This is a genomic window from Borreliella chilensis, assembly GCA_000808095.1.
Taxonomy (GTDB): Bacteria; Spirochaetota; Spirochaetia; order Borreliales; family Borreliaceae; genus Borreliella; species Borreliella chilensis.
This window is the reverse complement of sequence record CP009910.1, coordinates 807,399-865,069: the sequence shown is the minus strand read 5'-3', so window position 1 is coordinate 865,069 and position 57,671 is coordinate 807,399. Positions and strand designations below refer to the sequence as shown.

55 protein-coding genes and 1 tRNA gene (2 of these 56 cut by a window edge) are annotated in these 57,671 nt (G+C 28.3%); 13 read left to right on the top strand and 43 right to left on the bottom strand.

Annotated elements, in window-relative coordinates:
* Positions 1 to 28 carry the final stretch of a hypothetical protein gene (locus tag OY14_04120; protein AJA90597.1) on the top strand. It extends 344 nt beyond the left edge of the window, so the window shows 28 of its 372 coding nt (coding positions 345–372); its start codon lies beyond the left edge, outside the window; its stop codon occupies positions 26 to 28.
* A 140-nt stretch (positions 29 to 168) separates the two neighbouring features.
* Here OY14_04120 and miaA read toward each other — a convergent pair whose 3' ends face one another.
* From miaA to OY14_04080, 8 genes are read right to left on the bottom strand one after another with little or no spacing between them, the layout of a single operon-like run.
* Entirely contained in the window at positions 169 to 1,089 is a 921-nt protein-coding gene (gene miaA / locus OY14_04115) for a tRNA delta(2)-isopentenylpyrophosphate transferase (protein AJA90596.1), read from the bottom strand.
* On the bottom strand, positions 1,076 to 1,276 hold the full coding sequence (locus OY14_04110; protein ID AJA90595.1) for a DNA-directed RNA polymerase subunit omega: 201 nt from the start codon (positions 1,274 to 1,276) through the stop codon (positions 1,076 to 1,078). Before OY14_04110 ends, miaA begins: the two co-directional genes overlap by 14 nt.
* 38 nt (positions 1,277 to 1,314) lie before the next feature.
* Positions 1,315 to 1,851 carry a cytidylate kinase gene (locus tag OY14_04105; protein ID AJA90594.1) on the bottom strand — a complete coding sequence of 179 codons (537 nt, stop codon included), beginning with the start codon at positions 1,849 to 1,851 and terminating at the stop codon, positions 1,315 to 1,317.
* Positions 1,848 to 2,714 carry a hypothetical protein gene (locus tag OY14_04100; protein AJA90593.1) on the bottom strand — a complete coding sequence of 289 codons (867 nt, stop codon included), beginning with the start codon at positions 2,712 to 2,714 and terminating at the stop codon, positions 1,848 to 1,850. Before OY14_04100 ends, OY14_04105 begins: the two co-directional genes overlap by 4 nt.
* Positions 2,715 to 2,724: 10 nt before the next feature.
* The gene (locus OY14_04095; protein AJA90592.1) at positions 2,725 to 4,131 is read right to left on the bottom strand and encodes a UDP-N-acetylmuramate--alanine ligase; all 1,407 of its coding nucleotides are present in this window, start codon (positions 4,129 to 4,131) and stop codon (positions 2,725 to 2,727) included.
* Positions 4,121 to 5,068, bottom strand: coding sequence for a hypothetical protein (locus tag OY14_04090; protein ID AJA90591.1), 948 nt, complete (start codon positions 5,066 to 5,068; stop codon positions 4,121 to 4,123). The genes OY14_04095 and OY14_04090 overlap by 11 nt, the downstream gene beginning before the upstream one ends.
* On the bottom strand, positions 5,037 to 5,984 hold the full coding sequence (locus tag OY14_04085) for a pseudouridine synthase (protein AJA90590.1): 948 nt from the start codon (positions 5,982 to 5,984) through the stop codon (positions 5,037 to 5,039). Before OY14_04085 ends, OY14_04090 begins: the two co-directional genes overlap by 32 nt.
* 12 nt (positions 5,985 to 5,996) lie before the next feature.
* Positions 5,997 to 7,331 carry a sodium:pantothenate symporter gene (locus OY14_04080; protein AJA90589.1) on the bottom strand — a complete coding sequence of 445 codons (1,335 nt, stop codon included), beginning with the start codon at positions 7,329 to 7,331 and terminating at the stop codon, positions 5,997 to 5,999.
* 332 nt (positions 7,332 to 7,663) lie between these two features.
* On the opposite strand from OY14_04080, the gene OY14_04075 reads away from it, so the two are divergent.
* Positions 7,664 to 8,836, top strand: coding sequence for a phosphopantothenate--cysteine ligase (locus tag OY14_04075; protein AJA90588.1), 1,173 nt, complete (start codon positions 7,664 to 7,666; stop codon positions 8,834 to 8,836).
* A 31-nt stretch (positions 8,837 to 8,867) separates the two neighbouring features.
* Here the strand turns inward: OY14_04075 and OY14_04070 are convergent, their stop codons facing one another.
* The 18 genes from OY14_04070 to OY14_03985 all read right to left on the bottom strand — a co-directional run bounded on the left by OY14_04070 (position 8,868) and on the right by OY14_03985 (position 36,109).
* Positions 8,868 to 10,274: a hypothetical protein gene (locus OY14_04070; protein ID AJA90587.1), complete on the bottom strand. Its 1,407-nt coding sequence runs from the start codon at positions 10,272 to 10,274 to the stop codon at positions 8,868 to 8,870.
* Positions 10,271 to 11,791 (bottom strand): multidrug transporter MurJ, encoded by a 1,521-nt coding sequence (locus tag OY14_04065; GenBank protein ID AJA90586.1) that lies wholly within the window; start codon positions 11,789 to 11,791, stop codon positions 10,271 to 10,273. The genes OY14_04070 and OY14_04065 overlap by 4 nt, the downstream gene beginning before the upstream one ends.
* Positions 11,784 to 12,911 carry a queuine tRNA-ribosyltransferase gene (locus tag OY14_04060; GenBank protein AJA90585.1) on the bottom strand — a complete coding sequence of 376 codons (1,128 nt, stop codon included), beginning with the start codon at positions 12,909 to 12,911 and terminating at the stop codon, positions 11,784 to 11,786. The genes OY14_04065 and OY14_04060 overlap by 8 nt, the downstream gene beginning before the upstream one ends.
* 28 nt (positions 12,912 to 12,939) lie before the next feature.
* Positions 12,940 to 14,007 carry a permease gene (locus OY14_04055; protein ID AJA90584.1) on the bottom strand — a complete coding sequence of 356 codons (1,068 nt, stop codon included), beginning with the start codon at positions 14,005 to 14,007 and terminating at the stop codon, positions 12,940 to 12,942.
* Complete coding sequence (locus OY14_04050; GenBank protein ID AJA90583.1) at positions 14,004 to 15,293, bottom strand: membrane protein; 1,290 nt, start codon at positions 15,291 to 15,293, stop codon at positions 14,004 to 14,006. The genes OY14_04055 and OY14_04050 overlap by 4 nt, the downstream gene beginning before the upstream one ends.
* Entirely contained in the window at positions 15,268 to 16,785 is a 1,518-nt protein-coding gene (locus OY14_04045; GenBank protein AJA90582.1) for a hypothetical protein, read from the bottom strand. Before OY14_04045 ends, OY14_04050 begins: the two co-directional genes overlap by 26 nt.
* A gap of 6 nt (positions 16,786 to 16,791) precedes the next feature.
* Entirely contained in the window at positions 16,792 to 18,960 is a 2,169-nt protein-coding gene (locus OY14_04040) for a polynucleotide phosphorylase (GenBank protein ID AJA90581.1), read from the bottom strand.
* 13 nt (positions 18,961 to 18,973) lie between these two features.
* A complete protein-coding gene (locus tag OY14_04035) occupies positions 18,974 to 19,240 on the bottom strand; it encodes a 30S ribosomal protein S15 (GenBank protein ID AJA90580.1) in 267 nt (88 codons plus the stop codon).
* Between the two features lie 160 nt (positions 19,241 to 19,400).
* Positions 19,401 to 20,249: a pseudouridine synthase gene (locus OY14_04030; protein AJA90579.1), complete on the bottom strand. Its 849-nt coding sequence runs from the start codon at positions 20,247 to 20,249 to the stop codon at positions 19,401 to 19,403.
* A gap of 2 nt (positions 20,250 to 20,251) precedes the next feature.
* Positions 20,252 to 20,614, bottom strand: a complete 363-nt coding sequence (locus OY14_04025; GenBank protein AJA90578.1) for a ribosome-binding factor A — start codon at positions 20,612 to 20,614, stop codon at positions 20,252 to 20,254.
* 23 nt (positions 20,615 to 20,637) lie between these two features.
* Complete coding sequence (locus OY14_04020; GenBank protein AJA90577.1) at positions 20,638 to 23,250, bottom strand: translation initiation factor IF-2; 2,613 nt, start codon at positions 23,248 to 23,250, stop codon at positions 20,638 to 20,640.
* Positions 23,251 to 23,252: 2 nt separating this feature from the next.
* Positions 23,253 to 24,698 carry a transcription elongation factor NusA gene (locus tag OY14_04015; protein ID AJA90576.1) on the bottom strand — a complete coding sequence of 482 codons (1,446 nt, stop codon included), beginning with the start codon at positions 24,696 to 24,698 and terminating at the stop codon, positions 23,253 to 23,255.
* 13 nt (positions 24,699 to 24,711) lie between these two features.
* Positions 24,712 to 25,149, bottom strand: coding sequence for a hypothetical protein (locus tag OY14_04010; protein AJA90575.1), 438 nt, complete (start codon positions 25,147 to 25,149; stop codon positions 24,712 to 24,714).
* Between the two features lie 100 nt (positions 25,150 to 25,249).
* The gene (locus OY14_04005; protein ID AJA90574.1) at positions 25,250 to 25,867 is read right to left on the bottom strand and encodes a competence protein ComF; all 618 of its coding nucleotides are present in this window, start codon (positions 25,865 to 25,867) and stop codon (positions 25,250 to 25,252) included.
* A gap of 1 nt (position 25,868) precedes the next feature.
* Positions 25,869 to 28,457, bottom strand: a complete 2,589-nt coding sequence (locus OY14_04000) for a DNA mismatch repair protein MutS (GenBank protein ID AJA90573.1) — start codon at positions 28,455 to 28,457, stop codon at positions 25,869 to 25,871.
* Positions 28,458 to 28,684: 227 nt separating this feature from the next.
* On the bottom strand, positions 28,685 to 29,212 hold the full coding sequence (locus OY14_03995; GenBank protein AJA90572.1) for a hypothetical protein: 528 nt from the start codon (positions 29,210 to 29,212) through the stop codon (positions 28,685 to 28,687).
* 24 nt (positions 29,213 to 29,236) lie between these two features.
* A complete protein-coding gene (locus OY14_03990; GenBank protein AJA90571.1) occupies positions 29,237 to 31,690 on the bottom strand; it encodes a membrane protein in 2,454 nt (817 codons plus the stop codon).
* Between the two features lie 18 nt (positions 31,691 to 31,708).
* The gene (locus OY14_03985) at positions 31,709 to 36,109 is read right to left on the bottom strand and encodes a hypothetical protein (protein ID AJA90570.1); all 4,401 of its coding nucleotides are present in this window, start codon (positions 36,107 to 36,109) and stop codon (positions 31,709 to 31,711) included.
* Positions 36,110 to 36,195: 86 nt separating this feature from the next.
* Here OY14_03985 and OY14_03980 point away from each other — a divergent pair, with 86 nt between their 5' ends.
* Both OY14_03980 and OY14_03975 read left to right on the top strand, forming a co-directional pair.
* Positions 36,196 to 36,804, top strand: coding sequence for a thymidylate kinase (locus OY14_03980; GenBank protein ID AJA90569.1), 609 nt, complete (start codon positions 36,196 to 36,198; stop codon positions 36,802 to 36,804).
* Between the two features lie 148 nt (positions 36,805 to 36,952).
* Complete coding sequence (locus tag OY14_03975; protein ID AJA90568.1) at positions 36,953 to 37,447, top strand: hypothetical protein; 495 nt, start codon at positions 36,953 to 36,955, stop codon at positions 37,445 to 37,447.
* On the opposite strand, the gene OY14_03970 is transcribed toward OY14_03975, so the two are convergent.
* The 17 genes from OY14_03970 to OY14_03890 all read right to left on the bottom strand — a co-directional run bounded on the left by OY14_03970 (position 37,444) and on the right by OY14_03890 (position 50,492).
* Complete coding sequence (locus OY14_03970; protein AJA90567.1) at positions 37,444 to 38,547, bottom strand: thymidine kinase; 1,104 nt, start codon at positions 38,545 to 38,547, stop codon at positions 37,444 to 37,446. The two genes, OY14_03975 and OY14_03970, sit on opposite strands and share 4 nt — an antisense overlap.
* 269 nt (positions 38,548 to 38,816) lie before the next feature.
* Positions 38,817 to 40,298 (bottom strand): hypothetical protein, encoded by a 1,482-nt coding sequence (locus OY14_03965; GenBank protein ID AJA90566.1) that lies wholly within the window; start codon positions 40,296 to 40,298, stop codon positions 38,817 to 38,819.
* A 9-nt stretch (positions 40,299 to 40,307) separates the two neighbouring features.
* Positions 40,308 to 42,227: a cell division protein FtsH gene (locus OY14_03960; GenBank protein AJA90565.1), complete on the bottom strand. Its 1,920-nt coding sequence runs from the start codon at positions 42,225 to 42,227 to the stop codon at positions 40,308 to 40,310.
* Entirely contained in the window at positions 42,224 to 43,546 is a 1,323-nt protein-coding gene (locus OY14_03955) for a tRNA(Ile)-lysidine synthetase (GenBank protein AJA90564.1), read from the bottom strand. Before OY14_03955 ends, OY14_03960 begins: the two co-directional genes overlap by 4 nt.
* The gene (locus OY14_03950) at positions 43,546 to 44,112 is read right to left on the bottom strand and encodes a peptidyl-tRNA hydrolase (protein AJA90563.1); all 567 of its coding nucleotides are present in this window, start codon (positions 44,110 to 44,112) and stop codon (positions 43,546 to 43,548) included. The genes OY14_03955 and OY14_03950 overlap by 1 nt, the downstream gene beginning before the upstream one ends.
* A gap of 4 nt (positions 44,113 to 44,116) precedes the next feature.
* Positions 44,117 to 44,665: a 50S ribosomal protein L25 gene (locus tag OY14_03945; protein ID AJA90562.1), complete on the bottom strand. Its 549-nt coding sequence runs from the start codon at positions 44,663 to 44,665 to the stop codon at positions 44,117 to 44,119.
* A gap of 23 nt (positions 44,666 to 44,688) precedes the next feature.
* A tRNA-Gln gene (locus OY14_03940) sits at positions 44,689 to 44,760 on the bottom strand.
* Between the two features lie 61 nt (positions 44,761 to 44,821).
* Positions 44,822 to 45,115, bottom strand: a complete 294-nt coding sequence (locus tag OY14_03935) for a regulatory protein SpoVG (GenBank protein AJA90561.1) — start codon at positions 45,113 to 45,115, stop codon at positions 44,822 to 44,824.
* A 103-nt stretch (positions 45,116 to 45,218) separates the two neighbouring features.
* Positions 45,219 to 45,569, bottom strand: a complete 351-nt coding sequence (locus tag OY14_03930) for a ribosome-associated protein IOJAP (protein AJA90560.1) — start codon at positions 45,567 to 45,569, stop codon at positions 45,219 to 45,221.
* Complete coding sequence (locus OY14_03925; GenBank protein ID AJA90559.1) at positions 45,544 to 46,728, bottom strand: hypothetical protein; 1,185 nt, start codon at positions 46,726 to 46,728, stop codon at positions 45,544 to 45,546. The genes OY14_03930 and OY14_03925 overlap by 26 nt, the downstream gene beginning before the upstream one ends.
* On the bottom strand, positions 46,725 to 47,306 hold the full coding sequence (gene nadD, locus OY14_03920) for a nicotinic acid mononucleotide adenylyltransferase (protein AJA90558.1): 582 nt from the start codon (positions 47,304 to 47,306) through the stop codon (positions 46,725 to 46,727). Before nadD ends, OY14_03925 begins: the two co-directional genes overlap by 4 nt.
* A gap of 83 nt (positions 47,307 to 47,389) precedes the next feature.
* Positions 47,390 to 48,376, bottom strand: coding sequence for a GTPase CgtA (locus OY14_03915; GenBank protein AJA90557.1), 987 nt, complete (start codon positions 48,374 to 48,376; stop codon positions 47,390 to 47,392).
* Between the two features lie 25 nt (positions 48,377 to 48,401).
* The gene (locus tag OY14_03910; GenBank protein ID AJA90556.1) at positions 48,402 to 48,647 is read right to left on the bottom strand and encodes a 50S ribosomal protein L27; all 246 of its coding nucleotides are present in this window, start codon (positions 48,645 to 48,647) and stop codon (positions 48,402 to 48,404) included.
* Positions 48,647 to 48,967, bottom strand: coding sequence for a hypothetical protein (locus OY14_03905; protein ID AJA90555.1), 321 nt, complete (start codon positions 48,965 to 48,967; stop codon positions 48,647 to 48,649). Before OY14_03905 ends, OY14_03910 begins: the two co-directional genes overlap by 1 nt.
* 5 nt (positions 48,968 to 48,972) lie before the next feature.
* Positions 48,973 to 49,284, bottom strand: coding sequence for a 50S ribosomal protein L21 (locus OY14_03900; GenBank protein ID AJA90554.1), 312 nt, complete (start codon positions 49,282 to 49,284; stop codon positions 48,973 to 48,975).
* Between the two features lie 57 nt (positions 49,285 to 49,341).
* Complete coding sequence (locus OY14_03895; protein ID AJA90553.1) at positions 49,342 to 49,872, bottom strand: adenine phosphoribosyltransferase; 531 nt, start codon at positions 49,870 to 49,872, stop codon at positions 49,342 to 49,344.
* Between the two features lie 59 nt (positions 49,873 to 49,931).
* Positions 49,932 to 50,492: a hypothetical protein gene (locus OY14_03890; protein ID AJA90552.1), complete on the bottom strand. Its 561-nt coding sequence runs from the start codon at positions 50,490 to 50,492 to the stop codon at positions 49,932 to 49,934.
* A 234-nt stretch (positions 50,493 to 50,726) separates the two neighbouring features.
* On the opposite strand from OY14_03890, the gene OY14_03885 reads away from it, so the two are divergent.
* The 9 genes from OY14_03885 to OY14_03845 all read left to right on the top strand — a co-directional run.
* On the top strand, positions 50,727 to 51,575 hold the full coding sequence (locus tag OY14_03885) for a flagellar basal body rod protein FlgC (GenBank protein AJA90551.1): 849 nt from the start codon (positions 50,727 to 50,729) through the stop codon (positions 51,573 to 51,575).
* Positions 51,576 to 51,587: 12 nt separating this feature from the next.
* On the top strand, positions 51,588 to 52,385 hold the full coding sequence (flgG, locus tag OY14_03880; GenBank protein AJA90550.1) for a flagellar basal body rod protein FlgG: 798 nt from the start codon (positions 51,588 to 51,590) through the stop codon (positions 52,383 to 52,385).
* Between the two features lie 199 nt (positions 52,386 to 52,584).
* On the top strand, positions 52,585 to 53,019 hold the full coding sequence (locus OY14_03875; GenBank protein AJA90549.1) for a hypothetical protein: 435 nt from the start codon (positions 52,585 to 52,587) through the stop codon (positions 53,017 to 53,019).
* Between the two features lie 169 nt (positions 53,020 to 53,188).
* Positions 53,189 to 54,181: a flagellar basal body P-ring biosynthesis protein FlgA gene (gene flgI / locus OY14_03870; GenBank protein AJA90548.1), complete on the top strand. Its 993-nt coding sequence runs from the start codon at positions 53,189 to 53,191 to the stop codon at positions 54,179 to 54,181.
* Positions 54,171 to 54,497, top strand: coding sequence for a muramidase (locus tag OY14_03865; GenBank protein ID AJA90547.1), 327 nt, complete (start codon positions 54,171 to 54,173; stop codon positions 54,495 to 54,497). The genes flgI and OY14_03865 overlap by 11 nt, the downstream gene beginning before the upstream one ends.
* 144 nt (positions 54,498 to 54,641) lie before the next feature.
* The gene (locus tag OY14_03860) at positions 54,642 to 55,448 is read left to right on the top strand and encodes an RNA polymerase sigma factor (GenBank protein ID AJA90546.1); all 807 of its coding nucleotides are present in this window, start codon (positions 54,642 to 54,644) and stop codon (positions 55,446 to 55,448) included.
* Positions 55,449 to 55,492: 44 nt separating this feature from the next.
* A complete protein-coding gene (locus OY14_03855; GenBank protein AJA90545.1) occupies positions 55,493 to 56,374 on the top strand; it encodes a sugar deacetylase in 882 nt (293 codons plus the stop codon).
* A complete protein-coding gene (locus OY14_03850) occupies positions 56,371 to 57,390 on the top strand; it encodes a protein kinase (GenBank protein ID AJA90544.1) in 1,020 nt (339 codons plus the stop codon). Before OY14_03855 ends, OY14_03850 begins: the two co-directional genes overlap by 4 nt.
* Positions 57,387 to 57,671: the 5' end (the start) of a pyridoxal kinase gene (locus tag OY14_03845; GenBank protein ID AJA90543.1), read on the top strand. It continues 510 nt past the right edge of the window; only the first 285 of its 795 coding nucleotides appear in the window; its start codon is at positions 57,387 to 57,389; its stop codon lies off the right edge, out of view. Before OY14_03850 ends, OY14_03845 begins: the two co-directional genes overlap by 4 nt.

Genomic DNA, 57,671 nt, shown 5'->3' with positions numbered 1-57,671 from the left:
CAATCTAATAATTGAGCATACTAAATAACCCTACTACATCAACCGGACAAAGCCGGATGATGTAGCAAATTATTTATTTTTCTTTTTATGTCTATTCTTTCTTCTTTTTTTCTTCCTTTTATGAGTAGAAATTTTTTTTAACTTTCTTTTTCTTCCGCAAGGCACTCCTTAAATCTCCTTATCAACTTTAAAAATTAAATTCAAAATGTCGTCTAAATCATCCTCTGGATGAAACCATAAAACATCAGAAATCTTGGCAAAAAAGGTCATTTGCCTTTTTGCATATAAAAACGAATTTTTGTTTATTAAACTTATTATATCATTTAAAACGCAGTAAGGTCTACTTTTCCATAATAAAAACTCATTATAACCTATTCCTTTAAAAGCTGGAGTATTTTCATTGTAACCCTTAGAAAACAAACTTTTAACCTCAGAAAGCAATCCACAATTCAACATCTCATTAATTCTTATTGATATCCTAGTTTTCAAATCTTCAAAAGATCTTTTAAGACCCAAAATCAAAATATTTTTAAATTCACTGTTTTGCTTTTTTTGAAACTGACTAATAGGAATTCCTGTTTGGTAGTAAACCTCAAGCGATCTTTTAATACGATATATATCATTCTTATTTAACATATTAAATCTAATGGGATCTATATTTTTCAATTCTCTTAAAAGATATGACTTGCCTTTAAGGTCTAAAAGATTATTTACATAAAGTCTTATTCTAGAAGTAACCAAAGGCGTTGAAGGAATCCCATCTTTTAAATGTTTAAAATAAAAAGCAGTACCCCCTACAAATATAGGAATTTTATTTTTTTCTCTTATTTCTTTTACTATCCTTAAAGCTTGCTCATAAAAAATTCCAAGGGTATATTCTTCTTCAGGATCTAGAAAATCTACTAAATGATGTTTTATATGCTTCATCAAATTTTTACTTGGTTTTGAAGAAGCCACATTAAACTCTCTATATACTTGAATAGAGTCAACATTTATAATTTCTGCCTTATTTTTGGGGAAATGAAACAAAATATTACTTTTGCCCACAGCTGTAGGACCAAAAATAAAAACTATTCTATCTCCCTTCAATTGAATAGCTAAATTTACCAGTCAAAATATCATTGAAAGCTTGCCCTAATATTTTATCATCAAGAACAGCATGCTCTGCTAAAGAAATATTATCTATGATCTGCTCCGTACGCATTATAGTAGCAACAACAAGCTCATAAAAATTTCCATCAAAATCTTGTATTTTTTTTAAAGGCACTTTAGTCATTTAATCTCCTTATAAACTAAATATATTAAATAGTTTAGTTAAATTTTTAATTTTCTTTTATCAATTTCATATCGAATCAATTGAAAAACTTCATTTGAATTAATATTTGTAACATCAATCACTAAATCAGTCTCTGAAGAATAATCATCAATATCTATATTGTAAATAGCTAAATATCTTTTTTTATCATTTTCATCTCTATTAAAAGTACTGCTTAAAACATCAGAATACATTCCTCCTTCTCTAGTCATTATTCTCTCAGCTCTAACTTCCATTTTAGCGTAAAGATATATTTTTAAATCAGCACTCTTAGAAATCCAAATAGCAAGTCGAGAAGCAAGCACTGTATTATTTTTTTTAGAAAGCGTAGACAATCTCTTGTCAAGATATCTATCCCAATAATAATCATTTCTTCCTATTACCTCTTTCTCATAAAAATCAGAAAAAGGAATATTACGCTCTCTAGCAATATCATGAAAAGTATAATTAATAAACTCAAGACCGTAATGTTTTGCAATCATGCCACTCACAGTAGTATTACCACAGCCACTCTTACCAGAAAGTGCTATTTTCATTCAACATTCCTTATTTGCTCTTTTATTTTTTCTAAATTTAACTTCATATTCAAAATCAAATTCTTAATATCAAGATCAACCGCTTTATTACTCATAGTTGTTATTTCTCTATGCATTTCTTGAGAAATAAATTCAAGAACTTTGCCACATATCTCATATTCAAGATTTTTATAAAAAGTTTCTATATGAGAATCTAAACGAATAATCTCCTCATTGATGTCTAGACGAATTGCCATTTTAGCTGCCTCTTCTGCAATACTTAAATCTCTAAATTCATCCATTAATTTAGAAATATTTTCTTTAATGCTTGTAAATAGCCTAACATTTATATCATTGCAAGCAACTTTTACAATTTTAAGATCACGCTCTATTAGAGCAAGAGTTGACTTTATATCCGATTTAGTATTTTCTCCTTCAAAACTTCTCCCATTGTTGTAATGAAACAATGTTTCCTCTAAAACACCCTTAAACAACCCATAAATCTCTTCTTGATGCTCACTATCCTCATCAATTATCAAAGCTCCTTTTAATGATAAGAAATCACCCAAACTTAGCTCGTTCTTAATATTAAGATTAGTGTGTGACAAAGAATCCCTAAGTCTAGAAATAGCCTCAATATAATTAGGATTAACTGTAAAGTTCATACGGGGAACCAATTCTTTATATACTACATTTAAAAAAACATTCCCTCTGCTAATATATTTTGAAATCAAATTTCTTATATCAAGATCATAGCCAGAAAAAATTTCTGGTAACCTAAGTTTAAATTCTAAAAATTTTCCATTATAAGATTTTAAATTAACACTAAACATATAGTTACCAATTATCTTTTCCAAATAAAAAAATCCTGTCATACTTTTCACTATAATATCCTTACAGAAAATCGTGTAAAATAAAATTATTTCCAGCGCCCATTGTAATAAATAAATCTCCCGATATTAATAAACTTTTTATAAATTCAATAGAGTCTTTGACATCTTTAAAAAAATAAGTGTTTTTATTTATTTTTTCAATATTTAAAAATAATTTAATAGAAAGTTCATCCGGATTAAAATTTTCTCTATTAGAAAGATATATATTGTGTAAAATTACTACATCAGCAGCGCTTAAAACTTCAACAAAATCATTGAAAAATTCTTTTGTTCTTGTAAAAGTATGAGGCATAAAATCCAAAATTATACGCTTGTTCTTATAAAAATTTTTAATACCAAAAAGCGTATTTCTAATTTCTCTTGGATGATGTGCATAGTCGTCCATATAAATCACCCCTTTATCCTCTTTAACAACTTCAACCCTTCTTTTTATACCACTGTAATTTTTTGCAATTCTCTTTATTGTTGCCTTAAAATCAAAAATTGATTTTCCATTATTTTCTAAAAAAATCTTTAAAGCTAAAAGAGCTGCTGAAAAATTCAATACATTATGAAATAAAACAGTTTTAAGTTCAATATTATCCAAACCTAAAAAAGAAAAGCAAAAATATTCATGCTTGACTACAACGTTGTTTATTTGAAAATCCGACAAATCCTTAGATCCAAAGCTAAAAATATTGATATCTTCTCTGCTGATTTGCCTTTTAATTTTAAGCAAATTATTATCATCGGAATTAATTATCAATATTCCACCTTTTTTCAAATTATTAATGTACTCTAAAAAAGCTCCCTCAAGAGCTTCATAACTTTTAAAAAAATCAACATGCTCGTAGTCAATATTAGTTACAATAAGAATATTGGGGCTAAAATGCAAAAAATGTTTTCTATACTCACAAGTCTCAACAATGAAAATATTGCTAATACCAGCTATTGAAGAATCATCGCCAAAATCTTTAACGCTTGATCCTACAATAACATTGGGATTAAATCCTAATTTGTTAAAAAGAACACCTAAAAACGCCGTGGTAGTAGTTTTACCGTGAGAGCCTGCAATTGCAATACTATAGTATTTCTTAGAAAGTTCACCAAGAACTTCAGAATAAGATAAAATAGGGATATTCAATTCTTTTGCTTCAAGTAAAACTTGCAAAGCATCCTTATCATAAGCTGAAGAATATACTATTAAATCAAAAGACCTCTCGAGCTCTTTTAATGAAAACTCATAAATATTTTCATAATAAGATATTTTATTATTATCTAAAATCTTATCGGTATGAAATTTATCAGGGGCATCTACCCCTTCTACAAAGTAACCTTTTGAATTTAAAAAACAGGCTAGAGAACAAACCCCACTCCCCTTTATTCCTACAAAAAAAATATTATTCAAACTGTCAAAATCAACCTTCATAGTCCTCTTCTAAAGAATCTTTTTTTTCATAAAATTTATGTATAACTATATCAATAGATAATATATTGATTATTGTATACTTAAGTACATTCGTAATAATATAAGTTCTAAGCATTTCTGTATTATTAAGCAAGTTATTACCAAGAGGAATATTTAAAAACAACTTAAAAAGGTAATTACTCCCATCTTTTTTTATTTTAAGATCATAAACAATATAATTTCTATCATACTCAGAAACACAGTGCTCAATAATTTGCCTTACAGCTCTCTTAGAAATAGATAAAACTCCTTCTTCATAAAAATGAGGCCTAACAACAGACCGAATATAATTTTTCCTCTTACAAAATAGCCATCCGCTTTTAAAAAAAACTTTAATTGAGTTTAATAGCAAATTAGGTCTCACAGATGTTATTTCAAAAGCAGCTGCTGGTACAACATGCTCACCCATTTGCCTTGAAATCCTTGCTTTTTCTATTTCTTGTCTGGTTGAAACATCCGTTATGTAAATAACCTTGAAAACATTTGGCAATAAAAGTTTTGAAATTATTTTATCTATCATTTTAAGACTTGTTCCTAATATTAATATTTTATTAAAATCCTCTCTTCCAAGAATCTCAAGCATTTCACTTCGATGATCATCATCTTCAAATACAGACCGCTTTACTGCCCTAAAAACATTATCTTCAAACTTAGCTGAACTTCCAGCAATAATTTTCATATTTTTAATCAATACACCATCATCAATGATTAAAGGTATTGAATATTTATCTGCTACCAAATGCGACCTAAAACTCTTTCCAGTTCCAGCAGATCCTACTAGTGCATACACTTTCACCCTAACGAATTTATGCTTAATACTGGTTACAAAGTTTTTAAACTTGCTTAATAGTTTTTTCGGGGAAAAACTACTTGAAAAATTCTGAAAATTCATAGACATCAAACATATCTTTTACTTGCTTTAAAAATTCTAAACTAGGCTTAGCATAAAATTCATTCTTTAAAAAGAATGCTTCATTAAATTTTACCAAAAAAGAATGTAAAAAGTAATTACTTTTCCTGAACTTATCATGATATTTCTTATCATTAATTAAAGGATGATTATTAAAAGAACATTGAGACCTTATTTGATGAGTAAAACCCGTTTTAATAACAATCTCAGCAAGAGTAGCTCTTTTTGAAGATAATATTGGATTAACCTTTGTAATCGCATTAATACACTTTTCATCCTCTAAAACAAAAGTTTTCCTGAGGTTTTTATCTCTAAATAAATGATTTTTATAAATAGCAGTCGACTTAACCTCACCTGAGAGTATTGCAAAATATTTTTTAGTTATAGATCCACTACTAAATGCAATACTTAGTTTTCTTGCAGCATTTATATTTTTCGCAAAAATAACAATACCGGAAGTATTTCTATCAAGCCTGTGGACTGCCGAAGGCTTAAAGCTTAAAGATCTCAGATCTTCACTTAAAAGATATGCATTTACTACAAAATCAAGAGAGTCTCTGCCCCCATGAACTAACATGCCCCTTTGCTTATCCAAGACAAGCAAATCACTATCCTCATAAATTATTCTTTTTTGAATACCTTGAAAATTAATATTGCTTTTATAACATTCATCCATAGTTAAGTTCAAATTTTGAGCTAAAGGCTTATACAAATAAATTCTATCCCCCTTACAAACTCTACATGAAAAATGTGGCTTTAGACCATTTAGCTTAATATCACCCTTTCTAATATGCTTTATTATCCGAACTTTAGAAAAATTTAAAATTTTAATCAAAATTGAATCTAGTCGCTTACCATTATCATTGGCAAGAACTTCTAAAAAGATATATTTATCAAATCGCAAGAAACAATCACCCTAATAAACTTTGCTATATTTTTTACAAAAAAAATTAACTATTAAAAATGTAAATATAGAAACAAAAAATGCTGGAAAAACGGGATGAAAAAACCAAATATTTAAACTAAAGCATGAAATGCACAAATAAAATCCCAAACCTAAAAACATAGAAGCAAGCGCCGCTATTTTACTTGCAAAATTAAAATAAAGTCCAAAAACAATAATAGGAAAAAATGAAACTTCCAAAGCCCCAAAAGCAAAAATATTAACAAAGAATAAAAAATTAGGAGGAAAGAAAGAAAAGACAAGTATTATTAAAATAAAAAAAATATTAGAAATCATTATCACTCTGATAACACTTACATCTTCTTTTAAATCCTTTTTGAAAATAAATATTGACTTTATTAAAACAGATGTCACTAAGAGTAAATTCGAATCTACCGTAGACATTATTGCGGACAAAAGACCCATAAAAAACATAAAACAAGAAAAAGAATTTAAAACTTTTAAAGCTACATTTAAAACAACTTTATCATTCGGATTTAAATCTGGGAAAAGAATAATAGCAAAAAATCCTATTAAATGCATTAAAATAATTAAAAAACTAATAATAAAAGTAGAAATGGGCAGTGAAAATTTTATAACATTCTCATCTTTAAATGCTATAAAATTATTAATAATCTGAGGATGCCCTAACACTCCTATCCCTATTAATATCCAAAAAGAAACTATATATTGTGGTTTTAAATCAACATTTGAAGGAAGTAAAAGGTTTTTATCTAAACTAGATATTGCAATCTTGAACAAATTACTAATACCCCCTCCCAAATCCAATATCTTAGAAAACAAAATAACAGATGAAACTAGCATTAAAAATCCTTGAATTAAATCCGTATAAGCTACTGCCTTGAATCCTCCAAAAAATACATAAATAAAAATTAATACAGTAAAAAATAAAAGACCAACTGCATAATCAATTCCCCAAAAAACTTCTATAAGCTTGGCACCGCCTATTAATTGAGCAGAAATCAAAAACATTGAAAAAAATATTAATACAAATCCACTCAATAACGCCAAAAAATCGCTATTATATCTATATCTAATATAATCAATAATATTTATTGCATTAATTTTTTTTGATTCTCTATTTAATCTCTCGCCAACAACAATAAAAGCAATTAAAGTTGTGGGAATTTGTATAGTAGCTAACAATATGAAAGATAATCCATACTTATAAACAGCAGAGGGCCCAGAAATAAAACTGCTAGCACTAATATAGCTAGAAGAAAATAACAAGGCCATAATAATAAAATTAATATTCCGATTTGCAAGAAAGTATTTATTTAATAGCAAAAAACTACCCTTATTTCTGTTTTTAAAAAATCTAAAAAATTACCAACAATGTATCAAGATCTACTAACCAATAAAATAAACAAACAAATCAAAAAAAAATTTATAATAGGAAACAATATCCCTGACCCAAAAAACCACAAAGGAATATTAAAGATGATAGCTGATGTGTCAATAAAATAAGCAAAACAAAACCACAAGAAAAACATACAAACATACAATAATATAGCATACAAAATCTTATTTCTCATTTAAAACAGCCTTTAGCAAAAGAATAACAAAAACTTATAAAGTTATAAATATAAAATACAAATAATATATACTATATATAAAATATGAATAAAAATAAACATATATTAATTGGTATATGTGGGGGCATAGCCTCTTACAAGTCAGTTTACATAGTTTCTAGTTTAGTTAAATTAGGATACAACGTTAAAGTTGTAATGACAAAAAATGCAACTAAATTTATTACACCAATAACCCTAGAAACCATTTCTAAGAACAAAATAATTACCAATCTATGGGATTCAAACCATAATGAGGTTGAACATATAAAAATTGCAAAATGGGCTCACCTAATTCTTATTATTCCTGCTACCTACAACACAATATCTAAAGTTGCATCAGGAATTGCTGATGATGCATTAACTACAATCATATCTGCAAGCACAGCCCCCACCTATTTTGCAATAGCAATGAATAACGTAATGTATTCAAACCCTATCTTAAAAGAAAATATAAAAAAACTTACAAACTATAATTATAGATTCATTGAGCCTGATAAAGGATTCTTGGCTTGCTCATCAAACGCTTTAGGGCGTCTTAAAAATGAGGACAAAATTATAAAAATAATATTGAATGAATTCAAACAAAAACCCTTCCTTAAAAATAAAAAAATACTCATAACAGCATCCAGAACTGAAGAATTCATAGATCCAATTCGTTATTTTTCAAATACATCAACAGGCAAAATGGGGTTTTGTTTGGCACAAGAAGCTAACAAACTCGGCGCTAAGGTTACAATTATTACAGGGCCAACCAATGAAAATGAACCTGAAGGGGTCAATATTATAAAAGTAAAAACTGCAATGGAAATGTATAAAGAAGCTCTTAAAATATACAATAAATTTGAAATAATAATTGGAGCTGCAGCTGTTGCCGATTTTAGACCCAAACATATCTTTAACAGTAAAATTAAAAAAAATAAAACCAACACCCTATACATAAAATTAGTAAAAAATCCTGACATAATTAAGCACATAGGGAACAATAAGTTTGAAAACCAAATTGTTGTCGGATTTTGCGCTGAGAATTATAAAAATTTAATTCAAAACGCCAAAGAAAAATTAAAAAATAAAAATTTGGACTTTATCATTGCAAATGAAATTAAATACTTTAGTTCAAACTTAAACAAAGTTTATATAATAAATCAAGAAAGCATAAAAGAACTCCCAGAAATGAAAAAATCAGAAATAGCTAAAGAAATTTTAAAAATTTTCTACTAATCTTACTCTACTTTAACAGTTTATTAATAATCTAATAATCTTTTAAAAGCATTTTAATGTATTCAGAGTCTGTTTCACTTTTAATCTTTTTAAGTTTACTAAAAAGTGTTGAAGATTTATTATAAATAGCACCTTTTAATGCAAAATGCATTAAATCAATATTTTTACTATCAATGATTTTAGAATAAAAAGTATCAAAATTTCCCTTTTTGCCAGCCAGCATTGAAGCAATACCTTTTAAAACATTTGAAGGTCTATTAACATTTTCTTTATTAACAATTTCTAAAGCAATTGATAATGCTTTTAAAGAATTTTTATCTAAAAGATAGCTAAACATTGAAATTTTAAAACCATTGTCAATCTTAACATCAAACATAATGTTTTTTATCTCAATATCTCCAAGATCCATATCAATTAAAGCTTTAGCAGAAGCCTCTCTAACTTTAAAAGATGGATCGTTTTTAAGTTTATAAATCAATACATCCCTTGCTGAAGAGTCCTTATGTCCTTTAATTGCATTAATAGCTTTAAATCTAATATTATCATCAGAATCTCTTAAAAATCCTTGTAAAATCTCTTTGGATTTTAAAGAAGAATCTTTAGACAAAGAAGCAATAATAGCTAATTTAATATTTAAATTATTGTTATTATTCTGAAGATACAAATCAGCATTTGTAATTACTTTATCTGGGGCAAGATATGACAAAGCCTCGATTGCAGCAGCCTTAATTGATGGACTTTCATAATTATCTAAAGAAATCTCATAAATTTTATTTTGATAATCAACAGCAGACATCTTTCCAAGAGCAATAAGTATTTCCCTTCTAGTACCATCATTACCAGAATATTTTTCAAAAACTTCTAACATATTCTTAGAATATTCAAGAGAATTAAGCTCTCCAAGATAATAAGCCGCAATAGATACAATATTGCCTTCTTTATTTTCAAGAATGTCAACAAGGATTTTTTTTAACTTCTCTTTATTACCAAACTCTTTAAGATACGAAATTGCCAAACCAAATAAAGCATTTGAATATCTTTTGTTTTCATAATTTTCAAGAATATAATTTGCTGTATCAATGCCCCCTGAATACTTCAGAGAAATAAACAGCTCAAGTATTTCCTTTTTAATCTCGGCATTAAAAGTTTTCTCAAGTCTTTTTTTAAGAGAAAGATTATATTGACTATCACTTGACTTTTTAAGAGCTTTTATAATGCTTACAACTTGGCTATCAAGTCCATAAAGAATTGTGTCATTAACATACTTACTAGCTAAACCAACGTTAGAAAAATTCGTATCTTTAAAAGAATTTTCTTTATCAAGCTTATCTTCTGTTATTTCAGGCGACATAGGGAGTTTGGGAAGAGTTGGAGAATTAATATTTTGAGCATAAATATTTATAATAAGTGAAAAAAATAAAAAGTTAAAATATTTCATAAAACATCCTTCCTAATAAAATTGAAAAATTTATTTATTCCTAAAACAGAATAGCAAATAATCAAAATCAAAATACTAACAATTCCCGCTATAATTAAAAAATAAAGATTTTTCAAACTAAAACCCACATCCCACTGGAGCTTTCCAAAAAAATAATAAATTATATATAAAGGGAAAAGCGTAATAATTGACCTTAAAATAACAAATAAAATCTCAATTAAATTAATTTTAACTCCACTTTTTAATATTATAAAATAAAAAACAATTACACAAATCACAAAAGAAATAGATTGAGCTAATGCTAAAGCATTCAAACCATAATAGCTAATACCAAAAACAGAAAATGCAATATCAAGAACAGAAAATAAAACACTCAAATAAAATGGTGTTTTTGCATCACGAATAGAAAAATAATATTTTTGAAAAAAACTAAACATTGAATAAAAGAGTAAACCTAAAAGAAAACATCTCAAAACACTTGCTGTTTTTTGAGTGTCATAAATAGAAAACTTTCCACCCATAAGAAATAAATTTAAAATATAATCAGACCAAATAAACATCATGAAAGATACCGGAATAAAAATTAATAACAAAATTTTAATTCCATCTACTAAAAGTGCATTTAATTTGATTTTATTCCCTAACAGGGCATACTCTGCCATTTTAGGAAAAATTACTGTAACAATAGAAATATAAAAAATTCCTACAGGAAGCTGATAATAAACCACAGCATTGCTAAGAATAGAAACACTTCCTATCTCAAGAGTAGACGCTAATACAAATGAAATTTGCTGAGTAACAATTGAAATAGAAAATCCAAAAATCATACGAACCCATCTACTTAAAAAATTTAAAAATACTTTTTCTCTAAAATAAAATGTTGGCTTCCAAGCAAAACCAATCATAAAGCAATTTATACACGGAACCAGGAATTGTAAAAAACCCCCAAAAATTACACCAATAACAGCACTATATATTCCAAAACGATCATAAAATAAAAATATGCTCAATATTATTCCAAAAGAAAGCATTATAGGTGAAAATGATGGAATAAAAAAAATTTTATATGAGTTTAAAGCAGATGTAAATATTGATGATATGCTTATAAGTAAAATATATAATACTAAATACCTAAATACAGAGCTTGCAAAAATTAAGTTTTCTCCTCTGTAATAAGATAAAAAATACATAACAGGCTTTGCAAAAAAAATCATAAATACAATAATCAAACCAATAGAGATAACATTAAAGGTTATAACAGTTCTGAAAAAAGAAACAGCTTTTTTGTGTGATTTGTTTTTTTCATATGTAAATTCAGGTAAAAAGGCTGAAGTCATTGCGCCCTCTGAAAGAATTTTTCGCAAATTATTAGGAATATTGAAAACATAATTAAAAATATCAGCATCAAGATCTGCACCAAAATAATAAGAGAAAATCTTTACTTTTGCAAATCCCATTATTCGTGAAAAAAAAGTGGAAATCATGACTAAAACTGTAGAAACAACATATTTATTCATCTAAGTTTCCCTCTTCATATTTTCTTAAGTATGCGGTTCTAAAGTTTAAAAAATTATCATTTAGAATTGCGGTTCTAATCTTTGAAATTAATCTAAACATATAGTTAATATTATGCTCACTTGCCAAAATTATTCCAAAAAGCTCTTTTGATTTTATCAAATGCCTTAAATACCCTCTTGAATACCTTGTACATAAAGTACAATCACAATTTTTTTCTACCCTAGAAGTATCATTCTTATACTCCTCTTTACCAATGCGCATTATTCCATTATCTGTCAAAAGAGATCCATGCCTAGCAATTCTTGCAGGATTAACACAATCAAAAATATCAATACCATAATATATAGCATCAAGTATATAATGTGGGGTTCCAATACCCATTACATACCTTGGTTTTTCTTTTGGTATCAACAAAGAACTATATTCAAGAATTTCTAAATATTTTTCTCTTGGTTCTCCAACAGAAATACCACCAATAGCAATACCTGGACTGTCTAATTCTAGAATATCATTGATGCTTCTTTTCCTTAAATCTTTAAAAAAATTTCCCTGAGTTATTAAAAATAAAAACCCGCTGTATCCCTCTTTTTTATGTTTATAAGAATTAACTGTACTACGAGCCCAATTGGTTGTAATATTTGTATATAAATTGGCCTCATTATAATCAATCCCATAAGAACTACAAATATCAAGTGGCATAATAATATCACTACCAAAAATTTCTTGCATAGCAAATACTCCTTCAGGAGTAAAATAATGATAAGATCCGTCTAGATGAGATTTGAAATGTACACCTTTTAGATCAATCTTTCTTAGGCTAGAAAGAGAAAATACTTGAAATCCACCCGAATCAGTTAAAAAATTTTTATTCCAAGTTGTAAAATTATGCAAACTGCCATACTTTTCAATAGTTTTAATACCTGGTCTTAAATATAAATGATAAGTATTTGCAAGCATCAAATTACATCCCAACTTTTCAAGAACAGCATGTTTTAACCCTTTCATTGCTCCTAAAGTACCAACTGGCATAAAACAAGGGGTATCTACTTTTCCATGAGGAAGATTCAGAACTCCAATCCTTGCTTTAGAATGTTTGTCATTCTTAATTACACTAAACATATAAACATCCTAAAAACTATTATATATATTATTTTCTAACAAGCCTATAAACAATAAAATTAATAACCAAAAAAAACATAGTTGTAAAAGAACTTGCTATGTATATATTTAAATAACCAAGATCTGCTAAAAAATTAAAAATTATAATGGAGATAACATAAACAACAGCAAAAGCAATACTATTTAATAAACTAAGTATAAAAATATTTTTCTTAAGAGCAAGAGCAATAAACCCAACAGTAAAGCTAAGAAGAATTAATCTAAATGTAAAGAATATCCTATTTAACAAATCAAGCAATGCATCGGAATAATTTAAATGCTCACTTTTGAGAAAACTTATCCAATTAATAAGTTTAGTAAAATTCAATGCCTTGGATGATAGCATTACGGTCCTTATATAATCAGGCTCTAGCTTAATAATTCCTGTCCCATCGAGAACCTCATAAGCATTCTCCTTTACTTTTCTACCAACCTTAACAAACTCCCTAATGCCATAAAGCTTCCATTTATTATCTTTCCATTCGGCTTTATTTATATCATATCTTGTTTGAAATTCATCTTTACTGTCTCTAATTATAATCATTAAATTAGAAAAAGCATTCTCATCAATATCATAAGATTTAATATTATAAATTTCTCTAGCAAAATCTCTAATTATTACAGTTCTATCACTAGATCCACTATCACCAATACTATTTTTAATAAGAATATCTCTTCTTGCTACAGTGTCTATTACTAAATAATTATCAAAAAAGAAAAGAATAACCGAAATAAATATACTAATTAAAATAATTGGTCTTAATATCCTGGTAAGCGGAACGCCACAACTAAAAAGACCTATTATTTCATTTCTCATAGAAAGATTACCAATAAGATTAGAAATAGCAAAAAGAAAAGATAAAGCTACTCCATCTGAGAAAGCTTTTGGCAAATACAAATAATAAATATAAAGAATATCATTAAAACCAATATTTTTTTCAAGATAATTGAGAAGATTGACAAATAAATCACCAAGTATAATTAATATCATGAAAAGTAAGTTCATGGATAAAAAAGTAAGAACAGTACTTTTTACAAAAAGCTTATCTATTTTCATTTTCTTAATAATCTCAAAAAGAGAATTGCTCCAGCGATAACTAAAATTAAATTGGGTAAAATAGTAACAATAATAGGGTTTGGCGCATACTGCACAGTATAAACTTTCCCACCAATAAACATTACCCAATAAAATACACACACAATAATTGAAATTACAAGCTCAAGAATAATAGAATATTTTTTATTAGAATACATTCCCATTGAAAAAGCCAAAAAAATGAAAAACAAAACCGAAAGTGGTAAACTAATTTTTTGATAAAATTCAAGATTAAAAAGAGCCAAATTTTGCTTTATGCTTTTATCTTGATATGGTCTAAAATTTAAATTTAAATTATACATATAATTTAAATTTTCAAAAACATAAGATTCATCCACATAATAATTTTGATTATATAAATAATTTAAATAAAGATTTGAAAAATTTAAACTTAAAAAGTCTCCTTCTAGATTATTTTTTATATTTGAATCTGATATTAAATTGTTTTGCTTTCTAATTAAATTTAGAACATCTCTCATGCTCATTTGCGAAGGAGTTACATAATTTAATAAAAAACTATCGCTAAATGTAACCTGATCAATTGAATATTTCATTTTATCTGCATAAAAATAATCATAAAATCCACTCTCACTATCTGTTAAAGCAATAGATAGAACATCATTTAAAATAAAATAAACCTGAAAATTTTCTTTTCTAATATCAAGATTTTTTGCCATAAATATTCTATCAAATCCCTTAAGTCTAGTATTATCAAAAAAAGTTACATTCTTATAACCATTATCCGACTTCTCACCAGAAACAAAAATCAAATCTCCATATTGTTTGCTTGAATAAGGCTTTAATACTAAATGAGGAACTTCTTCTTTTATTTCGTTAAAAATTTTTAACCTACCAATAGATCCAAGTGGAAGCAAAATATCATTTGATATAAAAGATACTAAAACAATAACTAGCCCCAATTTAAAAAATGGAATAAGCAAATCAAAAATTGATATGCCAATTGAACGAAAAGCTAAAATTTCATTATGAAGCTTAAATTTATGAATAGTAAGAATTACTGAAATCAAAGCAGCAAAAGGGGGAGAAAGCGCAATCACCATGGGAAGAGAATATATAATAAAAACAAAAGCTTTAAAAAAGGGAACATAATTTTGAAGAAGTATTCTCATAAAGAATAAGATTTGATTTATAAAAAATACAAAAAAGAAAAATAAGAATGTAATTAAAAAATATTTAAAAAATTCAGCAATTATGTAAGACTCATAACTGTTTTTTAATATTTTCATCTACAAAGACCAAGCCATTATTAAGAGTGCCCAATATAATATAATTTTCAAACTTAGAAACTTTTATTAAATTCAAATTAAGAAGTCCATTATTAGGTCCAAAATAATCCCAATTGTCATTTTCCGAATCATAAATCAATAAACCGTGATCAAAGGTTGCAAACAACAACTTTTTATCTTTAATCTCCATATCCATAAAATAATTAACATTAATATTATTAGCAATAACATGCTTTTTATAGCTATTTTTATTTAAATTTAGCTCAAAAAGACCACCGCCATATGTTCCAATAAAATAACTATCCTTATATCCTTTAATAAAATTAATATTTTTTTCACTATCATTTTTACTAAAAAAATCTAAATGTCGAATCTTTTCTAAATTATCGGCATTAACAATATAAACAGCCTTGTCAACAGTTCCAACCAATAATAAATTTTTTAGAGGATCAAAACACATTGAAGAAATTTTATTAGATCCAAGTGGTATATTTTTCCAATTTTTTAAATCATAAAACCATAAGCCAGAATTTAGAGTACCAACAAATATTCCATTTTTAACACCAAGCAAAACTTGTATATTGCTAAAATCAGCTTTAGTAGGAGCATTTATTTGCTTTACATCTGCATCAATATCATCTATATAATAAACAACATTCTTCCCCCCAATATAAATCGTTCCATTATGATCTGCAAAGCCTCTAATTCCATTTAAAAAAATGCTTTTCTTATCTTTAAGATAAACTCTACAAGCATTCTTTTTCATGTTATACCTTAAAAGCCCACCCAATATATTAGTCACAAATATATTCTCATTAAAGACAAATACATCAAAAACACTATTGTCAAGAAACCCCAAAGATTCTAAATTTAAATGGCTTACCCCAAGCTTATTGCTTAAAAAAGTATAAATCCCTTTGTCATAACCTGAGATAGAAAATTCATTAACCTCTTTAAATGCAGAAATTGCATCTGATTTTTCTTTAATAAAATATTTCAATTCAGCTGATCTTAAACTAGCATGAGAATATTTATAATCTTTCAAAAAGAGATCAAAATTATATTCAGAAAGATCATAAAAACCATTCTCATAATTTACATATCCAAAAAACAAATTAGCCTTAGCTAACAATTCTCTGCTATATTGATTCTCATTAGCTATTATTTTATTCAAATAATAGCTTGTCAAACCAATATTTTTCTTAGCATAACTTTCTCTTGCCTTTTTAAAATAAAAATTATTTTCTTTTAAAAAGGCATTACTAAGAAAAAAAGATTCATTATCTTTTAATCCCACTAAATAATCTCTTTTAAATTTGCTCTTATTAAAAACATTATTATCACTAATAACAACTGCTTCTTTTTTCTTCTCTACAAGACCACTACTATAAGAATCTTGAATAGATCTATTATTTGTAGTAGTAAGGCAAGAGAAAAACAAAACAAAATATATAAGGTGGCCTTTAAATAAATTATTCAAAACAAATTTCATAATATCTTAATAATCTTTATCTTTAACAATTTCAAGATCAATTTTTCCAAATTTATCTATATCAATTATTCTAACTTTAATTCGCTGACCTTCTTCTAATTTTGGAGGACGAACTAGCCCTACATTACCTCTTCTATTATCTCCACTACCAAATCTAGAATATCTATTATTAGAATCTCCAAACCTTCCAGAACCATACCTACTATCTCTAGATTTCAATCGAGTACTTAAAAATCCTTCCTTTGCAGGAGTAAGTTCAATAAAAGCCCCAAAACTATTAATCTTTTTAACGACCCCTTCATAAATTTCACCGACCTTCGGCTCCCTTACAATACTCTCTATTTTTTCCTTAGCCTTTTGCATCTTAAAATCATCAGCACCAAAAAGAATAATTTTCCCATTTTGCTCAATTTGAACCTTAACTTCAAATTCATCTGTTATGGCCTTAACTGTTTTTCCAGTAGATCCTATTACAAGAGATATCTTGTCAATATCAATTTGTAGTTGAACAATTTTTGGAGCATATTCAGATATACCAACTCTTGAATTTGAAATTACAGAATTCATAATAGAAAGGATGTGAATTCTGCCCAATCTAGCCTGCTCAAGAGCATCTCTCATTAATTGCTTAGTAACATTTTCAATTTTAATATCCATTTGAAATCCAGTAATTCCATTTTCTGTGCCAGCCACTTTAAAGTCCATATCACCTAAGTGATCTTCTTCCCCAAGAATATCACTTAAAACCACATACTTTTCACCTTCACTAACAAGCCCCATGGCTATCCCTGCAACTTGCCTTTTAACAGGAACCCCTGCGGTCATCAAAGACATACTTCCAGCACAAACAGTAGCCATTGAAGAAGATCCGTTGGACTCTAAAACCTCAGAAACTACTCTAATAGTATAAGGAAAATCGTTTTTTCCAGGAACAATGGACTCTAAAGCTCTTTGAGCTAAATGACCATGGCCAATCTCGCGCCTACCAGTCATAAGTCTACCAGTCTCACCAACTGAAAATGGAGGAAAATTATAATGAAGCATAAAATTAAGGCGCTTATCACCATCAATATCATCCATTATTTGCTCATCAATACTTGTACCAAGAGTAGTTACAGCTAAAGCCTGTGTTTCCCCTCTTGTAAAAAGTGCAGATCCATGTGTTCTGCTTAAAATATCAACTTCTGCAAGAATATCTCTTATTTCATTAGGAGCCCGACCATCCGTTCTAATCTTATTATTAAGAATAGAGCTTCTAACAATCTCCTTCTCAAAATCATCAAAAGCTTTATGAAAAAGCGACTCATTACTATCAGTCAATTTCTCAAGAGAAGAAAAATGTTCATAAGATTTATTTCGCAACAAAGTTATAGCTTTATCTCTATTAAGCTTCCCCTTAACAAAGCAAGCTTCTTTAAGGTCAGCATAAACAAAATCTCTAAGCTCTTCTTTAAATTCAAATATTTTTTCTTCAAAAGCTAAAGGAAGTTTTTCCTTTTCCCCTACGATATTTAAAAACTCTTTTTGAGCATTACAAATTTGCTTAATGTATTCATGTGCACTGTCTATTGCTGAAAGCAAAATATCCTCACTAACCTCATTAGCACCGCCTTCTACCATTGTAATTCCATTTAAACTTCCTGCAACAACAATATCAAGATCAGAATCATGAATTTCTTCAAACGAAGGATTTACTATAAACTTACCATTTAAATACACCATTCTAACAGCCGCAATCGGACCATTAAATGGAATATCTGACAAAAAAACTGCTGTAAAAGCAGCATTCATTCCAACAATATCAGGGGGATTGAGCTGATCTGTAGCCAAAGTTGTAGGAATTACTTGAATTTCTCGACCAAATCTTTTATCAAAAAGAGGTCTCATTGGTCTATCTATTAATCTAGAAACAAGTATTTCTTTATCTTTTGGCTTTCCTTCTCTTTTGATAAATCCTCCTGGAATCTTACCAGCTGCATAATATTTCTCATTATATTCAACAGAAAGGGGAACAAAATCTAAATCTTCTCTCACGTTAGTTGAACAACAAACAGTCGCAAGAACTGAAGATCCCCCATAAGTTGCAAGAACCGATCCATTAGCCTGCTTCGCCATAAATCCCGTCTCAAGCACTAACTCGTCTCTTCCTATTTTTAGTTTTAAAATTTTCCTCAAAATTCAACCTCTTTTATTTTCTAAGACCAAGTTTAGATATCAATATCCTATAAGCTTCTAAATCTTTTTTTTGGTAATACCGTAACAAACTTCGCCTTTGCCCCACCAACTTTAACAAGCCCCTTTTTGAACTATGATCTTTTTTATTTATCTTTAAATGTTCGGTTAAATACTTTATTCGACCTGTAATAAGTGCGATCTGAACTTCAACAGAACCAGTATCACTTTCATTTTTTCCAAACTCAGAAACTATTTTTTGTTTTTGCTTTTTATCTATCATCAAGCAACTCCTATACCATTATAGCAAAGCCTTAACAAACCTCTTGCTATAATTTAAACTTCTACTTATGATAGATTATAATATTTTTTCTCCAAAATAACAAAAACAATTTATCCTTTTTAGATTATTTCTAATTAATATTATTAATAATTTTAAAAAATTAATATATAATAACATATTTATATTTATTCAAACCTATCCCTTCAATAATCGCTAATATTTTTTCTTCTCTGGATTTTAAAATCTTAAATTCATTAATATTGATTTGAATTTCAATGTAAGCTCCATTTTTAACAAGATTTATCTTGTTAAAATCAAGGTAAATCTCTTCAAAACTTCTCAAAGATTCTAAACCCATTAAAGAGGTTTCGCTCAAATTCTTGCACAATACGGATTTTTCTAGCCTGAATACACCTACTTTGGTTCTTTTCAAACTGCTAACATATGCACAAGAATTCAAAGAACGAGCCAAATCTCTTGCAATACTCCTAATATAAGTACCTTTTGAACAAATAATTTTTAAACTAAGTAAAGAAAAATTAAAATCATAACTTAATCTTTTAATCTCATAAATACTTACCCTTCGTTTTTTAATTTCAAAAAATTCCCCATTCAAAGCAAGCTTGTAAGCCCTGCTACCATTAATATGAACAGAAGAAAATCTCGGAGGACTTTGATAAATTTCTCCCACAAAATCTTTAAGCTTTAAATCTATATCCTCTAAATTAGGAATATAATCTGTTTTATTAACTATTCTTCCATTTGGATCAAGAGTATCTGTCTCTAATCCAAATCTAAACTCTGCTAAATATTCTTTATCTAAAGAAGTAAAATAACTTGCAAGCTTTGTATATCTTCCTACAAGAGCAATCAAAACTCCACTTGCAAATTTATCAAGTGTACCGGAATGCCCAACACGGTTTGTATTAAAATATCTTTTTATAGGAAAAAGGGTTTCAAAAGAGGTTTTGCCTTGCTCTTTATTAATTAAAAGAAATCCATCTGCCAAATTTAATTCTCTCTTGTAGTATTTAACCCTTCAATTATCTTATTAACATAAAATGACCTAGAAAGAGAATCATCCTTAACAAATAATAACTTGGGAGTACTTCTAACTTTAATACGTTTAATAATTTGACTTTGTACAAAGCCCTTAGCATTATTTAAAGCTTTAATTGCATTATCCAAAGAAGCACCTTCCTTGATCGAACCTATAAACACTTTAGCATGTATTAAATCTTTTGAAAATTCTACTTTAACCACGGTTAAAAATGAATGAATTCTGGGATCTTTAATTCCCCTAGTCACTATTAAATGACCAATTTCTTGAGCAATAAAACTCTCAAGTTTAAACTTTTTTATATCTTTATACATAAACACATATAAGCAAAGCAAAATTAAGTTTTAAAAGATCTTTTCACTTTTTTTACTTCAAATGCTTCAATTATATCTCCTTCCTTAATATTAGCATAGTTATCAATCATAACACCACACTCATATTGCTCAGCAACTTCTTTAACATCATCTTTAAATCGCTTTAAAGATGAAATTTTGCCAGAATGAATCTGTAAACCATCTCTCATCACATTAGTAATAGCATCTCGTTTTATTAGTCCTCTAGAAACATAACAACCAGCTATTACTCCAACTTTTGGAACATTAATTACAGCCCTCACTTCGGCAAAACCAATAAATTGCTGTTCAATATCTGGTTCAAGCATACCTTCAAGAACTGATTTAACATCGCTTATAGCATCATAAATAATATTATACTTTCTAATCTCAACTTTTTCCTGGTCTGCTAGTGTCTGAGCTTTTGCAGTAGGCCTTACATGAAATCCAATAACAATAGCATCACTTGCTGAAGCAAAGCTAATATCTGTTTCAGTTATTGCACCTGCTGAAGAGTGAACAACCCTTACTCGAACCTCATCATTTGTTAATTTTTCAAGAGAATTCTTTAAAGCCTCAACTGAGCCTTGAACATCTGCCTTTAAAATTATTTTAAGCTCTTTAAGTTCTCCTTCTTTGATTGAATCATAAAGATTTAACATAGTAACTTTTTTTACATTTTTAGAAGATTCATATTTTTTAAGATCCTGTCTTTTAGAACTAATTAATTTTGCTTCTTTTTCGGTTTTAGTTACTTGAAAAGGATCACCAGCCTGAGGAATTGAAGAAAATCCCAAAACACTAATAGCCTTAGCAGGCCCAACGCTCTTAACAGAAACACCCTTATCACTAATTAATGCTTTAACTTTACCATAGCATGCTCCACCTACAAAAGAATCTCCCACATAAAGAGTTCCATCTTCAATAATAACAGAACAAACTATTCCGCGCCCTAAATCAATCTTGGCATCAAGCACCTTACCAATAGCCCTTTTAAACGGGTTTGCCTTTAATAACATCATATCTGACTGCAAAAGAATCATATCAAGAAGTTCAGAAATTCCTATATTTTTAAGAGCAGAAATTAAAACAAAAATGGTGTCCCCTCCCCAATCCTCGGGCACCAAATCGTATTCTGAAAGCTGGTGCTTAATCTTATCAGGATTTGAATCTGGCAAGTCAATCTTATTTATGGCAACAATAATTGGAACATTTGCTTCTTTTGCATGATTAATAGCTTCAATAGTTTGAGGCATAACACCATCAATTGCTGACACAACAAGAACAACAATATCTGTAACTTGAGCTCCACGACTTCTCATCATAGTAAAAGCCTCATGCCCGGGAGTATCTAAAAATGTTATTTCCCTACCGTTGTAAGCAATAGTATAAGCTCCAATATGTTGAGTAATACCGCCAGACTCTGTTTGATTTATATCTATATTCTGAAGCACAGAAAGCAACTTGGTTTTACCATGATCAACATGACCCATTATTGTAATAACAGGGGGCTTTTCAACTCTTTTGCTTTGGTCCTCTACTTCTTCTTCTATAACCGTTTCATCATAAATAGAAACAACATTAACTTTTGAACCATATTCTTCAACCAAAATAGTTGCAGTATCAGAATCTATCTTTTCATTAATAGTAACCATTACGCCCAAAGCCATTAATTTGGCAATCAGCTCAGAAGATTTTAAATTCATCTTTCTTGCAAGATCAGAAACAGTTATACTACCCATAATATCAATTGATTTTGGAATCGGATTAGCCAAATTCTCCCTTTTCTTCTTTTGAAGCTGCTCAAAAACCTTTTGTTCAATTGTTTTGCTTTCAGTCTCTGCTTTTTTTCTCTTATAGCTTTTTTGACTTTCTTGTTGCTGTTTTTTCTTTTCTCCAAGCTTGCGATTTAACTCTTTACTATTCTCAGAATCTGATGAAGATGTAGTAGTAATAGCAGAAACTTTGGTCTTTATAACTCTTCTAAAAGAAACAGGAGCGGTATATTTGTTTTGAATATTATTTTTGGCAACATATGTTCTCTTTACAGAACCTTGATATTGAGAGGTTGTGTTATCTCTGTTTTGCGAGTATCCACCAGTTCTGTTATCCCTGTTTTGCGAGTATCCACCAGTTCTGTTATCTCTGTTTTGCGAGTATCCACCAGTTCTGTTATCCCTGTTTTGCGAGTATCCACCAGCTCTGTTATCTCTGTTTTGCGAGTATCCACCAGTCCTGTTATCTCTGTTTTGCGAGTATCCACCAGTTCTGTTATCTCTGTTTTGCGAGTATCCACCAGTCCTGTTATCCCTGTTTTGCGAGTATCCACCAGTTCTGTTATCTCTGTTTTGCGAGTATCCACCAGTTCTGTTATCCCTGTTTTGCGAGTATCCACCAGTTCTGTTATCTCTGTTTTGCGAGTATCCACCAGTTCTGTTATCTCTGTTTTGCGAATACTCAGCCTTAGGACTGTGCTTATGCAAATCAACAGCATTGATTAAATTATTTCCACCGCTTAAATCGTTATGTGTTACAATTTTTACTACCTTCTTCTTTAACTTAACAATCTTAATTTTTTTACCATCTTCATCTTTAGTATCATCAATATTTTCCGACAAACTTAATCCTCCTCAAACTCAAAACTAAGCCCTATTTTACAACCTGGACAGGAAGTCATATTCTCATTAATAACCACACCACATTCAGGACAAAGAAGCTCTTCATCTTCTTCTACTTTTTCTGTAGACTCACTATCATTAGCGATTATCATCATCCCCTCTTTTAATATTTTGTTAATTTCTTCTTGTTTTTCATAACTTACTCCAAGATTGAAAAGCATTCCTTCATCTGCTTGTAAAAACATGTCAATGTCATCAAGCCCTTCCTTTGATAAATTAGAAATCACAGAAGAATCAAGCAATTTAAGATCGCTTATTTTATTAATTTCTTCAAATTGCTCCTCTTCAACAACATCCTGCATAACTTTATCAAACATTTCTAGTGTTTCTTGCTTAAACTCTGAGTTAGCTTTCATTTCTGCAAATTGACTACTGGTTTTAACATCAATAGCCCAGTCAATAAGCCTATTGGCAAGTCTAACATTTTGACCCATTTTACCTATAGCAAGAGAAAGTTGGTCATCGCTAACAACTACCAAAGCCTTATGTAAATCCTCATCAAGAATATAAACGTGATCTATTTTTGCAGGGGTCAAAGAATCTTTTATAAAATCTTTAATATCTTTACTATAAGGGATAATATCAATTTTTTCTCCTTCAAGCTCCTTAATTATAGATTGAATTCTAGCTCCTTTTTGTCCTATACAAGGACCAATAGGATCAATTTCTTCTTTTTCAGAATAAACAGCAACTTTAGTTCTATAACCTGGATCACGAACTATTTTATGAATTTTAATAACACCCTCTTCAATTTCAGGAATTTCAAGTGCTAGAAGCTCTTCAATAAACTTTGGATGAGTTCTAGAAAGAATAACTTCAATACCATTTTTACCCTTTTTGACATTATAAACTAAAACTCTAATCTTATCATTAAGACTATAAATTTCTCTTGGTGATTGGTACTTCTTGGGAATTATACCATCCGTATTGCCAAGATTAACATAAAGATCGCCATTTCTATTTTGTTGAACATATCCAATAACAACTTTATTTAACTTGCTTTTAAATTCCGATAAAATTTCATTATCCTCAATTCCTTGCAAATCATTTTTAGTCCTTTGTTTTGCAACTTGAATAGAAAGTCTATCAAAAACTTTAGGATTAATCTCAATATAAGCATAACCACCTTCTATAAAATTTTCCCTTGAAATATCTTTTTCTAATATTTCAAGCAAAGAATCTTTTACTTCCTCTACAATTTTCTTTTTTGCATAAACAACCAAATCTCCAGTATCATCATCAAACTTAACAAAAGCATTTTCGTTACTTCCAAAATACTTTTTATAAGCTATCATTATTGACTCTTTAATTGTTTTTCTAATGGATTCCACACTCATGCCTCGATCATTTGCAATGTTTACAATCATATGTCCCGTGCCCTTTATCATCCAAACTTCCTCCTTAAACTAATCTGGCCTTCTTAACATCACTATACAAAACATTTAACTCTTTATTATCTGTTTTAAAAATAAAACCTTTTGATTTTGGCTCTAATATAAAGCCTTCCTCAAATTCATTATCTAGCATTAAGTTAATCTTTTTACCTTCAAAAATTTGAAACTCTCTATCGCTCTTTATTCTTCTGCCTATTCCTGGCGTAGAAAGTTCTAAAGTAAAACTATATTTAAGATTTGCTTCTAAAATTAACAAAATCATCTTATGCAAATCAACCAGCAAATCAATACCTAAAGAAAGATCTTTCCTATAAAGAACTATTTGAATCTTTCCACTATTTCTATTTCTAAAAGTATTAATTTCTAATATTTCAACACTTAAACGTTCTGTTAAATTTTTTAACAAACTATAAACTTCATTATTCTCATCAAAAGATCTAATCAACTACATTCCTAAAAATAATAAGGTCCTTTTAAAAGAACCTTATTAAATACATAATTAAACCTTAAATTAAGGGTAACACTTAGAAAAAATAATGTCAATATTAAACCAAATTATAAGATTTAGCCAACGAAAGCCTTTTTACCTGATGACCTCCAAATTGTAAAATAAGATCCTCACAAATACACATAGATGTTCCTGTGGTAACAATATCATCAAGTAAAACAATCTTTTTAAATTGAAAATTTTTATACTTTGATTTTAATTTAATTTTATTTTCAAGATTTCTCAATCTGAGAGATCCTTTCATTAACTTCTGACTTTTTCCATATTTTCTTGAAAAAATATTTATATAATTAAAGCCAAAATGGTTTAATAAAATGCCAATATATTCCATATGATCAAAACCATAAAACAATTTTCTTCTAAAACTACAAGGAACAGTTACTATTTGATCAAAATCAATATTACTCAAACATTTAGCAATTCCGCTTGCTAAAAATCTTCCAATCGATTTTTGGCCATCTTTCTTATAAGACAAAATCAAAGATTTGTAATGCTCTTTATATTCAAAAAAATAAATCAAATTCCCATCAAATTTGATTTCAAAATTAAAAAGTTCTTTACATTGATCACAAAGAGCATCAGAATAAACATATCTTTTTCCACAAAAAGAGCAAAAAGGTAAAAATATGCTTTTTAGAACATTTAAATAACTCATACTATCTGGACCAAGAAGCAACTTTTAAAACAATCTGATTTAGCAACTCAATTGATTGAAAAGGGGTAATATTATTAATATCTATATTGGAAATGAAATTTTTTAACTCTAAATACTGATTTAACTTAACATTAACATCAGCATCATTTTCCAAAATTTCCCTATCACAACTAGAAGAAGGTATACAAGAAAAAAATTCTAAACAAGAACTACCCTCTCGATTTACTAAACTTTCCAGGACAACATTGGCTCTATCTATTACCCTTAAAGGAAGTCCTGCTATTCGAGCAACATAAATGCCATAAGAATTCAGAGATGGTTTTTCTTCAACTTCTCTTAAGAAGACAAGATCATTGCCTTGCTTTTCAATTTTCATTGAAAGATTAATAAAAGCATTATGATTAATAGTCGATAGCTCATGAAAATGTGTAGCAAACAAACTTCTAGCTCTAATATGATCTAAAATATATTCTACAATAGAATAGGCAATAGCAAGTCCATCATTAGTACTAGTACCTCTTCCAACTTCATCCATAATTATCAAGCTCTTTTCTGTTGCATTTCTTAAAATATTAGCTGTTTCATTCATTTCAACCAAAAAAGTGGATTCCCCCTTAGCAATATTGTCACTCGCTCCAATTCTGCAAAAAATTTTATCCGTAATACCTATTAATGCCTTAGAAGCTGGCACAAAAGACCCTATATGCGCCATCAAAGTAATTAAAGCCACTTGACGCAAATAGGTTGATTTACCTGCCATATTAGGACCAGTAATTAAACAAAAATATTTTTCTTTATTAATCTTTACAAAATTTTCAGTAAAGATTTCAGTATTTTTTACATAGTGCTCAACAACAGGATGTCTAGATTTATCAAGAAAAATTTCTTTATCACATGTCAATACAGGTCTTTTGTATTCATTTTTCTTTGCCAAATAGCCAAAGTTTACAATTAAATCGATATATGCAAAAAATTCAGAAACCTTTTTAATAACTTTATTATGCTTCACAACATTTGATGCTATTTCATCAAAAATTTCTTGCTCAAAAGCAACCACACTGTCTTCAGCATTATTAATATCCACTTCAAGAGAAATAAGTTTTTCTGTCTTGTATCTTTTTGAAGAATTTAAAGTTTGGCTTTCAATAAAATGTACTGGAACTTGCGCATAATTACTCTTTGTAACCTCAAAAAACAATCCCCTATTATTAGTTTTTCTAATCTTTAGATTATTTATCTTGCTACGCAATCTCTCTGATTCAAGATATTCATCAATATATTTATTTGCATTAATCTTTAAGTCTTTTAAACTATCAAGCTTTAGATTGTAACCTCTTTTAATAAGCTCTTCAGACGAACTTGAAATAGCACTATTTATCAAAAAATAAACCTTAGAAATACTATCTTCTTCAGATTTATCAAAATCCCAATAATTAAAATTATGCTTGTCAAATAATTTTTTTACCAAAAAAAACACAGAAAGCGCTTTCTCAATAAATAAAAAATCTTTTTTAATATATCTTTTCATCTGAATTCTAGATATTATTCTCTCAATATCCCATATACTAACAAAAGCTTCTCTTAAAGTCACAGTTAAGCTAATATTCTTGCAAAAAAATTCCACATGATCTAATCTGGTATTAATCTCAGAAATATTTAAAATTGGATTTAAAATAAATTCTCGCAAAAGCCTTTTTCCCATTGGGGTTTTACAATCATTTAAAACAGAATATAATGAATATTGAGAAGAAAAATCATTATTATTTTTTACAAGTTCAAGATTAACCTGAGTTACATCATCAAGAAACATATACGAAGAATCATTATTAATATCTATTTTATCAATATTGCTTAATAAATTTTTTAAATTATTTTTTATATGATTTATAATAAGAAAAGTTGAAATATAATAAGGCTTCTCCTCATCAAATCCAAGAGAATTCAATCCAAGTATGTTAAAATGATCCTTTATTGTTTTTATTGCAACATCTTTATCCAGATGCCAAGTGGGAACTTTGTTGATTAAAAACCGATTAAGATTAAGCTTTTCCAAGTATTCATAATAAAAATTTTCAGAAACTATTATTTCTTTAGGAGAATATTTCTCAAGATCCCTTTTAAGTTTTTCAAAAAAGCTATTCTCATAAAAAATTATTCCAAGACTAGAAGTAGATAAGTCTATATAAGAAAAAGAATAATAATTTTTATAATCACTAATAGCAACTAAATAGTTATTAGAATCATCACTTAAAAAATCTTCATCAAGAATAACTCCTGGGGTTACTACCTCAACAACTTCTCTTTCTAAAGGCCCTCCAGAAGTAGTATTAGACGCCTGTTCACAAATTGCAACTTTTTTATCAAATAAAATTAATTTTCTTATATATTCCTTACTAGTATGATAAGGCACTCCACACATTGGAACATTTTCTCTTTTTGTCAATGTTAAATTAAGAAGCTTGCTTGCCTCAATGGCATCGTCAAAAAACATTTCATAAAAACTGCCTACCCTGAAAAAAATAATAGCATCTTTGTATTTTTTCTTGATATCTAAATACTGCCTCATCATTGGGGTGACATTCTTTTCCATATTCTTCCTAAATAATATTGAATTATAATTGATATTATAAAATAAATACAATACAATTTAAAAAAAGAATATAAAATGGGAGTAAAAGACTCTAAAAGCAATGCCTTTGAGCATTTACAAACAATTTAGTTGCTGACATTTACCGTTTTAAATTTGGTTAATTTTAAAAGATTTATAAAAAAAATCATAATAAATAATAGAGCTCGTTGTATATTTAAAAGTTCTCATTACTTGTTGTCCTTTTCTAAAAGATACTTAATAACATTATCTGTTATGTCAACAGTACTATTATGGTAAAGAATATAAGGGTTATTTTTTTTCATAATCAAAGAAAATCCATTAGTTTCCGCAACATATTGAATACCAAAAAGTATTTTGCTTAAAGATTCACTATTATTATTTAAACTATTAATATTAACCAATTTTTGCTGTTCTAAATTATTCTTTGCCAAACTAGACACTCTCTTTAGCTCATCAACTTTTAAATTATATTGATTCCCCAAAGATCTTGCATTATCTAAATCATTAGCAGCAATCGATTCATCATACATCTGCCTTAAATTTTTAAGCTCTAAATTTAAGGTATTTATTTGTTCTTGATATCGGCTTTTTATTTGATCAAGATTGGCTTTCAATCGAGGATTTAAAACTTCAATTACAATTCTATCAAAATCAACAATGCCTATTTTAACAACATCTATTGAAAAAAGATTAAAAGACAACAAAAAAAACAATGGTAAAATTAAAAAAAACACAAATTTCTCCAATAGCATTTTATATCAATATCTCATCTCAATTCCTAAGAAAAATTTAAACCCAGAAAAATATTTGTAATAGCTATTAACCTTGTCATTGTCAAAATAAAAAGGATAAGCTATAACAAAAGACAGTGGCAATTGAGGCAAAAGACTTCTAATTCCAGTTCCCCAACTAAAAGCAAAGCTACTAAAAGGTCGAAACAAAGAATTTTCTTGTCCTTCTAAAGAATATGAAGCAAAATCTATAAAAGAAACATCCCAAACTAAAATATTTTTTAACAAAGGAATGGATATTTGTACAGTGTTCACAAAGGAACTATAAATATTCTTCAAAATGCCCCAACCTCTAGCCTGCATAAAATTTTCACTAAGAACTATGTGATGATGAGGTTGAATTTCAATTTCAAAACCATTACCAAGAGGAGGCAATATATTTGAATAAACACTTCTTAAAGTCAAAATAATATCAAAATAAGGTGTAAATACGTCCTCATATCCTAAGAGAGAAAAATATCTTTCAAAGGTTGTAGCAGATTTAATAAAATGGCTCTGGCCAAACAAAAATCCACCGAAAAAATCAAACTGCTGTTTCAGTAAAAATCCATTATTAGATAAAGAGGTAGAATTTCTAGTATCCCAAGCAGCACTCAAACTAAGAGAATTTTCAAATCTAAAAGTTTTATAATTATCTCTTAAATAATAATTTGAAGGCCTGTTAACTTCATTGTCATAAAAAACATATTTTAAAGCAGTTTGCAAAGTACCAAGAAGAGTTTGCTTGCCAAGATAATTAGAAAAAGTATACCCTGTAAACCCCCCCAAACTAAGCTTAAGCAAAGAATAATTCATTGCATTAAAATCAGAAAAGCTTTTAACATCACGATACTCTTCCCAGCTTGTAAATGGATCAGGAACCTCTCTTTTTCCAGAAAAAATAGGCCCATTAATATCTTGATAAGCAGTATTTACAGAATGTGAAAAATCTACAAATCCACCTACAGTCCATCTTTTCTGAAAAAACCAATTATCTCTAAAAGTCAAACTAAGACTTTGCTCTAAAAAAGATAAATTTAGTCTTGCAGCAAAATAATACCCTTCGCCCAAAAAATTAGAAAGCTCCCATTGTCCAAATATTGAGAATGGAAACGAAGAATTTGAGTTGCCTCCAAAATTCATACCAAATCCAAAATTACTTGTTGCTCGCTCTTCAATGTTTAAATTTATCTTCATAAGCCCTTCTGTATTACTTGGAACAATATCGGGGATTACATTTGAAAAATAGCCAAGTTGCTGTAAATTCACCATACCCATCTTAAACTTATCCAAACTAAAAACATCTCCCTCTTGAAGAGGAATTTCTCTAAGTATTACATGAGAAGCTGTATTTTTATTTTTAGAAACCGTAATAGATTCAATATGGGCTTTATCCTTTTCTAAAATTTTAATTAATAAATCAACAAACTCTCCTCTTATCTTTTGTGAAGGAATAATTTCTGTAAAAATATACCCTTCTTTAAAATAACTTTCTCTAATCTTGGCAAAATCCTGTTCAAATTTAGAATCATTAAAAATATCACCTTCCCTAAAGGTAATAAAATTTTTTAATTCTTCCAAACTAAAAACTGAATTGCCAGAAATCTCAAGCTTTCCAAATCTAAAAACATTGCCCTCTGAAATAAAATATTTTAAAAAAACTTCCTTTTCTAACCTTTGAGAATCTTTAATATCAACAGTGCTATTGATAACTTTAACATCAATATACCCATTGTTTTTATAAAAAGACTCTAGCTGACGCTTGTCCTTGTCAACATTACTTTTTAAATATTTACCATCAGAGAAAAGAGATACTATTCTTGATGCCAAAGATTTCCTCAAGGTACTACTCTTAAAACTTAAATTTCCTTCAAAGTCAATCCCTTTAATAATATATTTGGGTCCAGCTACAATATTAAAAATAACATCAACTAAATTTTCCTCTTCTTTGATTTCAAACTTTACAGAAGCTTCAAGATATCCCATACCTTTATACATCTCTTCAAGTTTGTCAAGACCCTTGCTAACACTTGCAAGATTTAAAGGTTCATTAGTCTTAATATCTACCTTCTCAACAAGTTCGCTATTCCAAAAAACTCTACTACTATCAGAAAAAATAACAGAATTAACTAAAGATTTTTCCTTTACAATAAATGTAATAAAAAGATCCTCTCCATCTACTTTAAACATTGGCTTAATAAGCCCAGAAAAATAGTCAAGAGAATAAAGATCAATTTGTAATTTATCAAAAAGTTCATTAGAATAAACCATTCCAATATAAGGTTTTAAAACATCAATAAAATCTCTCTCTTTTTTATTCTTAAGTCCTTCAAAATCAATACCTTTTATTGTTTTTCCTTTGTAATTTTCAACTTGTCCAAAACTAAAAACAGTAAAAACTATTAAAAAACTTACACAAAACAAACCTCTAATTGAACCCATCTTAAACCTCTTAACAATTTAATATTTAAATTTCCAAGAAATACCTATATTATTTCCTATTCCATCTAAACCTTTTTTCATAAAATTGTAATCAAACTCATAATTAACCAAAAAAAATGGAGAATCAAACTCAATACCCAAATTAATAACAAAGTTTAAATCTTTTGAAAAAGGGGTCATTTGCTCTTTCAAAAAACCAAAGCCTCCACTAATAAAAACACCCTCAACAAGATATTTTCCCACCTTAACACTTGTATTATCAAGAACATCAACAAAAGTAGGATTCCCAATTTTAAAAAAATTACTATTAATAGAATTCTTCAATATATCTGTTTTTATACTCAATAAGTCTAAGTTTAATACAGAACGCATATAATCTTCAATGGGTTGAATTAAAAAATCAAGAGCAATGTCACTTACTATCCCAATTGCCATTTCAGCAGCATTAGTCCCTGCCGAACGCAATCCTCCCTCAGTTCCTCCCATTGTTGAGCCTGATAGAAGATATTTAATTTCCTGTTCGGTTCTCAAAGGATAAGACATAAATTCAATTTTCCACAAACTCAAAGGACTGTCAATACTTATTGTGATAAGCAGTTTATCATTTCTATCTTTAATAGTATTTGTAGCCTCTACTTTTATCCATGGATCAAATTTAGTTCTATTTTCATTAAAAGATATATAAGAACCGCTTTTAAAGATAAATTTCTTGTTGTTATAATTAACAAAACCTCTTGCAATATTCAAATCTCCCTTAAGAATAAAATCATCTGTTTTTGTATCAGATTTTATTACAAGCTTATCTCCTCTTGAAATCGTAGCTTGTAGAAACGAAATATTACTATCTGGCCAATGGAAAGTAACATTGCTGTCAAAATTTATCTCAAGATCAGTCAAAATATCAAAATCTTGGACATTAATATCAACTGTTTGCACTCTTTTTGCTTGCTTGAAAGGATTTATCAATAAATTAACAATAGAGCTTTCAAGAGAATAAACCCAAGCATTTGAAATATTTAAAATGCCTTTAAACATAATCTCATCGGTATTCCCTTCAATTGAAAAATTGCCTAAAGCGTAACCTGTAAAGCTTAAAGCAATCTTGTCAAACTTAATAGGAACTCCTGTTCTGCCAGCCACATTAATATCTATTTTGTAATAATCAATAATAGTATCGCTTAAAAAATTTAAATTTAAACTAGTAGAGACAAAAACTTTAGAATATCGATCTAAGTTAAAATCATTATTAAAAATTATTTTATTATCCTGAATTTCAACGGGCATATCAAATATTTCTAAAACTCTATCGCCACCAAACTTTCTAGAAGCTCTCAAATACTCAGTGCTAATTGATCCTTTTTGCACATTTAAACTCCCATTAATATTAGGATTATATAAATCACCCTCAATATCAAATTCACCATTTAAAACAAGATCATAAAGAATAAAATGATTGTCAATGTTAAATAAAGAGTGTGAGTCTAAAAAATCTTTGGTAATTATTTTTGAATCAAATTTAATCTCTTTGACATTTCCATTAATTTTATTTTTAATTATTTTACCTGACGAATTAAAGCTAAGGGGTAAATAGTCTTTTAAAATAAAACTATATTCTCCACTACCATAATGGTATGAAACATTGATAAGGTCATAATCAATTGAAGCCATGCTAAATTTTTCAAAATCATTACTAAACTCAACTGTAAGATTAGACAAAAACTCATTTTTATATTTAACATCTCTAAAAGAAAATTCACCTTCTGTTCTGGTTTTTAAAACTCCAAATCGCTCTTCATCTCTATTTTCAAAATTTCTAAAATTTGCATTAAGCTTATAAGAAAACAAATCACTAATAAAAACTATATTAGATACGCCTATAGAACTACCAAGATCATATCTCAGACTACCAGCAAGAAACTCTTTCTTATTTCGCTTGGCTTTTATATCGTATATATTAAGCTTATTATCCAACAACCCTAAATTAAGAGAAAGCTGCATGGGAATGCCAAATAAAGTTAGTTTATCAGCCTCAAGATATCCACTCAAAGAATAATTCCTAAAATTATTCTCTTTAAAATTTAGCAAAAAATTACCATTAACCTTGCCTTCTAAAAAAGATAAAGAATTAAAATTGTAAAAATCTAAGTCTTGAAATTTAAGCAAAAAATAGCTTCCATATTCATTAGAATTAACTCCTAAAAAATAACGTTCTGAATTTAAACTAGAAAATAGATTTAAACTTCCATTAAAATTATCTTTTAAATTAAATTGCCCATACCCTTGCAAATTTGAAAGCTTGTTTACAAACTTAACATCAGAAATATACAATTTATTATATTCATACAAGCTCTTAAACCCAAAATTAAAATTGTAAGAGGATATTTTAGAAATTTTCATTACATTAAACTTATCTACTTTAAATTTAAAATCATCATTAATACCTAAATAGTCACCATTAAAATTTATATCTATTAAAAGATCAGAAGTCTTATTGTAAACCCTAAAATTATCAACATTAAGAGTATAACTTATTTTAGAATCAGAATAATTGAAATCTAACTTTATGCCAAGAAGAGATTCAGCAACAATAAACTTATTTTTAAGATCAATATTAAAATGCAAAGGATAATTTTTACCAAGATAAGAAAAATTCATACCAATATTAAACCCACTTTCAAATAACTTAACAAATAAACTAGAGCGCAAATTGTGACCATCATACTGCAAATCAAAGTTATTTGATTTGAAAAATTTTTTTTCTCCACTAGCATCGAACATAAATTTAAAATCATCTAATTTTGAAAATACCATGAAATTGAATTTTTTTAATATATTTTCATGATAATTGGATTTATTTAAATTAAAATCAGAAACTAAATTTAAATATTTGCCTGAAAATAAAGTGCTGGAAAAAAAATTGATTGGGTAAGAACTAGGAAGAACTTCTTTTAAAAAAAGCAAAGGAAACTCTTTAATTCCCAAATTGAAAGAAAATTCTTCATCATTAAGATCGCCTTTTAAAGAAATTTGAGAATTTTCATTTTCTAAATAAAGTAAATAGTCAACAAAAATTTTATCTTTTAAAAAATAAGTTTTTAAACTTAAATCTTTAAAACTTAGATTTCCAATACTGAAATTATCTGATTTAACCGAAAAAATATTTTCAGCTTTCTTAAAATCCAAATATCCATTTAAATCATTAAAGTTTAAAATTTTTGCAGACTTAAAGTTAAGACGTCCTAGTGGAAGCAAGTCTTTTAAAGAATAATAACCTTTATAACTTACAACTCCTCTTTTAAGCTTTAAAAAAGCATTCTTAACACTTACAATGCTATCATCCCCTTTTATTTCAAGCTTTAAGCCTTGAATTTCTTTGCCAAGAGTATCTACATTTAAAGACGAATCTACTATTCCTGCATATCTTAAATCTTTATCTTTAAAATCATAAGAAAATGCCAACTGACCATTTAAACTTATATCAAAATAATCTTTATAAACATCAAAGTCTTTGTTTAATTTAATCCAATCTAAAAGATTGACATTGAAAAACAAAGCATCTAATCGAAGAAAACTAACAGCTTTATCGTAGCTTAAATTAAAATCAAAATTCTCCCTTCGCAAATTAAAAACTTTTAAATTTCCTTTTGAATAATTTATTTGAAATCCCTGATCAAGCAAAGAAAAATAACTTGTTTTAAGTTCAAAAAAACTAAAATTAACATAACCATCCTCAAAGCCTTTTTTAAATTTACCCTCAAAATAGAAAGTTGAATTTAAAAATTCACTATTTTTCATTCCAGATGGCAAATTAATTTCTAAATTTTTAAAAGCGATAAAATCAACTACAGAGCTAAATAAAAAATCTTCATCTACAGTGCTTAAAGAAAAATTTTTAACTTTAAAATTCAACAAACTATTATTTTTAAGCTTAATATTAATATCGATATTCTCTAAATTTATATTTAACCTGTAAAGATAGTTAAAAACTTTATTTAAAATTACATTTTCATTGCCAGTATAAGTATCAATAGAATTTAAATCATCGGACAAACTAAAATTGTTTATATCAAAATTCAAATTACTCCCTTTAACATAAACATTTAAAATAATATTTTCATCGCCTAAAATTAATTTAAATAAATTTAAATCTACTCTAACAACATCCATTAATATCTTATCTTTACCGCCCAAGCTTAACTCTAGACCATCTATTTTAATAGATGATAAAAAATAAGGCGAAATCTTATCATATTTGATTCTAAAGCCAAATTTTGATTCAAGATATTTTACAACAAAAAACCTTGCAGAATAAATTTGAACTTGAACAAATAGACTAATAAAGAAAATTATCAAAACAAAAACAATGGATGGTAAAATCAACAATAAAAATGTCTTATTTTTCAAAAAACTCAAATTCATACACTCATATATTGATAATTATTATTATATAATAATTATCAATAACCTAATTATTAGACACAAAAAGAAAGGAAGAAAAAACATTTGTGATCAAAATATTAAAAAACTTTTATTGCATAGAAGGAATTGATGGGAGTGGAAAAACAAGTATAATTAACAAGCTAAAAACCCTTTGCAACAATGAATCAAGATATTTTTTCACAAAAGAACCTTCAAGCGGAATAATTGGAAAAATGATAAGAGAGCAATTAATAAATTTTACAAATCCTTTAAATGAATCAACATTTGCATATCTTTATGCAGCAGATAGACACGATCATTTATATAAAAAAGGCGGGATACTAGAAGTTTTAAAAACAAAATCAACAAAAATAATAACTGATCGCTATTTATTTTCATCAATAGCCTATCAAGGAAAATTGGGGTATGAATTAAATAAAAATTTTCCATTACCTGAAAAAGTATTCTTTATTAAGACAGATCCAAACACAGCATATAAAAGAATACAAAAAAATAGAATACAAAGCGATCTTTTTGAACTTGAGAGATATAAAACTTTTGAACAAATTGCTCTAAAATATTTGGAAATATTTAAAACCCTAGAAAAAAAAATTAATGTGATTTACATTGACAATTTAATAACAGATCATTTAGATAAAAATGCAGAAAAAATTTTTAATCTAATAAAATTCTAATATAATTAATCATATGATTAATTATATCTTTAAAAGTATCGCTTCCCAAATAAATTTAATTTTACTTCTTTTAGTAATAGTCGCTAAAATAAACGCATCATCCAAATTTTATTATGCAGAACAATGGTATGTAATCTTTAACGCTCAAATGAAAAAAAACCCTGAACATTACAAAAAAAATATATTTTTTCTTCAGAAAGCCTTAAAATATCCATTTGGAAATCCAAAATACTCGCTAACTAAAATAGAAACAAAAGATCAGTGGATAAAATATAAGCTTCTTTTCAAAATGCATGTAAATTTGCTCTTGGTTAAACAAAATTTATATTTGGGAGACCTATTTGATACAAGAAATTTATATTTTTTTAAAACTCCAGAAAAAAATGAAATTATTCTCAATCTAGAAAAATCAAAAAAATTGTACAAAATGGCTATTAACTACTACAATGAAGCACTAAAATACCACAAAAAACTTGAAAATTATAAATCCGTTAAGTTAGATAATGATGGAATAACAAACTGGGAAAATGAATACTACAAAATTTCTCTTAAAGAGTTTAATTACTATGACATAATTAAAAAAGAATTACTAAGAATTGACGAAACTAAAGCATTTTTCGAAAAAAGTCCGAACTATTATTAAAAAAATTCTTTGCCTTCTTTGGGAAAAAAAATTTTATTTATATAATCCTTATTCAAGGAAAACTTAAAAATGAGATCTTTAAAGTTATCTTTACTCAAAATACTATATTCTGAGAAAAGAGTTATTAATGCTCTTTCCGCTAAAAAAGGCAGTTCCAAAATATTTTTTAAAACCTCATCTCTAAATTCACACGCTTTCTCACTATCTAAAGAATTTACAAAATTAGAATTTTCAATATCGCTGTTTAACGCTACAATTTCATTTTCAAGAAATTTTCTATCTCCTTGTGAATATAACAAAGCAAATGGTTTTAAAAAAGAAAAAAAATACTCCTTACCAACAAGATAATGGTGCATTGAACATCTTGTGGCATAATTTGGGTAAATAGCAGATTCAATTTCTCCATCACCACCAACAATAAGCAAAGGATCAAAATAAGGAGCTGGAATTTCTTTGTTCTTATAAAAATAATACCTATACGACAAAAAAGACTCTTCCATGCAATCCACATGCTCACAATAAGCTCCAAGCTTATAAATCTTATCAGAATATTCTACCAAAAGCTTAGCAGTATCATTAAAAGATTCTTTTCTAAAATTATAAAGCAATGTAGGCAATATAAATAAGATATTCTCATCTAACGAAATTTTATTTAAAAGAAAAATTAAACGTTCGTCATAAAAACACGCCTCATCAATAATAAAAGTACCACAACTAGGATTAGAAGCTATTAGATTTTCAATATCAAAAGAACTGCTGGCAAAACCAATCTTATCGATTTTATCTGTTTCACCGCCCCTATATGGTATTACATTTTCTGGATAATCTTGAAACCTTCTCTTGTCAAGAAAATTTCTAACAAAAAATACATTAACCCTACTTCTATTTCCTTTAATAATATTGTCCAAAACCTTAAAAGATTTTCTTTTTACAACAAGTGAATCTTTATAAATTTTTGCAGCATATTCTGTCTTTCCACTACCCATAGGACCAACTATAAGCATTAAATTTATTTTAGCTTTAAAATCAAAATGACTAATAGACACAATATTGTTTATTTTAGTATCCTCTCCATTAGTAAAGTCCAAACAAAAACCCAAAAATCCTCCTTGAAATAAATTCAAATTCAATCAAAAAATACACAATAGTAAAAAACATTAATATTAAAACCACCAAAATTAATAATTGATATTCAAATTAATTTCATCCAATATTGTTTCCAAACACTTTAAAAGATTAATATGCTTTATTTTCTCTTTTAAATGCCAAAAATTGTTATTGCAAAAAGATTTACATAAAAAGAAAATCCAACTATGCCAAAAATTGAAACCCCAAGAAAATTAAACTTATAAAATTGATCTTAAAGTCATCATTCAAAGATTTGGTAACTTTCAAAATAATCATCATCAACCAAAGCTTTCTTTATTTTTAATTTATCCTTCTCATAAATTTCAATATAATTAAATTTTTTAGAACCATTAACTTTTCTATAAATTGAAACCAAACTTCCAACCACATAATTTTTAACCTCTACTAAATTAGACCCAAAATAAATTTTTTTGCTTATCAAACTTGATCTAACATCTAAAACAGAAACTTTCCCAAAAAATAAATTTAAAGCAGTAGGTAGAAAAAAATCCTTAATGTTAATCAAAAATAACTCTCTGATTCCAACACTATTAAAATCGTAGCCTAAATTATTAAAAAGATTATACTTAAAAGTATGCAAAGCAAAGGTATAAACATCCCTTCGCTCAGAATACTGAAATTCAATCATATCAACGTAAGGATAAACAGAATAATTTATTTTATAACCAAGCAAACTATTCTCATAATAAACTGGGGACTTGTCTTTAAAATAAACTTGATTAAAATATTTGCTGTTTAAATTAAATTCGTTTACAGAATCCACCATTCCTGAAAAAACACCTACCAAAACTCCATCTTTGAGTATGGCAATATTATTTTTATTATCAATACAATAAATCCCTGACAATCTCTTAAAATCTTCTAAAAATTTACTCTTCATATCAGGATCCTCTAAAAGATCATAAAAAAGTTTATATTCATTTATTGTCTTGGGAGGATGCTTTTTAAAAACCCTATAAGCCTCATCGGGATCTAAAAGCTTGTATTTTAAAAAATAAATACCATGAATCCCATTATATTCTTTAATTTTGTCCTTAAGGAAAGAAAATAAAGACACAGAATTATCATAATTAAAATCTGAATTTCTAAATATATAATTAATATTTTCGGCTGTAAAGAAAAAATCTTCTTTTGATTTAATAGTATTAAAAATACTAAAGAAAAATCTATCCTCTTTTAAAAACCACTTAAAAAATAAAAAATCATTGCCATACAAGGAAAAAGCTTTTAACAAAATTTCTTTAAAATCATCTCCAAAACTTTCAAGTCTTCCAGAAGCCTCAAGTCTCATGCAAATTAAATCTTTATCTATTTGCAATTCTTCATTTAAGTTACTATACAAAGTAATAATTTCTTCATACATATTCTTATTTTCATTTTGCCTTAATAGCAATGAAAAATAAGAGGCATATATGTCTTTAAGAGTTGTTGCTTTAAAGTTATTAATTTTAATTGCCTCTTTTAACAAATAAATCCTATCCATTAAAGCAATATTCTCTTTTAATGCAAGCTCATAAAGAGAGTCTGAAGCCAGCAAATTGAAATCAAGAGATCCATAAATTAAATCATTCCATTTTTTAACATTGGAAAAATTTTTAGACTCATTGAAAAGAATATTTGAAATATCTTCATCTTCTTCGATTAAAGCTGCATCTAAGTTTATAGAAATAAAAAGAATGAAAACCATCTTTAAATAAAACATAAACTTACCTTAAGCTTTTGTATCTTCTCCCTTTGCTTCTTTTACAATAGACTCTGCTGTAAATAGATCACATCCATCTTCAATAACTTCAAAACCTAAAAGTTCTCTCACCTCTTTGTCTGTCAAAGTTTCCTTTAAAACAAGTTCTTTTGCAAGTTTAACAAGCTGATCTTTATGCTTTACAAGGATATCTGAAGCCTCTTTTAAACATTCCTCAAGTATCCTTTTTACCTCTCTATCAACTTTATCAGCAGTATTTTCAGAATAAGCCTTAGCCTTTGAAAACTCTTTTGGAAGGAAAATAGGCGCTTCATCATCTACTAAAAATATTGGCCCAACTTCTTCACCCATTCCCCACTCCGTAACCATTTTTTTAGCCAAACTAGTAGCTTGCATTAAATCATTTTGAACACCGGCTGTTGTAACTCCCAAATTTATTTGCTCACTAGCATAACCACCATAACATATCTTTATTTTATCAAGAATTTGATGTTTGTTTATTGAAAGCCTATCTTCCCTTGGAAGCGAAAATGCAACACCAAGTGCTCTGCCTCTTGGAATAATGGTAACCTTATGAAGTGGATCAGCATGTTCAAGATAATAATGAAGAAGAGCATGACCCGCCTCATGGTAAGCAGTCTCAAGCTTTTGTCTATCAGTAATAGTCATAGATTTTTTTGCAACTCCCATCAATATTTTATCTCTGGCTTCTTCCATATCCTTCATTAAAATTTCATCTTGATTATTCCTTGCAGCTATTAAAGCTCCTTCATTAATCAAATTTGCAAGATCAGCGCCACTAGCTCCAGGAGTAGCTCTTGCTATTACTTGCAAATTGATATCTTTTGAAAGCTTTGTTTTTGAAGAATGAATATTGAGTATTGCTTCTCTTTCCTTAATATCAGGCAAAGAAACTGTTACTTGTCTATCAAATCGTCCTGGCCTAAGCAAAGCAGAATCAAGAACATCTGGACGATTTGTAGCAGCCATAACAATTACATTGGTATGCGTTCCAAATCCATCCATCTCAACCAATAACTGATTAAGAGTTTGCTCTCTTTCATCATGACCACCGCCAAGTCCTGCACCACGACTTCGACCAACAGCATCAAGCTCATCAATAAAAATAATACAAGGAGAATTTTTCCTGGCATTATCAAATAAATCTCTAACACGGCTTGCTCCAACTCCAACAAACATTTCAACAAAATCTGACCCTGACATATGGAAAAAACTAACACCAGCCTCACCAGCAACAGCCTTTGCAAGCAAAGTCTTGCCAGTGCCCGGAGAACCAACCAAAAGCACTCCTTTAGGAATTTTTGCGCCTATTTTTTCAAATTTTTTAGGATTTTTAAGAAATTCAACAACTTCGTAAAGCTCTTGTTTAACCTCTTTTTGACCAGCCACATCTTTAAAGGTAATTTTATTCTTTCCAGCTTCATATTTTTGAGCATTGCTTTTTCCAAATGTAAAAACCTTTCCACCGCCACCTTGAGTTTGACGAAATATAAAGAAAAAGAAAACAAAAAATAAAATCCATGGCAAAGTTTGTAATAACACTCCAATTAAAGAAGCTTGACTTTTACCGGAACTAAGCTCAACTTTTTTACTTTTTAGATCTGCAAGCAGATTTATATCAAGATAAGGAATACTGGTAGAAAAATAAGATTTTGCAAAGTTAGAACCCTTAACAACAAATTGAATCAGGTTTTTATCAATTATTACCACAGACTCAACTAAACCATTGTCCAAATAACTCTGAAAAGTGCTATAAGGAACATTCTTATAGCTTTCCCCTCCTCTTATAAAATATGACATAAATATTGCCGAAATTAAAAAAATAACAACAATCCCTAAAATCCAATTTTTATTCTTCTTTTTGTTATTAGATTTTCCATTATTATTCACATTATTATTGCCATTCATTCCTTTAAAAGCCCTCCAATCAAAGATATACTAATTTTTTTAAGAATGCTTTTTTCACTCCATACTAAGTTTAAAGTATTTAAATCAATAATTCCAACTAACCGGTCATCTAATGCCAATAACATTAAATAAATCGGATTACACCTTATAAACTTAGAAAAAAATTTTTTTGCTTTCAGCTTATCCTTAAAAAATTTATATCTAAACTTATAAGAACAACATTTTAATTTTGATACAGAAGCTGCATTGCACTCTAAACATTTTAGCAAAATCTTGCCTAAAGATAAACTATACCATTTGCCAACTTCTAAAATAAAATCAAAAGGCTTGTAAAATTCTTCGTCTCTTTTAAAAATTAAATTAATCTTATTATGCCTTTTTTCTAAAAAAAATTCATTGGTTTTTAGCAAAACATTGTTTTTCTTTTTATCAATCTCTACTTTAAAAAGTTCATTAAGGGCCTTATAGGAAACTTTAGCTATAATTCCTTCTGAATTTAAAATCTTAAAAATTAACCTAAAAACCAAATACTTGGGAAAATCCAAAAAAGTTTTCAAATCAAAAGAATAATAGTATTTGCCTTTCTCAACAGGAAAAAATTCATCTTTTTCAAAATAATCTGCAAATTCTTTTGAAAACTCAGATATTCTTCTAAGACATTTCTCATATCCTTTAAAAATCTTTTTTACAGAAGGTAGCAAATTATTTCTAACTTTATTCCTTAGATATAAATTTTGAACATTTGTACTATCAATAAAAAATTTGACATTATTCAAAGATAAAAAATTCTCAATTTCTTGCCTTGAAACTTCAAGCAAAGGCCTTATGATGTTTTTATTGACACTAGGAATACCTGCAAGACCATCTAAAAAAGATCCTTGAAAAAATCTCATGATTATTGTTTCAAACTGATCATTCTCGTTATGAGCAAGTGCAATATAACTTGCATCATTTTCTTTAAGAGCATTCTCTAAGGCATTATATCTATGCCTTCTTGCAAGTTCTTCAATAGACATCCTCAATCTAACTGACTCACTTTTTATATCTATATCACAATTTTTAATTTGTAAAGCAATATCATAAAGACTGCAAAACCTGTTTACATGTTCTATCTCCTGATTTTGCTCATCAGCAGATCTAATAAAATGAGCAAAATAAAATGCAATAACATTGTTATTCAAATAATGTTTTAAATTCAATAACAAAGTTGTAGAATCAGCCCCCCCAGAAAAAGCAACAACAACCCGACTTTTATTTAAAGAATTTTTTTTATAAAATTTATCTATTTTAATTTGTATATTATCATCTAAAAAATACATTAAAAATTACTAGAATTAATTTTTTGAACCTTATTTTTAAAATTTGCTTCGCTAATATCAATTAATTCGTCACTTAAAAAGTCATACAATTTTTCAAGTCTATCTATCTCATCCTTGCAAAATTTAGAAAGAACAAACTTCTTTATATCGAACATAACATTGCTTCCAACACCAATATAAAGCCTACTGTAATTTGAATTTCCAAGAACACTTGAAATTGATTTAAGACCATTATGAGTAGACATGCCACCACGCGCTTTAAGCCTGCATTTTCCCAAAGGAAGATCAACATTGTCAAGAACCACTAATAAATTTTTTATGCACATATAAAAATCTGAAAAAATTGAAGGGAATAAAGATCCACTTAGATTCATATAAGTCAACGGCTTAACCAAAACCACTCTCCTAAAACCCAATCTTAATTCTGAATACTCATATTTTTTTTTTCTCTTAAAAAAAAGGCTATTCTTAGAAACAATTTTATCTAAAAGAGAAAAGCCAACATTATGCCTAGTTAAAGAAAATTCTAATCCAGGGTTTCCTAGTCCAAGTATCAACAACCCCATAAGATTACTTTATAAGAACAACTTCCAAATTCTCATCATTTTCTGCAAGCTTAACATTAGAAGACAACACAAGATCTTTAAGAAGAACGCTATCTCCTTTTTTAACAGGAGTTAAATCAAGTTCTATGAATTCTGGCAAATCTAAAGGTAAAGATTTTATCTTAACTTGTTCTTTCAAAACAGTCAAAACTCCACCCTCTTTAACCCCAACAGAAGCTCCAATAAGCTTGATAGGAACATATCTTTCAAGTTCAACACCTCTATCTACTTCATAAAAATCAATGTGATAAATGAGCTTGCTAGTAATATTCTCAGAAACATCTTTAACAAAAACACATCTTTCCATCTTGCCATCATCTAGTATTAAAACAGTATTATCTGTAAACTTTGCAAATTTCTTATTAAACTCACTACTCTTAATTCTCAAGTGTGAAACGTCATTGCCTTGCCCGTAAACAACGGCTGGTATTTCAGATTTAGCTCTTATTCTTCGAGCATTAGAAGACCCAAAATTTGATCTATATTCGCAACTCAAAATCCTACTATTTTCCACCAAAAAACTCCTAATACAAAATACTGGGACGGAAGGATTCGAACCCTCGAATGACTGGACCAAAACCAGTTGACTTACCGCTTGTCGACGTCCCAAATATCTCAATACTTACAATTGACAAGCATACAAGATACAACATACTTTGTCAATAATTATCTAAAAATCTAATTCAAGCTCAAGATCAGCTGGATTTTCTCTTACGTATTCTTTAAAAATAGAAGTTTGCAAAATTTTTCTAAAATCTTGACTAATGGGATGTACAATATCTTTATACTCGCCAACTCTAGTCCTTCTATTAGGCATAGCAATAAATACTCCCTTTTGCCCTTTAATAACTCTAATATTGTGAAGAACTAAGCAATTATCAAAAGTAACTGCAACATATGCTAATAATTTAGATCCAGAATTTTTACTTTCAACTTTCTTAATCCTTATATCTGTAATATCCACTTATAAGCCTCCCGCAAAAAGTACATAACTTAAATCTAAAATATTTTCTATTTTTTGTAAACATATTTTTATGATATTTTTAGTTTTTTTAATTAAACAATAATTAAGGATAAATAATAATTCCTTTGGACCATATTTTTTCAAGTTCATAATATTCTCTAGATTTTTCACTCATTAAATGAATCACCAAATTTCCACCTGAAACAACAGTCCAATCATAAACCAACCCTTTTCCTTGAACACTAAGATTAATTTTTTTTTCTTTGAAAAATTTGACTATCTTATCAGTATATAAAGCCTCCATCTGCTTAAATGATGAAAAAGCAGCTATTATAAAAAAATCAGTCCAATTACAAATATCACCAACATTAATACCTAAAACATTAATTCCATTAAAATCACTTATTATTTTGCATAAAGCACTAATATCACTTACTTTTAACATATCTCCCATCAAAATCATCTCCTAAAACAATTATTACATCGGGACTAATATCAAGATTGTCAAGTTCTGACAATCTTTTACTTTGAACTTCAGAAATTGGCTTAATATTTGCGGTTTTAATTGCCTCTCCAACTCTAACAGCCATTTCTAAATTGTCTGAATTATTTATAACTAAAGTATTTTTATAAGAATTATTATCTGCATTACCAAATTTTAAAACTTTAAATTTTAAAGAATTAAAAATATTTGCTGTTTTTTTTGCAAGCCCAGCAACTTTAGTTCCATTTAAAACAATAATCTTTACTATCTCTTCTGAGCCTTCATTGACCAACTCTTTATTCAATTTATCCACCGATTCTTTTAAAATAGCCCCTCCATAATAAGGAAAAACTACCTTGATCAAATTATTATCATTATCTTTAAAAATCTCTTCTTGTCCTTTAATATTAATAGAAATAATTTTATCATTATTTATTTTATAATTTTTAATAATATACTTAAAAACAACTTCTGAAAGGTTAGTATCCAACATGGAATACATTTTAAAAAAAATGTCATTTTCAATACCAAGGTCTGAAATTTGAAATAAAAGTTTTTTAAAGAACTCTTTAAAAAACTCGCCTCTCTCTTCAAACTGATTAACATCGTTAAAATATCTTAAATAATCATAAGCTTTATCACCATCAAAATTGGAGGTGCCAGAGGGTATTAAAATAGAATTTTCAAAATTATAAACTTTTACTGGATTTTTAACAAGAAGTTTAATTCCCCCTAAATAATCAATAAGTTTAACAAAATTTTCTTTTTGAAAGCGAATATAATAATCTGATTCATGCGATAATTGAGTATAAATTTTAGATAAAAACTTATGAAAAGAATTTTTTTTATAAAGATCTTTAAACCAAGATATATTACCCTTTAAATCTTCATATCCAGTATGAATTGGAATATCCAAAAACCCAATATTTCCTGTTTTTATATTAATAAAAATTTCTTGCATGCTTACAAGACTTTTATTAAGATCTTCTACTAAAAACAAAAAACTAATATTGCTTTTTGTATTAAGCTCAAAATAAACCAGCTCTTTTTTAGAGCTTTTAATAAAAAAAATTATTACACTTGTTATTATTAAAACAATTAAAATTAAAAAAATTAAATCTTTTCTCAAATATTTACCTTTTTAACATATAAATTATTATCTTTAATGTATTTTAACACACTAAAAGGCATTAAATAACTAACGGGCAATCCATTTGCAATTCTATTTCTAATCTCTGATGAAGAAATCGGAATTATTTTATTATCCACATAAATATGCTTAAAAGAACTTTTTAGCCTCTCTTTGTAGATTCTGTGAGCAACAACAATATCAACAGAACTTGCAATTCTTTGGGGCTCTTTCCATAAGCCAAAATTTTGAAAAAGATCATCGCCAATAACCAAAAAAAGCTTATCGCTTTTATATTTTTTTTTCACACAAGAGATAGTATCAACAGTATAAGTGATGCCACCATTTATTATATCGCAATCATCTATGAACATTTTATTTTCATTCTCTAATGCCAGATTGAGCATATCTATTCTATTTTTAACACTAACACCTTCCTCAATAAATTTATGAGCTGGATTACAAGTGGGAACAAATATTACCCTATCGACATTTAATAAACACTCCAACTCTTTAGCCAAAAAAATGTGTCCAATATGAACTGGATTATAAGTGCCACCTAATATTGCAATTCTCATGAATTATTTTTCCTAAAATCAAATAAATTTGGAATCTAAAAACCAAATTTCAAATAAAAAGATCACAATAAATATAAATTTTATTAAAAGGTTTTAGCCAAAATAAAAAACTCTCTAATAAGCTCATCAATCCCCCTATTCTCATAAATAGAAATACCGACAATCTTTTCTTTCCTCAAAGCTTTTATTAAGCAGTTAAAATTTTCCCCAGACTTATCTAAATCAAGCTTATTAGCAATAATAATTTTTTTTTTATTAAAAAGCTTATGGCTGTAAGATTTCAATTCATTTAAGAGAATGTTATATGATTCCAAAAAATTTGCCTCAGAAATATCGATTACTAAAGCTAAAATTTTAGTTTTAGAGATGTGTTTTAAAAATTTGGTCCCAAGACCTACCCCAAAACTAGCACCTTTAATTATCCCTGGAATATCTGCAACGATTAGATCATCATAAGAGTATCTAAGTATACCAAGATGGGGAATCTTTGTTGTAAAAGGATAACTTGCAACCTTAGATTTCGCAGAAGTTATTCTATTAATAAGAGAAGATTTACCAGCATTAGGAAGACCAACAAGCCCAATATCTGCCATTAAAAAAAGATCAAGACGTATATTCAAGCTTTTGCCCAACTCTCCAGGTTGAGCAAACCTTGGAGTTCTTCTAACTGAAGTTTTAAAATTCCAATTACCAAGACCACCCCTGCCACCTTTTAAAATAACAAACTCGTCACTTGAATTTTTAAGTCTACACAAAAAAGTTCCATCATTCTTATCATAAATATCTGTATTTGGAGGAACAAAAAGAATCAAATCTTTACCATTAGCTCCACTTCTCTTAGCACCCATTCCCGGCTTACCATTTTCAGCACAAAGCGTATGACCATTTTTATAAAAAGATAACGTGCGAAGATTTTCTCTTACTTTGAAAATTACACTTCCACCACTTCCGCCATTCCCACCATTTGGACCACCCCTCGCATTAAACTTTTCTCGCAAAAAAGAAATACACCCAGGACCGCCATTACCTGAAACCACTGTTATACTTACAGAGTCCTTAAAGTTATACAAATTCGCTCCAATGCTTCAATTGAAACTAAACAATATTTACATATTTTCGTCCTTTCAAGGTTTTAAACTCTACCTTACCAGATGAAAGCGCAAATATTGTATAATCTCTTCCAAGACCTACATTTTTACCCTTATGGAATTTTGTACCTCTTTGTCTGACAATTATTTCCCCAGCTTTAACAAGCTGACCACCACTTCTTTTAACTCCAAGACGCTTAGATACAGAATCTCGTCCATTTTTCGAACTACCGCCACTTTTACTTGTTGCCATTAATTTTCCTCCAAAACTAATTTAATATCATTAGGATACTCAAAGCATAAATCATTTATACCCCTAATTAAAAATTTACTATAATAAAAAAGACTTTTTTTACTCAAATCCTTAAAAAAAGACCTAAATTCCAAATGGCCTTTTTTTGAATTTTTTACAACAAAAGTCTCGCCCTCAAGATCAAGAACACTGAAAAAGGTTCTCAAAATAAAAGAGAAAGAAGAGCAGACAACATTAACATTACTTTTGCTCATAGCATGACCATTCGCTAAAAGATAAATAATTACATTATCTTGCAATTTAACTAAAACATTAATCAATAAACTTAAAAAACTATTTCGTCAACTAAAACATAAGAATAAGTTTGCCTGTGTCCAACTTTTCTCTCACTTGACTTTCTTCTTCTATATCTGTAAGAAACAACCTTTTTATCTTTCTTATCTTCTTTATAGGTGCATCTAACAAGAGAATTCAAAACATAAGGCTTTCCTATTTTAATCTCCCCATTTTTATTAACAAGCATCACACTATTAAATTCCAACTTTTCATTTTCAATAGAAGAAATTTTATCTATTTTTAAAAATTCGCCTTCAATAGCCTTATACTGCTTACCATTTATTTCTACTAATGCATACATTACATTACCTCAACTAAACATTGTAAATTTAATAAAAAAGAAAAGTCAAGCGTTAAATTAATCATACCTTACAAGAGAATTAACCTCATAGTTTTTAAGAGCATGCCTCCCATTAATCCCACAAAGCTCAATAAAGCAAAAAATATCTTTAACCCTGCCTCCAGCCCTCTCTAGCAAAATTGCAGACGACTTCAAAGTTCCACCGGTAGCTAATATATCATCTATTAAAAGAATGTTGGAATATATTCCAACATCATCTTTGTGCACCTCTATTCTTCCAAATCCATATTCAAGCTCATACTTTTCGCTAAAAACCTCTCTGGGCAATTTACCTTCTTTTCGAATCAAAACAAGAGGAAGTTGCATTTTTAAAGATAAGGGCGCACCTATCAAATATCCTCTAGATTCAACAACCGCAATACAATCAATCTTTTTAAAATTATAAAAAGTATATACCTCATTTATTAATGAGGTATATACTTCAGGCTTTAATAAAACACTAGTGATATCATAAAAAAGAATACCCTTTTTAGGGAAATTAGGCACTTTAGCAATAAATTGATCGTAATACTCTGTTTTATTTTTCATAATTTACTTATCCCAATATATATATATTATTTCCAAAATAGCAAGACCAAAAGACGCCTTTATTTTTTTACAGGAGGCATTGGCACAAGATTGTTTAAGTCTACTTTTGGCATTTCATCAACCTTAGCTCTTGTCCAAACTTTACTTCTGCCAAAAATCCAAACTTTCCCTCTGGTGACAAGATTTCCAGTTTTACTATCAATACTCATTTCAGAATTATAAATTTTACCATTTTTAGGATCTATTATTTTGCCTCTATTCCACTTTTTAGAATCAGAAGAATACTTAAGGCCCCACATAAAATCAAGGCCCTCTATTCCAAGCTCTTCAAACCCAACAACAGTATCTCCTGAAGGATTTTGAGTATCATATTTTTTGCCATCTTTTATTACAGTTAAAATTCGACCATAAACTTCATCATTATATTTATAAACATAAATAATAGAATTTTTTATGTTACTCACATCATCATAACCAACCCAATATCCTAAAACTTCATCTTCAGAATTCAGATTTTCAGCCTTATCAGCAATTTCCTTTCTATTTAAATCTTCTGAATTTGAAAACAAAAACACTGAAAAACAAAAAAAAAGAAATAACTTTGGAAAAACTCTATCCATCAATTCTCCTTAAAATTAATAAATTCTAATTGGTTTTTAACTTACTCTTTTAAAAAAAGCAAGTTAAAAAATAGACACAAATACAATTATACAACTTATTTTATAATTTTAATTATTAAGATGAAAGACCGGACAAAAAACATAAAAATAAATGAAAACAATAAACCAATTAATTGTTATATAAGACAATTAATGCTAATATTAATAGAGTTAATTGTCTTTAAGGATTTAACCGTGGTAAGAGGAATTTATACAGCTGCCAGCGGAATGATGGCAGAAAGGCGTAAGCTTGACGTAGTGTCGAACAATTTGGCAAACATAGATCTTGTTGGATATAAAAAAGATTTATCTATTCAAAAAGCATTTCCAGAAATGTTAATAAGAAGGCTAAATGATGATGGGCTTTATAAATTTCCTAAAGGCCATCTTGAAACAGCTCCTATTGTAGGCAAACTAGGCACAGGAGTTGAGGAAAATGAAATATATACACTATTTAAACAAGGGCCATTAAAAACTACTGGCAACCCATTAGACTTAGCGCTCACTGATCAAGGATTTTTTGTAATAAAAACTCCAGATGGAGAAAGATATACAAGAAACGGCTCTTTTACTATTGGAAAAGAGGGAATACTTGTTACAAAAAGCGGATTCCCCGTTCTTGGAGAAAAGGGATATATATATCTTAAAAAAAATAATTTTAAAATAACATCCCAAGGACAAATATTCCACAATTCAAACTTTGAATCAAACCCAAAAAGACTTGTTAGTGAGTATGAAAATTCTTGGGAAAACTACGAACTGCTTGATACTATCAGAGTTGTAAATTTTGAAAAACCCAGATTTCTTAAAAAACAGGGAAATTCTTTATGGGTTGATACAAAAACATCCGGAAAAGCACAAGAAATTGATTTATCATTAAGGCCTAAAATAGAAACAGAAACGCTTGAGGCTTCGAATGTCAATGCTATTAAAGAAATGGTTTTAATGATTGAAATAAACAGAGCTTACGAAGCTAATCAAAAAACAATACAAACTGAAGACAGTCTCTTGGGAAAATTAATAAATGAAATTGGAAAATATTAAGGAGCATATCTTATGATGAGAGCATTATGGACAGCAGCAAGCGGAATGACTGCACAACAATACAATGTAGACACAATTGCCAATAATCTTTCAAATGTAAATACTACAGGATTTAAAAAAATACGAGCAGAATTTGAGGATTTGATTTACCAAACCCAAAATAGAGCAGGAACTCCCGCAACCGAAGACACTTTAAGGCCACTTGGAAATCAAATCGGTCATGGAACAAAAATCGCCGCTACTCACAGAATATTTGAACAAGGGAAAATGCAATCTACCAATTTACTCACTGATATTGCTATTGAAGGAGACGGATTTTATAAGATTCTTCTACCTGATGGTACTTATGCATATACTAGAGACGGATCATTTAAAATCGATTCTAACCAAGAGCTTGTAACAAGCCAAGGCTACAAATTGTTGCCCAATATACTCTTCCCAGAAGAATATATACAAAATTCAATTACAATATCTGAACAAGGAATAGTGTCTGTAAAAATTGATAGCAGCAACGAACCAATAGAGCTTGGACAAATTGAAATATCAAGATTCGTCAATCCTGCAGGACTAAGTGCTATTGGAAGCAATTTATTTAAAGAAACAGCCGGATCAGGCGAAGAAATCGTGGGAATACCAGGAAGCAAAGGTATGGGAAGACTACGACAAGGTATTCTTGAAATGTCAAACGTATCTATTGCTGAAGAAATGGTAACAATGATAGTAGCTCAAAGAGCTTATGAGATAAACTCAAAGGCTATTCAAACTTCTGACAATATGCTGGGAATCGCAAATAATTTAAAAAGGCAATAAAATAAAAAAAAGATTATTTATTTTTATTTTATTTTTTACAACAAGCTCAATTTTAAGCGGTGAGCATGATTTATGCTTTAATATTAAACCTAGTAAAGCATATTTCTTTTCAAAAAGATATTCTAAGATATGTAACAATCACAGTTTAACAAAAATATATATCCCTCCACATTTAAAGAAAAAATCAATAATTTTTGAAATGATTTATTACATCACACAAAATTTATCAAATGAGAATATTTATATACTTCAATTCAATTTTGATGAATCTGAAATAAACATAGAAGATAAATTTTTTAAAAAAATAAAATTTAAAGTAAAAAGCAGCAAATCATATAAAAACATACCAATTCAAAAAACTTTGGTTTATTATGCAAAAACCTTTGAAAGTTACAAAAGACATAATTACATTAATATGTACATTGATATAATCGAACCGATTGTATTTGCAAAAGAAAATCTAAAAAAAAACGAAATCCTTAATGAATACAACATCTACTTTAAATACAAAGTAAATACAAATAGAATAAATGATGTTCTAAGTCTAAATGAATTAAACAATAGTAAATATAAAGTTATACGCAACACAATCAAAAATGAAGAGATAAGACTAAATAAAGTGCAAAAAGAATAATAATTTACTTTAGCTTTCTCAATCTGAAAATTATTAATTTTAATCAACCTTAATACAGACAATATTCAACAAATCAAGAATTAATTACTAATTTGCCAAAAAAGTTTCATTAATTAAAATAATTGATATAAAATAATAGATATTAAGGGATAAAATAAATAGGAAAAGAATGAACAGACTAATGTTAACGTTAATTGCAATAAATCTACTAGCCCAAACAAACCAAACTTCAACAATTTTAGAAAGAAAGCAACTGTTTAACGACAAACTGTCTGAAATCGTAAAATTAAAAGAAATTGCAGATATTTGCCCCACAAGCACAAACTCCTTAACAGGCATTGGAATAGTAGCAGGTCTTGCTGGAAAAGGAGACTCTCTAAAGCAAAAAGACTTTATAAATAAAATTTTAGAAGAAAATAATATAATAGGTGAAACACACTTTAATACAATGGAAAGTAAAAACATTGCACTGGTAAATGTCAGCCTTCAAGTAAAAGGTAATGCGGTCAAAGGCTCAAAACATAAAGCTTCCATTGCCTCAATATTAGACTCTAAAGATTTAACAAATGGAATGCTTTTACATACAAATCTTAAAAATAAAGAGGGAGAAATAATAGCAATTGCATCAGGAATTATACAAGGCAATAACAAATTAAAAGGATCTGGATACATTCTAGATAGTGTAATAATAAATGAAAATCAAAATATCAACTACAATTATAATATAATTCTTAAAAAAGGAAATTATACGTTAATAAATAAAATTAATAAAATGTTGACCTTTAGGAAAATCAACAACACAATTAAATCAAATAACACAATAGAAATAGAAGCAAAAGATATAAACTTATTAGAAGAGATTGAGAATATTGAAGTAGAAACTACTCCCAAGATATTAATAGACAAAAAAAATAGCATTATCCTAGCAAGTGAAAATGCAGAAATAGGAGCATTTACATTCTCTATTGAAAAAGACAATCAAGATATTACAAATAGTAATAACAAAATAACAATTCAAATAAACTCAATGAAATTAAACGAATTTATATTGAAAAATTCCAATAATCTTAGCCATAAAGAATTAATTAAAATAATTCAAGCTGCACAAAAAATCAATAAATTAAACGGGGAACTTATCTTGGAGGAAGTTGATGGAAGCTAAAATTAATTTGCAAAATCTAAAATTTAAAAATCAGAGAAATAAGGTAAATAATTTCAAAAATCCTACCGAAATAAAAAAGTCTTCTCAAAAAAATTACGAACTTAGAAAAGCTTCTTTAGAGTTTGAAGCCATCTTTATCAAGCAAATGCTTGAAAGTATGAAAAAAACCCTTAACAAAGATCAAAATTTGCTAAACGGAGGCCAAGTAGAAGAAATTTTTGAAGACATGCTTTACGAACAAAGAGCAAAACAAATAGCACAATCCCAAAGCTTTGGAATTGCTAACTCAATTTACAACCAATTACAAAAAAAATAACTAATCCTAAAAACAAAACCTAAATTGTATCCATTTTAATCAAAAAAATAGTTTAAAACTAAATTGGCACAATTTTTGCATTAAATTTAAATAGCGAAGCTAAAATAATCACAATATTCACGAAAGGGGAGAAAATATACTATTATGAATATATTTAGTAACGAGGATTTAAACATATATTTAAAATCGGTAAGAGAACACAAGCTAATTACTCATGAAGAAGAGATTGAACTTGCTGGACAAATACAAAGAGGCAGCGCAAAAGCAAAAAACAAAATGATAAATGCAAATTTACGACTTGTTTTAAAAATAATAAAAAGATACGCTGGCAAGGGACTAAAAATTGAAGACTTAATCCAAGAAGGCAACCTGGGATTAATAAGAGCTGCTGAAAAATATGACCCTAACAAAAATACTAAATTTTCAACTTATGCCTCATTCTGGATCAAACAATCTCTACAAAGAGCATTAAATACTAAAACTAGGTTGGTAAAAGTCCCTTACAGAAAAGAAAATTTAATACTACAAATAAATAAATATTTAACAGAAGAAGAAAAATCTCCAAAAAAAGAAGAAATAATGAAGAGATTCAACCTATCTCCTGCACAATATATAAAAATTATTCCTTATCTTGAAAAAGAATATTCTCTGGATAAAGAAATAGAAGGAGCTGAAAATTCAACGCTCTTAAATCTATATGAGGATAATTCCTTCAACCCTGAAATTACCCTTGAGCAAGACTCAACTCTTAAACACTTAAATTACATACTTGAAACAAAATTAAATGAAAAGGAAAGATATATAATCAAAAAAAGATACAACCTAGACAATAACCCCAAAAAAAGCACCTTAAAAGATATTTCAACAGAACTTGGGATATCATCAGAAACTGTAAGACAAATTGAAAAAAGGGTGCTTAAAAAACTAAAAGAAGAGCTAAATCAACATTGACATTCATGGCATGTTCTGATCTACTTGTAAGTCAGTGGTCATAAATGTTTATATTTTATGTTAAAAAAAACAAGCTTGTTATTGTGATTTTTACTGTAATTTCTATTCTTATTGCGACAACTCAAGTATTCGCAAGTTTTTTATATTTTAAAAACAATTCAAAAGTTGCAAATGCATCACTTAAAGATGGGCTTCAAAAAATACAAAAAAGTAATTTAATAAGAACAAATAACAAAGAAAATAAAACCGCCAAAATCAAACCTAAATTTTATTTAATCATTGATGACGTTGGTTATGATGAATTTATGTTAGAACAATTTATAAAAATCAATCTTAAAATAAATTATGCTATTATTCCATTTTTACCAAAATCAACAAACTTATACAAAACACTAAAAGATCATCATAAAATAGTAATAATACATTTCCCAATGCAATCAAAACATAGAAATTCAATAGAAAAATTTCATATAAGCATAAAAGATAACAAAGAAGAAATACACAAAAAAATAGAAAAAACATTTAAAAATTATCCTGATACAAAAATAATGAATAACCACATGGGTAGTTTAATCACTTCAAATAAAGATTTAATGAAAATTATTTTGATAAAGCTTAAAGAGATTAATAGATATTTTTTCGACAGCGTAACTATTGCCGGGAACATACCCGAAACAATAGGCAAAGAAATTGGAGTTAAAGTAGAAAAAAGAGATGTGTTTCTTGATAACAAAGACACAGAAGAATCTGTAATCAAGGAGCTTGAAAAAGCAAAAAATATTGCAAGAACACATGGAGTAGTAAAAGTAATCGGACATATTTGGTCTAAAAACACACTAAAAGTCCTAAAAAAAGAAGCGTCAAATTTGAACCAAGAATTCGAATTTGACAATTTATTAAATCTTTATGAGGAAACAATTCAATGAAAGTGCTTGGAATAGAAACCTCTTGTGATGACTGCTGCGTAGCTGTTGTAGAAGACGGCATTCGTATTTTAAGCAATATAAAATTAAGCCAAAAAGAACACAAAAAATATTACGGCATAGTACCCGAGATTGCATCAAGACTTCATGCTGAATCTATTATGCATGTCTGTATAAATGCACTCAAAAAAGCAAATACTAAAATATCTGAAATTGACTTAATAGCTGTCACATCTAAACCTGGGCTTATTGGGTCTTTAATAGTTGGATTAAATTTTGCCAAAGGTCTAGCAATTGCATTAAAAAAACCTATTATTTGCATTGACCACATTCTAGGCCATCTTTACGCCCCTTTAATGCACTCAAAAATAGAATATCCATTTATATCATTATTATTAAGCGGTGGACATACATTGATTGCCAAACAAAAAAATTTCGATGATGTTGAAATACTTGGAAGAACTTTAGATGATTCTTGTGGAGAAGCCTTTGATAAAGTGGCAAAACATTACAATATGGGATTCCCCGGGGGCCCAAACATTGAACAAATATCTAAAAATGGGGACGAAAACACATTTAAATTTCCAGTTACCACCTTTAGAAAAAAGGAAAATTGGTATGACTTTTCATATTCAGGGCTAAAAACAGCCTGCATACACCAACTTGAAAAATTTAAAAACAAAAATAATCCAACAACAAAAAATAACATAGCCGCAAGCTTCCAAAAAGCCGCCTTTGAAAATCTAATAACCCCCATCAAAAGAGCAATAAAAGATACTCAAATAAACAAATTGGTAATAGCTGGTGGGGTTGCAAGCAATCTATACTTAAGAGAAAAAATAGATAAGCTTAAAATACAAACTTACTATCCTCCCATTGACCTTTGCACAGATAATGGGGCAATGATTGCGGGACTTGGATTTAATATGTATTTAAAATATGGAGAAAGTCCAATTGAAATTGATGCAAATTCAAGAATAGAAAATTATAAAAACCACAATAAGGAGAAAAAATATTGAAAAGAGTTTTAGCAATGCATGACATTTCAAGCATGGGAAGAACATCTCTTACAATGTGCATACCAGTAATATCTTCGTTTAATATGCAAGTGTGTCCTTTTGTAACAGCGGTCCTTTCTGCAACCACAGCTTATAAAAAATTTGAAATAGTAGATCTAACTAATCACTTAGAAAAATTTATTAAGATATGGAAAGAGCAAGATGAACACTTTGATATACTCTACACTGGATTTCTGGGTAGTGAAGCACAACAAATAACAATAGAAAAAATAATTAAGTTA

Coding starts and splice junctions, on each gene's coding strand:
- OY14_04090 (AJA90591.1), bottom strand. CDS start 5,068: ATGTCTATGAATTTTCAGAATTTTTCAAGTAGTTTTTCCCCGAAAAAA.
- OY14_03860 (AJA90546.1), top strand. CDS start 54,642: ATGAATATATTTAGTAACGAGGATTTAAACATATATTTAAAATCGGTA.
- OY14_04095 (AJA90592.1), bottom strand. CDS start 4,131: ATGAAGGTTGATTTTGACAGTTTGAATAATATTTTTTTTGTAGGAATA.
- OY14_03890 (AJA90552.1), bottom strand. CDS start 50,492: ATGGATAGAGTTTTTCCAAAGTTATTTCTTTTTTTTTGTTTTTCAGTG.
- OY14_04015 (AJA90576.1), bottom strand. CDS start 24,698: ATGATAAAGGGCACGGGACATATGATTGTAAACATTGCAAATGATCGA.
- OY14_04055 (AJA90584.1), bottom strand. CDS start 14,007: ATGAAAATAGATAAGCTTTTTGTAAAAAGTACTGTTCTTACTTTTTTA.
- OY14_04025 (AJA90578.1), bottom strand. CDS start 20,614: ATGTATAAAGATATAAAAAAGTTTAAACTTGAGAGTTTTATTGCTCAA.
- OY14_03895 (AJA90553.1), bottom strand. CDS start 49,872: ATGAAAAATAAAACAGAGTATTACGATCAATTTATTGCTAAAGTGCCT.
- OY14_03985 (AJA90570.1), bottom strand. CDS start 36,109: ATGAATTTGAGTTTTTTGAAAAATAAGACATTTTTATTGTTGATTTTA.
- OY14_03850 (AJA90544.1), top strand. CDS start 56,371: ATGAAAGTGCTTGGAATAGAAACCTCTTGTGATGACTGCTGCGTAGCT.
- OY14_03875 (AJA90549.1), top strand. CDS start 52,585: ATGATTTATTACATCACACAAAATTTATCAAATGAGAATATTTATATA.
- OY14_04060 (AJA90585.1), bottom strand. CDS start 12,911: ATGTTTAGTGTAATTAAGAATGACAAACATTCTAAAGCAAGGATTGGA.
- nadD (AJA90558.1), bottom strand. CDS start 47,306: ATGAGAATTGCAATATTAGGTGGCACTTATAATCCAGTTCATATTGGA.
- OY14_04070 (AJA90587.1), bottom strand. CDS start 10,274: ATGAAATATTTTAACTTTTTATTTTTTTCACTTATTATAAATATTTAT.
- OY14_04000 (AJA90573.1), bottom strand. CDS start 28,457: ATGGAAAAGAATGTCACCCCAATGATGAGGCAGTATTTAGATATCAAG.
- OY14_03930 (AJA90560.1), bottom strand. CDS start 45,569: ATGGGAGATATGTTAAAAGTAAGTGATATTAGTGCTTTATGCAAAATA.
- OY14_03950 (AJA90563.1), bottom strand. CDS start 44,112: ATGGGGTTGTTGATACTTGGACTAGGAAACCCTGGATTAGAATTTTCT.
- OY14_04105 (AJA90594.1), bottom strand. CDS start 1,851: ATGAAAATAGCACTTTCTGGTAAGAGTGGCTGTGGTAATACTACTGTG.
- OY14_03975 (AJA90568.1), top strand. CDS start 36,953: ATGAAAAAAAACCCTGAACATTACAAAAAAAATATATTTTTTCTTCAG.
- OY14_03965 (AJA90566.1), bottom strand. CDS start 40,298: ATGTTTTATTTAAAGATGGTTTTCATTCTTTTTATTTCTATAAACTTA.
- OY14_03900 (AJA90554.1), bottom strand. CDS start 49,284: ATGTATGCATTAGTAGAAATAAATGGTAAGCAGTATAAGGCTATTGAA.
- OY14_03865 (AJA90547.1), top strand. CDS start 54,171: ATGGAAGCTAAAATTAATTTGCAAAATCTAAAATTTAAAAATCAGAGA.
- OY14_04005 (AJA90574.1), bottom strand. CDS start 25,867: ATGAGTTATTTAAATGTTCTAAAAAGCATATTTTTACCTTTTTGCTCT.
- flgI (AJA90548.1), top strand. CDS start 53,189: ATGAACAGACTAATGTTAACGTTAATTGCAATAAATCTACTAGCCCAA.
- OY14_03990 (AJA90571.1), bottom strand. CDS start 31,690: ATGGGTTCAATTAGAGGTTTGTTTTGTGTAAGTTTTTTAATAGTTTTT.
- OY14_03910 (AJA90556.1), bottom strand. CDS start 48,647: ATGGCAACAAGTAAAAGTGGCGGTAGTTCGAAAAATGGACGAGATTCT.
- flgG (AJA90550.1), top strand. CDS start 51,588: ATGATGAGAGCATTATGGACAGCAGCAAGCGGAATGACTGCACAACAA.
- OY14_03960 (AJA90565.1), bottom strand. CDS start 42,227: ATGAATGGCAATAATAATGTGAATAATAATGGAAAATCTAATAACAAA.
- OY14_04050 (AJA90583.1), bottom strand. CDS start 15,293: ATGAAAATATTAAAAAACAGTTATGAGTCTTACATAATTGCTGAATTT.
- OY14_04110 (AJA90595.1), bottom strand. CDS start 1,276: ATGACTAAAGTGCCTTTAAAAAAAATACAAGATTTTGATGGAAATTTT.
- OY14_04075 (AJA90588.1), top strand. CDS start 7,664: ATGAATAAAAATAAACATATATTAATTGGTATATGTGGGGGCATAGCC.
- OY14_04035 (AJA90580.1), bottom strand. CDS start 19,240: ATGATAGATAAAAAGCAAAAACAAAAAATAGTTTCTGAGTTTGGAAAA.
- OY14_04045 (AJA90582.1), bottom strand. CDS start 16,785: ATGAAATTTGTTTTGAATAATTTATTTAAAGGCCACCTTATATATTTT.
- OY14_04065 (AJA90586.1), bottom strand. CDS start 11,791: ATGAATAAATATGTTGTTTCTACAGTTTTAGTCATGATTTCCACTTTT.
- OY14_03955 (AJA90564.1), bottom strand. CDS start 43,546: ATGTATTTTTTAGATGATAATATACAAATTAAAATAGATAAATTTTAT.
- OY14_03855 (AJA90545.1), top strand. CDS start 55,493: ATGTTTATATTTTATGTTAAAAAAAACAAGCTTGTTATTGTGATTTTT.